The organism is Lactococcus taiwanensis, assembly GCF_014905395.1.
GTDB classification, from domain to species: domain Bacteria; phylum Bacillota; class Bacilli; order Lactobacillales; family Streptococcaceae; genus Lactococcus; species Lactococcus taiwanensis.
This window is the reverse complement of the sequence record NZ_BNDT01000004.1, coordinates 57672-115342: the sequence shown is the minus strand read 5'-3', so window position 1 is coordinate 115342 and position 57671 is coordinate 57672. Positions and strand designations below refer to the sequence as shown.

Here is a 57671-nt window from a genome sequence, read left to right as displayed (position 1 = left end):
AAAATTGATGAACCACAATCCTTTGGATAGTGGTTTTTTCTTGAAAAGAAATATCCTCAAGAAATACACATCTTGTCAAAAATTTGTTAAAATAGACATTATAAATGTCAAAAATAATTGACAATTCAAAGGAGTGAAAAATGGCTACACTTGAAATTAAAAATCTTCACGTAGCAATTGAGGATAAAGAGATTCTTAAAGGCGTGGATATGACTATAAATACGGGAGAAATCCATGCAATTATGGGCCCAAATGGTACAGGAAAATCTACTTTATCTGCGGCTATTATGGGAAATCCAAACTATACAGTGACTGAAGGAGAAGTACTTTTTGATGGGAAAAATGTTCTAGAGTTAGACGTTGATGAACGTGCTCGACTGGGACTTTTCTTAGCTATGCAGTATCCATCAGAAATTCCAGGTATTACTAATGCAGAATTTTTGCGCGCAGCCATCAATGCTAAGCGTGGTGAAGCAGATAAGATTTCTGTCATGGAGTTTATCAAAAAATTAGACCAAAACATGGAACTTTTGAGCATGAAAGAAGAAATGGCAGAACGCTACCTTAATGAAGGTTTTTCAGGTGGTGAAAAGAAACGTAATGAAATTCTTCAGCTTTTGATGCTCGAACCTACTTTTGCTATTTTAGACGAAATTGATTCAGGACTTGATATTGATGCCCTTAAAGTAGTAGCAAAAGGTGTTAATTCAATGCGTGGCGATAAATTTGGTGCACTCATTATCACCCACTATCAACGATTACTTGATTATATTACGCCCGATGTAGTACATATTATGATGGATGGACGCGTTGTTAAAACAGGTGGAGCAGAACTTGCAAAACGTCTTGAAACTGAAGGTTATGTCAATATTGCTGCCGAACTTGGCATTGAATATGTCGAAGAAGTTTAAGGAAAGGAGAAGGTAAGAGGTTTTATCTCCTGACAGCTCTGTCAGTAAAAGTGAGGAAGGAAAAAGCTGTAAGCTACGTTTCACCCTTCTCCTGACAGGCTGGTCAGTGCTTTTGTAAAATACTTACCAAGAATAGAATGAATCAAGAAATCTTAAACTTTTCACAAATGCATGCTGAACCTGAATGGTTATCTGAATTACGTCAGGAAGCTGCTCAACAAGCTGCACAATTGGAATTACCTAATATTGAACGCGTTAAAATTAATCGCTGGGGACTGGATCACCTAAAAATATCTGAAACGGAAGAAGTAGGAAATGTTCCTGACTTTACTGAACTTCCTTCTCATCCGTTTTTGGTTCAGGTAGGCTCTCAAACGGTTGTGGAGCAGATTACACCCACCTTAGCGGATAAAGGAGTGATTTTCACTGATTTTGCGAATGCTTTGGTAGAGCTTCCCGAGGTAGTCAAGAATCAATTAGGACGTGTAGTTCCTTTTACAGAGAGTAGCCTAACGGCAGCTAGTACAGCGACTTTTAATTCTGGTTTAGTGCTCTACGTTCCAGATGGTGTGGAGGTTGATGAACCAGTTGAGAGCCTTTTGATGCAAGAAGGTAGCTCAGAGGTTCCTTTCAATAAGCGTATTTTACTTATCGTTGGTAAAAATGCTAAGGTGGAATACTTAGAGCGCTTAGAGACAACGGGAGCTCAAACGGCAAAAGCGACGGCAAATTTAGTGGTCGAAGTGATTGCTGAAGCAGGAGCTCAAGTTAAATTTTCAGCTATCGATCGACTCGGTGAAAACGTCACAGCATCAGTTATCCGCCGTGGTTTAATTGGTGAAAATGCTACAATAGATTGGTCTGTTGGAGTGATGAATGATGGTAATGTTGTAGCAGATTTTGACAGTGACCTCAAAGGAAATGGTTCACATTCCCAAATTAAAGTCGTAGGAATTTCAACAGGACATCAAACCCAAGGAATTGATACACGTGTCACTAACTTTGGGAAAAGTTCCATGGGTCATATTATGCAAAATGGTGTTATCCTTGATAAGGGGACGCTCACTTTTAATGCTATTGGGCATATTATAAAAGGAGCCAAAAATGCGGATGCTCAACAATCTTCGCATGTCTTGATGCTCTCAGATAAAGGGCGTGGCGATGCCAATCCTATCCTACTCATTGATGAGAACGACGTGACGGCAGGACACGCAGCTTCTGTGGGTCAGGTTGATGAAGAAGATTTGTTCTACATACAATCTCGGGGAATTGATGAGGAAACAGCAAAACGCTTGGTTATTCGTGGCTTTCTGGGATCAGTGGTCAGTGAAATTCCCGTCAAATCAGTGAGAGATGAGTTTATCGCGACTATTGAAAGAAAGCTGGGCATGTGATGCTTGAGATTGAAAAACTGAGAGAAGATTTTCCAATATTAAATCAAAAGGTCAATGATGAGCCTTTAGTCTATCTGGATAATGCTGCTACAACTCAAAAACCTCTGACCGTTCTGTCAGCAATCAATGATTTTTATCAGCAAGATAATGCTAATGTCCATCGGGGGGTACATACCTTAGCTGAACGAGCTACTGCATACTATGAAGCTGCTCGTGAAAAAGTTCGTGCTTTTATCAATGCGCAGTCCACTAAAGAAATCTTATTTACGCGCGGTACCACCACTTCTCTCAATTGGGTCGCTCAGTTTGCTGGACAAATACTTACACCGGCTGACGAAGTCATCATTACAATTATGGAACACCATTCCAACATTGTACCTTGGCAAGAAATTGCACAGCGTACAGGCGCAACGTTAAAGTTCGTCTATCTTAAGGATGGAGCACTTGATTGGACTGACTTGAATGAAAAAATTTCTACAAAAACGAAATTTGTATCTGTTGCTCATGTCTCTAATGTGCTGGGTTGTATTAATCCTATAAAAGAAATTGCGGCCCTTGCACATGCTCATGGTGCTTATGTTGTAGTAGATGGGGCACAATCTGTTCCTCACATGGCAGTAGATGTCCAAGAGTTGGATGTAGACTTTTTTGCCTTTTCTGGTCATAAGATGATGGGACCGACAGGAATTGGCGTTCTCTACGGAAAGGAAGAGTTACTGCAACGCTTTGAACCCGTAGAATTCGGAGGAGAGATGATTGACTTTGTTTATAAAAGCCATTCTACTTGGACTGAATTACCTTGGAAATTCGAAGCCGGCACACCAAATATCGCAGGTGCAATTGGTTTGGGTGCAGCAATTGATTATATCAACAGTATCGGTATAGAAAACATCCAACAGCATGAACGTGAGCTGGTAGAATACCTCTTGCCCAAACTCAAGGAGATTCCAGGATTAACACTTTACGGTCCTGCTGAGCCTCGTCAGAGAGCAGGAGTTATTGCTTTTAATTTGCAAGGCCTTCACCCCCATGATTTAGCAACAGCACTTGATATGGAAGGGATTGCGGTGAGAGCAGGCCACCACTGTGCTCAACCTTTACTTCACGACTTGAAGGTTGCTGCGACAGCACGTGCAAGTTTTTATCTCTATAATACCAAGGCGGATTGCGATAAGTTGATCAAAGCACTTTGGGTAACAAAAGAATTTTTTAATGTCTAAAACAATCAAGGATAGTGGAACGATTGGTCAAATATTTCAAGGACTATTGGATTTTTCTTCTATAGGAGATCTCCAGCTTGAACAAGCATTAAAAGAGCAAGAAAAGAAGAAAAAAGAGAACGAAAAGAGAAAACGTGACAATCTTAACTGATAAATTTTTGGAAACGCTCAAATATGAAGGAGCCGTAAGTTTGATTTCATGGGGAGCTGAAGCAGAACCTCATGCAACGGGGACGTGGATTTCTTACTTAACTTTGTCCGAAGATGAGAAACTTTTGGCACCAGCAGCAGGAATGCATCATTTAGAAGCTGATATCGCAAAAAATGACAAATTGTTCCTAATGCTTGGGGTACGGGAAGTTGAGGGGCGTAATGGTTATCAAGGCATTGGCTTTCGTCTGACTGTTAAAGCAAAACTCATTGGCCAAGGCAGTACGTTTGAAACAGTTCACCAAAAATATCCCTTTGCACGTCAAGCTTTGGAAATGACCCCTCTTAAATTGGAGCAATTGCTCTAGTTTCAATTAAATTGATAAGAAAGTGTAAAAGAATGGCTTTATCTAAATTAGATAATTTATATCGTGCAGTGATCCTTGACCATTCCTCAAACCCGCGACATGCTGGAGAGCTGCAGACTGGTTGCATGGTAGATTTGAATAATCCCACTTGTGGGGATGTCATTCGTCTGACTGTTGAGTTGGATGGAGATAAGATTTCAAATATTGCGTTTAGTGGTCACGGTTGTACCATTTCCACTGCCTCTGCTTCAATGATGACCGTCGCCGTATTAGGAAAGACAAAAGCACAAGCTCTAGAGTTAGCCAAACTCTTTTCAGCGATGGTGACCGGAGAAGAAGACGAACGTCAAGAAGCTTTGGGAGATGCCCAGTTTTTAGCAGGGGTCAGTAAGTTCCCAGCACGGGTAAAATGTTCAACCTTAGCCTGGAATGCGCTGAAAAAAGCATTGGATGAAGGATACGCAGAAAATAACTTAGTGCATGGTCAATAAAATGTACTGACCAACCTGTCAGCTCTCTGATGGGTTTAGGTTGAGATAAAAATAAGAGTTTTAAAGAGGAAAAAATGACAGAAAATAGTACACAAGAAGTCGTCAAAGACCTCGAGGAATATAAATACGGTTTCCACGATGATGCGGAACTCGAGTTCACTACAGGATTGGGCTTGACTGAGGAGGTCATCCGAGAAATCTCAGCAACAAAAAAAGAGCCGGAATGGATGTTAGAATTTCGTCTGAAATCTTTTGAAGCATTTAAAAAATTAGATATGCCAAAGTGGGGACCAGATCTTTCAGAAATAGATTTTAATGATATTGTCTATTACCAAAAACCCTCTGCAAAAGCAGCACGCGATTGGGATGATGTCCCTGATGAGATTAAGAATACCTTTGAAAAAATCGGGATTCCTGAAGCTGAACGCTCCTATTTGGCTGGTGCTTCAGCTCAATATGAATCAGAAGTTGTTTACCACAACATGAAAGAAGAATTTGAAAAGCTGGGTATTGTGTTTACGGATACAGATACGGCTTTACGTGAGTATCCAGAACTTTTTAAAAAATATTTCAGTAAATTAGTACCACCAACAGATAATAAGTTGGCAGCTTTAAATTCTGCGGTTTGGTCAGGTGGCTCATTTGTTTATGTCCCAAAAGGTGTAAAATGTGAAATCCCTATTCAAGCTTACTTCCGGATCAACAATGAAAAATCTGGACAGTTTGAACGGACTTTGATTATTGTTGAAGAAGGAGCATCAATTCAATATGTAGAAGGGTGTACAGCTCCGACTTATAGTGCTTCAAGCTTGCATGCAGCAGTAGTCGAAATCTTTGTTGAAGAAGGAGGCTATATGCGTTATTCTACGATTCAAAATTGGTCGGATAATGTTTATAACCTTGTAACGAAACGTGCCAGTGCAGCAGCAAATGCGACAGTTGAGTGGGTAGATGGTAATTTAGGCTCTAAGGTATCAATGAAATATCCTGCGGTTCACTTAAATGGGCCTGGAGCTCGTGGCACAATGCTCTCGATTGCCTTTGCTGGGGCTAATCAGAATCAAGATACAGGTGCTAAAATGATTCATAACGCACCCAATACCTCGAGTTCTATCATCTCTAAATCCATTGCCAAAAATGGGGGAGCTGTCAACTATCGAGGACAAGTTACTTTTAACAAAAATTCCAAAAAATCAGCATCGCATATTGAATGTGATACCATCTTAATGGATGACTTATCCAAATCAGATACGGTACCTTTTAATGAAATTCATAACTCTCAAGTTGCCTTAGAACATGAAGCAAAAGTTTCAAAAATTTCTGAAGAACAACTTTATTATTTGATGAGTCGTGGTTTAACAGAAAAAGAAGCAACTGATATGATCGTCATGGGCTTTATTGAACCCTTCACAAAAGAACTTCCGATGGAATATGCAGTCGAGCTAAATCGTTTAATTTCTTATTCGATGGAAGGTTCTATAGGATAAGAAAAGCATCACTAAAAAAAGGAGCATATGCTCCTTTTTTTTAATGATGCTTTCGGTATTTGAGATAGAAATAACTGACAATAAGAATTAGAAATCCGATGATTGAAATCTCTGACATCAGATGGAAGATTGTTGAAGCGCTAAGATGCGCTGACTGAGGATTCATGAGTTGTAAAAAGAGGGACTGTGAGGTTGTCTGCTTTTCTGTAATTATAAACATAAGAATAACTAAGAAAAACTGATGGATTAAAGATCCTTTCTTTTGGGTGGTGTTTTTTAAAAGAATGCGCTGATCTTCAGGTATATGATTTTCTAAGAAATATTGATTATTTAGCCAGCGGTTCAGTAAAAAATGTGTGTAGCTAAGAAGGAAAAAACCGACACTAAGTGCTACAGGAAAAAGCATCGCGATAAAACCGATAAAGAGGCCGATAAGAATATAGTGTTCAAAATTCTTCGAGACCATTTTTGATAATTTTCCAAAGGTACCTAAAGCAATCACCATTCCTAGGGCATAGGGAACATATAAAAGTAAGGTTTCTGATCCTTTACCAAAAATATTCACAACATATAATGAGCCAAAGAGAAAGAGGAAATTTCCTATGGCACCATTTAAGAAAGTTAAAATATTAAGAGGAAGCGGTACTTGATAATTTCGGTATTCTTTCCCAGTTTTATAAATTAATAAGAGGAAAAAGATACAAAAACCAATGAGGGCAATATTGATAGAGAGCGCTGAATCTAAAAGACGTCCCGAACGCAATACAATCAATAAGAGACATAAGCCTGTAAAAATCCAAAATTCTCGTTTGGAGAAGAGAACAGAAGACTCTTTAGGCATTGTGCGGTTGATCAAGATTTGCCTCAATGTGGCCTCTCTTGCATATAAGAGCGCAATGATATAAAAAACAGTATAAACCCCAAAACTTAACCAAACGCCCGCATTTCCAGAAAGGGAGAGCCCCCAGAAAAGAGCAAGTAAACCGACTAGAACAACAGGATAGTAAACTTTCTTTTCTTTATTCGGCTGAAAATGATTGAGTGTCACATTGGCAGAGGGGAGCCAAGAAGCACTTAGGCCGATTAAGATCCCGGAAAAGAGGTAGAAAATGGGGAGAAGGGGACCAAATAATGCTAATATTGATCCTAGTAGCCCGACGCTAAGCGCAGCGACTAGAAGTTCTAGGCTGGAAATGGTATTTTTTATTGCTCGGATTAAGAAAACGCCAAGAATTCGACAGGCGTAATAAAGGGCAAATGGGAGGACTGAGGTTTCCGTACGTCCATCACTTAATCCTAAAAACAATAGAAAAGGAACCATAATGACCGTATTTGATAAAACTAACAGCGTGGATTTACCAAATTCGTAGGCAATTTGATGTAATTTAACTTTCATTTCTCCTCCATAATAATTTATTAATTAAGAAAAAGTACGATTATTCTTTCTATTATAACATTTATTTAATACAGGCACTAAAGAATAGGTAGGAAGAAAGAAGAAGCATTTTGGGCGCAAAAAGGAGCCTAACCCCCTCAATAAGCTAACTTATGACAAGAAAAGAATTGAGGTCAGAAAGTGAACTTAAAAAGTGCAAAAATAAGTGAGAAAATAAACAACAAAAAAAGTTTGTTTTATGCAGTTCCCAGTTTAAAAGCTAAAAGAGCCACGATTGAGTGAGTCAAAAAAGAGGGATTGAATAAATTAGGCTGACAGCTCTGTCAGTAACAAATAAATGAAAATGTCAGAATTCGAAGAAAGTAATGAAATGCTGAAAAAAAGCTTGTCAGTCCTATTTTTTGATGTTATAATTTAAAAGGTGCAAAAATTTTATACATGCTAGTTAGGAGAAGTAGTGGAACATTCAGCTACTCATAACGAATCAAAAAAAATCTGGTCAGCCATTATGAATTGGTTTTTGGTAGACAAGGTTTTTCTTGTTTCGTTCATTATTGCAATTATTGCAATCAGTTTTGGTGGGTTTACGACACGATTCTTTAATTATCACGTGATTGTCACAGTAGCTGGATTAATGCTAGTCATTGGTGGTTTTAAAGAAACAGGCTTACTCCAGTTTCTCGGTCAGACCTTAGTCAAGAGAAGTACTACCACGCGTCAATTGGTTCGTGCAACAACTTTACTTACTTTCTTCTTAGCCATTTTCTTTACAAATGATTTAACAATATTAACAATCCTCCCACTTTATCTCGCCATTACAAGAGAGATAAAAAATCGTAAATCAGTCTATATAGGTGCTGCCCTAATCGTTCCAGCTTGTCATATCGGTTCGGGTTTACTTCCGCAGGGCAATCCGCATAATCTGTATTTGTATTCTTTCTATAAAGTTGCGGCAAATCATAATGGTGCTGCACTTACTAATTTGGAATTTTTCAAAGGTACAGGTGCTTTGTGGCTGTTAGGGCTATTGATTCTGATGATTGCTTGTCAGTTTATTGATAATGAACCTTTAGTCATTAAAACTCATGTGACAAAGTTTAATAAACTAGAAACATCTATTTTCGTCGTATTGATGTTACTTATGGCGGCTTCTGTGTTTGGTTATATTAACTTCTACTTAGCGGGAGCTATCGTAGCAGTTATCGTTCTTTTCTACCGTCCTCATCTTTTTAAAGGAGTGGACTATCACCTTTTGTTAACTTTTGTTTTCTTCTTTTTGATTGTAGGAAATATCGCTAATATTCATGCGCTGACAGATTTTATTAGTCAAACGTTAGTAGGACCACAGGCAGCCTTTTTAGGTACAGCTATTTTAAGCCAAGTCATTTCAAATATTGCTTCACCTATTTTGATTTCTCCTTTTACGCCTCATGCCGTCCCTGTTATCTTGGGAGCGGATATTGGTGGGATTGGTACAATTGTTTCCTCAATGGCTACTTTGATTGCATATAAAGTCATACGAATGAATGCACGTGGTGAAACGCGCGGCTTTGTCAAATATTTTTCTATCGTTAATGCTTCGTTTTTCGCAATCCTAATTGTGATTGGACTGATTATTGTAACGATTATTGGTTAGTAGTGAAAGAAGTTGGTCTTGGCCAACTTTTTTGTTATGATGAAATAAAGGAGGGAGAGTTATGCAAAAGAACAAGATTAATATTGATGTCTCCTCAGGACTTTATTTTACTGGCTTTCTTCTAGCTTCAGGGATGAAGTATGCAGAAAGTGGTGGGCAACTTCTCACCGCTGTCCTTCATGGTCTGATGAGTTGGGCCTATGTCGGGTATTGGGTTGTGGATTTCTTGATTCACTAATATAAACTGAGAGTTTAAATAATAAAAAAGCTATGAGGAGCTCATAGCTTTTCTTGTTGCTATTAAGATAAAAGTAAGCGTATTATTTTGTAGAAAAAGGAGAAAGTATTAAAATAGTATTAGAATAAAATAAGTTTGAAAGGAGAAAAAAATGAACAAAATTATCTGGTGCATTTTTATTCCCACACTCATCTTCGCAGGTCTTTTATTGACCGCAGGTTTTCTCGTTGAAACACATGTATTTTTTTGGTTTCAAAATTTTGAGATGCTTTACCTTTACAGCACGTTAATTCTCACTTTTATTGGTTTTAGACTATGGCGAATGGGAGTGCAATTTCGTAGCATTAAGGAATTGAGGGTCCTCTTTGGCCTTCTATTTGTAGTATTTGCTACTGACGTAAGTAATACCACACTCTATTTGTTATCAGGGCAGGGCTTATTATGGGAGAACAGACAAATTAGTCCTGCAGGAGCAGCATTTATGGGGAGTTTGATATTACTGACTTTTGCTTTTATTGGATTACGAACACAGATTCGACTAGCACGCGTAAAATCACAATAAAATGTGATTTTTTTGTTGGAATAGTGCTAAAAAAGTGTTTTTTATTAAAAATAAAATGATATAATTAGAAAAAACAGAAAAAGGGGAATTATGACATTAATAATTGACAAGGTGAGCAAGCATTTTGGTGAAAAAACAGCTGTAGATCATCTTAATATGGTTGTCCAACCCGGTGAAGTAATGGGGCTTATCGGACAAAATGGAGCGGGGAAAACAACAACTTTTCGGATGATTCTTGATTTCATCAAGGCGGATCAAGGGAAAATTACTTGGCAGGGTGGACCGATCACTCAGCAAGTTAAACAAAAAATCGGCTTTCTTCCTGAAGAACGCGGCCTTTATCAAAAAATGACTGTAGAAAATCAAATTCTATTTTTTGCAGAGTTGCATGGGATGAAACGTTCTGATGCGCGTTTAAAGCTTCAAGAGTGGATGAAGCGCCTTGAAGTGGTGGGCAAGGTTACGGATAAGGTCCAGACCTTGTCTAAAGGTAACGCACAAAAAATCCAGTTCATTGCGACTTTACTTCATGAACCCGAATTTTTAATTCTTGATGAGCCTTTTACCGGTCTAGATCCAGTAAATACTGAACTTTTGCGAAATGAAATAAAACGGTGTCGCGACAATGGGGCCGCAGTGATTTTTTCTAACCATAATATGAGTGATGTGGAGCAGTTATCTGATCATTTATTGATGCTCAAAGGAGGAAAAACGATTTTGCAGGGTACAATAGGAGCAATCCGTGAAAGCTATGGGCGAACTCGTGTATATCTAGAGTCCCCTCTTTCTGACGAAGAACTATTAGCTGTACCAGGAGTGCTGAATGTTAGAAAACAGGGATCAGGACGTACAATTAAACTTGCACAAGAAGAAGTTGGACGGGTCCTTTTTAAGCTTGTTACGCAGCAAGGCTATGTCCAAGCCTTTATGCAAGCGCCGCCATCTTTGGATGAAATTTTTCGTATGGAAGTCTCAGAAAATAATGCACTAGAACAGCAAAAAGGAGAGTAGCGATGACACATCAAACATGGCTTGTTGCCAAAAATATATATCGGAATCGCATCAAAGGAGCAGGCTTTTGGGCCTTAGTAATCTCTCCGTTTTTAGTGGCAGCTGTTTATCTAATTATTGGACTCGTCGTTAGCAATGGGATTAACCAGGTTCCAAAGATGGCTGTGGTTAATAATCCAGCTTTAACCGAGGTACTGAGCGTAGATAAGGATTTAGATGCTGAAGTGAGTAACACACCAAGTCTAGCAAGTGCACAGAGCAAACTTGATTCGGGTAAAATTGACGGTTTTTTAATCGAGCAAGCGGGAAAATATACACTAGTGACGGATGCACGATCAGGGATGAAATTTGATCAGACAACTTTTCAGACAGCGCTCAGTCAGGTTAACCTTTCTAAAACAGCCCAGCGCCTAGGCTTGACAGCTGCTGATGTCAAAGCGCTACTAAGCCCTGCTCAGCTGACCATGAAAACACAAACAACCACTGGTGAAACTCAGGGAGGGGATGCACGTGTAGGGGCTAATATTGCTATTGGAACCATTGCCTCCATCTTAATATTCGTTCTTTTAATGATGTATGTCGGCATTATTGGACAAGAGATTGGAAACGAGAAATCAAGTCGGATTATGGAGACGCTCTTAGCGGCAACAAATACCAACGTTCAATACTATGGAAAAATACTCGGTGTAATCATGCTTGCGGCCACACAGATTGGCATTTATATTTTTGGTTTTGGTCTTGCTTATCCTTTTGTGAAGGATTTGGATCAGGTTAAAACGATTAGTGCAATGCTGTCTGGTATTACCTTTGGTTTTGGAGTTTATCTCATTCTAATGGCAATTGTAGGGATTTTAGGTTATTTATTCTTGGCGTCTATCGTTGCTTCCCTTGTTAATGAGCAGGCGCAAGTTCAGCAAGCTACCCAGCCGATTGCATTTTTATCCATGATTGGTTATATTGGGGGGATTGCTGGAGCTGCTGTACCGGGGAATTTCATACTTAAAGTGCTTAGTTTTCTTCCATTCATCAGTCCTACATTGATGACAAGCCGCTTTGCCATTCAATACTCTACCACGACCGAAGCTTGGATAGCTCTCGCCCTCCAAGCGCTCGCCACCATAGCGGTTGCGAAGGTGGGTGAGAAAATTTATGCCCGAAATGTCTTATCTTACAGTGACGAAAAGATTATGATACAACTCTGGATGAATATCACAGGGCGTGAGCGGAGTAAAAAAGTTACTGACAGAGCGGTCAGTAAAAAAAGAGATGTCAAAAAACTTTATTTAAGAATAGCGATTGCAGGAGTTATCATTATTATCGTGCTACTTTACCGATTTTTAGCAAAATAAATAGATTATGGCACTTGGTTAACCAAGTGTTTTTTTGTTACAAAATAACAACATTTGCGTATAGAAGAGTATGGAAAAAATAGTTGAAATAATCAAAGAAAATTGGAAAATGATGGTGTTAATCCTGGTGGGAGTAATAGCAGGTGGGATTGGCTATGTCCTTACTCAGCCTAGAACGTCGGATCAGCCAGTAGCTGTCACTCAGCTTGAAAATCAGCCAGCTTCAAGTGATACTGACCAGTCTGTCAGTAAAAGTGAAAACCTGATAAGCACTAGCCAGATTGTTGTGGATTTAAAAGGTGCGGTCAAATACCCCAAAGTCTATAGGATAGCAGCTGACGAGCGTGTTGATGACTTGATACAGTTGGCAGGTGGATTTACCGCAGATGCAGATCAACGGAGAGTTAATCTTGCAGCTAAACTCAAAGATGAGGAAGTGGTGTACGTCAGTAAAAAAGGTGAGAATAGTCCAGAAGGAGTGACAAATACTTTAGATGCAACGGACCAACCGCTTACCACATCATCAGCAGCAAAAGTCAACATTAATACTGCCGACCTAGCAAGTCTGGAGACCTTAAGCGGGATTGGTGAGAAGAAAGCTCAGGATATTATTGATTACCGTACTAAAAACGGTAATTTTCAGAAATTAGAAGAGCTCGGCAATGTATCAGGATTTGGTGTGAAGACTTTAGAAAAATTGAAAGATAGTATTTGTATTGATTAAAGTGCCCTTAATTTTTTTAGCCTATTTGACTGTCCTTTTATATTTCTGTATTTTTAGTAACAATATTATTATTGGTTGTATTTTTTTACTCAGTTTAGGAATCGCCTTTTGGCGGAAATTTTATGTGCTTTTTCCTCTTCTTTTAATCTTTGGTATCTATTTTTATTTATTCAATACTTACCATAGTCAAAAAATGGCCCTTCCTGAGGTTGCTTTTCATCAAATAACCCCTCGTATAGATACCATTCAAGTCAATGGTGATTTGCTTAGTTTTCGTGGGAGAGTTCACGATCGAAATTACCAAGTCTATGCCACACTTCAATCTAAAAAAGAACAAACTTTCTTTAAAAATTTAGCTCAAAATTGTCGGATCAATTTCACAGGAAACCTTGAAAAACCGGCATCGCAACGCAATTTTGAAGGGTTTGATGAACAAAAATACTATTCCAATCAGAACATCTACAGACAGATTAAAATCAGACAAATTAACGCTGTAAAGTTAACGCATAATTTTAACATTTGGCTCCTAAGACGTAAGGGGATTGTCTGGGCACAATCCCATTTTCCTCGCCCGATGTCCAGCTATATGACTGGTCTTCTTTTTGGTTATTTAGGGAAGGACTTTAGTCAGATGACTACGATTTACAGTGCCCTTGGAATTATTCACCTCTTTGCCCTTTCCGGTATGCAAGTCAATTTTTTTGTAGAAGTATTGCGTAAAATTTTGCTAAAAATTGGAATAAGGCTTGAATTTATTCCCTTCTTTAAATTCTCATTTTCTATCTTTTATGCTATTCTGACAGGTTTTTCACTCTCAGTACTTCGTGCGCTCTTTCAAAAAAATATCCCTGCTAAAGGTTTGGACAATATGGCAATTACCACAATGGGCTTACTTTTAGTTTACCCAGGATTTCTGTTAGATAAAGGCGGGCAACTAACACTTTTGTATGCTTTTGCTATAAGTATGCTCCAGCAATTTTCATTTACAAAAAGTAACATCCGAGAAGCTTTATTTAAAACGTTTGCATTAAATCTAATTGCCTTCCCCCTACTGATCTTTGATTTTTTTAGTTTTCAACCTCTCTCAATTATTTTGACAATTGGTTTTGGCTTAATTTTTGATAAGATCATGCTTCCTCTATTATTGATCACCTTTTTATTATCTCTGACAGGTCTGTCAGTGAATTTGAACGTACTATTTTTACTACTAGAGAAAATGATGCGTCACCTTTACCAGTGGTTCTCCTATACACCAGTTTTTGGCAAACCGAGTCTCATTGGACTTTTAGGTTTATTCTTGACAGCTGGACTTTTAGTCGATGCCCTGCGAAAGAAAAAATTACGATTTTTTTGTGCTTTTTCTCTCTTGTTGATTTTATTTTTTGTCAAACATCCTGTAGCGCCGACTATCACGATGATAGATGTGGGCCAGGGTGATAGTATTTTATTGCAGGATCGGTGGAATCAAGAAACGGTACTTATTGATACAGGTGGACGTCTTACCTTACCTCAGCCAAAATGGAAAAAGGCACACATCTCTACAAATGCAGATAACACACTTATTCCTTATTTAAAAGCTGAGGGAATTTCAACACTTGATCACCTGATTTTAACGCATACTGATGCGGATCATGTTGGCGATTTTTTAACGTTGGCACGAACTATAAAAATAAGGGATGTTTGGGTAAGTCCAGGAGAGTTGACAGTACCCACTTTTGTTCACCAGCTTAAAAGAGCTCAGCTTCCAATTCATATTGTGAAGAGCGGGGATAAGCTTCCTATTTTTAATGGTCAGTTAGAAATTCTTTCCAATGGCTATACGCATAAAGGGGATAACGACGATTCTATTGTTACTTATGGCGATTTTTTTAATAAAAAATTTTTATTTACGGGAGATTTAGAAAAAGAAGGAGAGCTTAAACTTTTAAAAGCATACCCTCGACTAAAAGTAGATGTCTTAAAAGTCGGACATCATGGAAGTAAAACGAGTTCTAATCCCTACTTTATTAGACAAATTGACCCGCAATTGGCTCTTATTTCTGTTGGAAAGAAGAATCGATATGGTCATCCCAATCAAGAGACACTTGCTACGCTGAAAAAAGCTCAGATCAAAATCTTACGTACAGATCAAGTAGGTGCAGTTCAACTCATATATCACCAAAAATGGCAAGTAAAAACTGTAAGATAATACATAAAATTTCAATGAAAAAACATATCTAAGTACCCAATAAAATGGTACAATAAACTAGACGTTGATTGTTTGTAAAACGGCGCCCACCGCAATTTCATTTACATACCAAAAACAGTACGATAAAGATTTTGACTGTAAAGGAAAGCGGTGAAAATTTAATGAAAGGAACATCGGCTTTAACCGATGAGTACTGCTTGAAAAGAGCAGTAGGGAGTAAATATGGCACTCATTAATTTGGAATATTATTCCGAAACGCTTGGGATGAACCGGAATGTTAAAGTAATTTATCCTGAAGCCAGCAAGGTTGATGCGCTTACGGAAACAGATATTCCAGTTCTTTATCTTTTACATGGTATGTCTGGGAATGAGAATTCATGGCTCATACGCTCAGGAATAGAGCGGCTTGTGCGACATACCAATCTTGCAATTGTTATGCCAGCTACGGAGTTAGGCTTCTATGTCAATACCACTTATGGTATGAATTATTTTGAGGCAACGGCTCATGAATTACCTAAAGTCATCCATAATTTCTTTCCCAACTTGTCAAACAAACGAGAGAAAAACTTTATTGCTGGCCTATCAATGGGTGGTTATGGGGCCTATCGCATTGGGTTGGGTACAGAACAGTTTAGTTATGTTGCAAGTTTATCAGGTGTCTTAACCTTTGAGGGCATGCAAGATCGTTTTGATGAAAATGCAGCTTTTTGGGGAGGTTTATTTGGAAGTTGGGAGCAATTTAAAGGCTCTCCAAATGAAATCCTTACTCTTGCTGAAAGCTTCACAGGAAAACGTCCTAAACTTTATGCGTGGTGTGGTGAACAGGATGAACTCTTTCCAGGAAACGAGTTTGTTGCCTCACGTTTAAAAAAATTGGGCTATGATTTGACTTATGAGACTGCTCCCGGAACACATGAATGGTATTATTGGTCTCAAAAAATCGAAAGCATTTTACAGTGGCTTCCTATTGATTATGTGCAAGAGGAACGCCTTAGCTAAAAATAAATTCTGCTCAGTACGAGGAGAACCTTTTCATGCAAACATTATCAAACATCAACCGCTTACAAAGACAAAAATGTAAAATATGATGAAAATCTATGAAAATTACATGCTAGTCTTTGACAAAAACTACTAATAGTAGTAGAATTTCTTAGTAAAATAAATTTGCGAAAATCGCAATATAGAAAGAGGTCTATAATGACAATTACACTTGCCGCTCTTGGAGCAATTGCTATCGGTCTTGCAGCACTCGGAGCCGCTATCGGTGATGGACTTATCGTCTCAAACTTCCTCCAAGCCGTTGCACGCCAACCAGAACTTGAAGGAAAACTTCGTGGTTCAATGTTCATGGGTATCGCCTTCGTCGAAGGTACATTCTTCATCGCCCTTGCTATGGCATTCCTTTTCCGTTAAAATTTTTCTCAAAGAAATTTTAAAAACAGAAAGGAAGAACAGATATGGAATCAACATGGACCTTTAATATTGGGCCAATTCCATTTGATGGAACAATCACTGTGATGACATTTGTGACTGTCCTCATTGTGTTCGGTCTGGTATTTTGGGCGAGCCGTAATATGCAGCTCAAACCCAAAGGTAAACAAAATGTTCTTGAGTGGGTGGTTGATTTTGTCAATGGTGTTTCCAAAGACAATGTCGGGCCCCATGAAGCGCCACGCTTTGCGCTCTTGAACTTTACCCTCTTTTCTTTCCTTCTTATTGCCAACTGCATCGGGCTGGTAACCAAAATTAGCACACCAGGAGATGTTTCACTGTGGAAATCACCAACAGCGAATCCCACAGTCGATTTGACGCTTGCGCTTCTTGTAGTCGTCTTGTCAAACACTTTAGGTGTTCAAAAATTTGGTTTTAAAGGTTATCTGAAAGTCGCTTTTTGGAAAGATCCAAAAGGGCTTCTTCCAATGAATATTTTGGAAGAATTCACAAATGCGCTCTCCTTGGGACTCCGGCTTTACGGGAATATCTTTGCAGGTGAAATCATGCTTGGCCTTATTGCAGGTATGATTCAATCTACGATGTGGATGCTTCCTGTGGCTTGGATCTTGGAAATTGCATGGATCGGCTTCTCATTATTTATTTCAGCCCTCCAAGCTTATGTCTTTGTCCTTTTGACAAACTTGTACATTAGCCATAAAATCATAGCAGAACATTAAGAAAGGAGTAGAAATTGTCAACATTATTATTAGAAGCTGCTCCAAATACCGTTCTCGGTAACATCATCGTTGTTTCAGGTGCCTTTATCATTTTGCTGATATTGTTGCGCCTCTTTGCTTGGAATGCAATCACAAGTGTGTTTGCAAATCGTGCAAAAAAAATATCTGATGATATCGATGCAGCAGAAGCGAATAACAAACAAGCTGCTGACTTGGTAAAACAACGTCAAGCGGAACTTGCTGGTTCGAAAGAAGAAGCTGCTAACATCATTCAAGTTGCGAACGATACTGCTTCACAAAATCGTGCAAAAGTACTTGCGACCGCGAATGAAGAAGCTAGTAGCTTGAAAAAACGCGCTCAAGAAGACATTGAACAAGAACGTAAAGAAGCGCTTAACTCTGTTAAAGGGGAAGTGGCGAACATTTCAGTTCAAATTGCTGAAAAGTTGATTGGGCAATCTCTTGACACGAACGAACAATCAGAACTCATTGATAGCTATTTAGCAAAACTTGGCGAGTAAGGGAGGCGACCGCATGACTAAAGTCAACTCTCAAAAATATAGTAAAGCTTTGCTTGAAGTTGCTCAAGAAAAAGGACAACTTGAAGCGGTTCTCGCTGAAGTGAGTGAAATGATACAGCTCTTTAAAGAAAATCAAATCAATCATTTCTTAAGCAGTGACGTCTATTCATATTCTGTAAAATCTGAATTAATTGATACCCTTATTCAATCTGGTTCAGAACTGATGTCAAATTTTCTTAATACGGTGCGTTCAAACGGGCGTTTGAGTGATTTGGCAGAAATACTTGATGAGATCAAAAATACAGCGGATGATATGTTTAAAATTGCTGATGTTGAGGTCGTATCAAGTATTCCTCTTACAGAGACACAAATCGAAAAATTTATTAGACTCGCAAAATCAAAATTTGATTTGAATGAAGTGAAAGTAATCAATACTGTCAATGAAAAAATACTTGGTGGTTTTATTGTAAACTCACGAGGTAAAATCATTGACGCTTCACTTAAAACACAACTGGCTAAAATCGCCGCTGAAATCTTATAGAAGGGAGCATATTTTTGGCAATTAAAGCTAATGAAATCAGCTCACTGATTAAAAAACAAATTGAAAATTTTACACCAGATTTCGAAGTTGCTGAAACTGGTGTCGTTACCTATGTTGGTGACGGTATCGCGCGTGCCTATGGCCTTGAAAATGCGATGAGCGGTGAGCTTGTTGAATTTTCAAATGGCGTACTTGGTATGGCGCAAAACTTGGATGCTACTGACGTTGGTATTATTGTACTTGGTGATTTCCTCTCGATTCGTGAAGGTGACACTGTAAAACGTACAGGTAAAATCATGGAAATCCAAGTTGGGGAAGAACTTATTGGACGTGTAGTAAATCCTTTGGGACAACCTGTAGATGGACTTGGGGAACTCAATACTGGGAAAACTCGTCCTGTAGAAGCAAAAGCTCCTGGTGTTATGCAACGTAAATCAGTCTCTGAACCTTTACAAACAGGTCTTAAAGCGATTGATGCCCTCGTTCCAATTGGACGTGGACAACGTGAATTAATTATCGGAGACCGTCAAACAGGTAAAACTTCGGTCGCAATTGATGCAATCTTGAACCAAAAAGGGCAAGATATGATTTGTATCTATGTTGCGATTGGTCAAAAAGAGTCAACAGTACGTACACAAGTTGAAACGCTCCGTAAGCTCGGTGCCATGGATTATACAATCGTTGTAACCGCGTCAGCATCTCAACCTTCTCCACTCCTTTACATCGCTCCTTATGCTGGAGCTGCAATGGGTGAAGAATTCATGTACAACGGTAAGCATGTCTTGGTAGTTTACGATGATTTATCAAAACAAGCGGTAGCTTATCGTGAACTTTCACTCTTGCTTCGTCGTCCACCAGGACGTGAAGCTTACCCGGGTGACGTATTCTATTTACACTCACGCCTCTTGGAACGTGCAGCTAAGTTGTCTGATGATCTTGGTGGTGGTTCAATGACTGCATTGCCTTTCATTGAAACACAAGCCGGAGATATCTCAGCTTATATTGCAACCAACGTTATTTCTATTACTGACGGTCAAATTTTCCTCGAAAATGACTTATTCTATTCAGGTGTACGTCCTGCCATCGATGCTGGTTCTTCAGTCTCTCGGGTTGGTGGTGCTGCACAAATCAAAGCCATGAAGAAAGTTGCTGGTACTTTACGTCTTGACCTTGCGTCATTCCGTGAGCTTGAAGCCTTCACGCAATTTGGATCTGACCTTGATGAAGCAACTCAAGCAAAATTGAACCGTGGTCGTCGTACTGTTGAAGTTTTGAAACAACCATTGCACAAACCTTTGGCTGTGGAAAAACAAGTTTTGGTACTTTATGCACTGACTCATGGTCATCTTGATGATGTTCCAGTTGATGATATTCTTGATTTTGAAACTAAAATGTTCGATTTCTTCGATGCAAATTATGCAGAACTCTTGAACGTAATTACTGAAACTAAAGATTTGCCTGAAGAAGCAAAACTCGACGAAGCAATTAAAGCATTCAAAAATACAACGAATTATTGATAAGGAGGCTAACTAATGGGAGCTTCACTTAACGAAATTAAAACAAAGATTGCCTCAACGAAGAAAACAAGTCAAATCACAGGAGCCATGCAAATGGTTTCCGCTGCGAAACTTCAAAAAGCAGAATCTCATGCAAAAGCTTTTCAGACTTATGCTGAAAAAGTTCGCAAGATTACTACTGACTTGGTTTCTTCAGACAAAGAACCTGCCAAAAATCCAATGATGATTAAGCGCGAAGTTAAAAAAACGGGCTATTTAGTGATTACATCGGATAGGGGACTTGTCGGTGGTTATAATTCAAATATTTTAAAATCTGTTATGAATACCATTCGAAGTCGTCATGCAAGTGAAAGTGAATATACGATCCTTGCTCTTGGTGGTACTGGTGCAGACTTCTTTAAAGCACGTAATGTGAAAGTATCCTACGTTTTACGTGGGCTTTCAGATCAACCTACTTTTGAAGAAGTTCGCGCGATTGTAACAGAAGCCGTGACTGAATATCAAGCTGGTGAATTTGATGAACTCTATGTTTGCTATAATCACCATGTGAATTCATTAGTCAGTGATGCACGTATGGAAAAAATGTTACCAATCTCTTTTGAGGCTAAGGGAGACCAAAAACCTTCTCTTGAAACATTTGAATTAGAACCAGATCGTGAAACAATCTTAAACCAATTGTTGCCACAATATGCTGAGAGCATGATTTATGGATCAATTGTTGATGCTAAGACAGCAGAACATGCGGCAGGTATGACAGCTATGCGTACTGCAACAGACAATGCACACTCTGTTATCAATGATTTGACGATTCAATATAACCGTGCCCGCCAAGCTTCGATTACTCAAGAAATTACGGAAATCGTGGCAGGTGCTTCAGCGCTTTAATTACTGACGGCTTTGTCAGTAATGGCTAAGAATCTTAATTGTCTTCGTCAGTAATTTTTTACTGGCAAAAATAAAAGAATAGAAATTCTGTGTTTTTACAGAAAATAAAAACAGGAGGAAAAACATTGAGTTCTGGTAAAATTACTCAGGTTATCGGTCCCGTCGTTGACGTGGAATTTGGCTCTGATGCCAAATTGCCTGAGATTAACAATGCCTTGATTGTCTATAAAGATGTCAATGGTGTAAAAACAAAAATTACGCTTGAAGTCGCTTTGGAACTTGGTGATGGTGCAGTACGTACAATCGCTATGGAATCTACTGATGGTTTGACTCGTGGACTTGAAGTCCTTGATACAGGTAAAGCAGTCAGCGTCCCTGTTGGTGAAGCTACTCTTGGTCGTGTTTTTAACGTCCTTGGTGATGTCATTGACGGTGGGGAAGAGTTTGCTGTTGATGCAGAACGTAATCCTATCCATAAAAAAGCTCCAACATTTGATGAATTGTCAACTGCAAATGAAGTACTTGTAACTGGGATTAAAGTTGTCGATTTGCTTGCACCTTACCTTAAAGGTGGTAAAGTTGGACTTTTCGGTGGTGCCGGAGTTGGTAAAACTGTCCTTATTCAAGAATTGATTCACAACATCGCCCAAGAACACGGAGGTATTTCTGTGTTTACCGGTGTTGGGGAACGTACTCGTGAAGGAAATGACCTTTACTGGGAAATGAAAGAATCAGGCGTTATTGAAAAAACTGCCATGGTCTTTGGTCAAATGAATGAACCACCAGGAGCACGTATGCGTGTTGCCCTTACTGGTTTGACAATTGCGGAATATTTCCGTGATGTCCAAGGTCAAGACGTATTGCTTTTCATTGACAATATCTTCCGTTTCACACAAGCTGGTTCAGAAGTTTCTGCCCTTTTGGGACGTATGCCTTCTGCCGTTGGTTACCAACCAACACTTGCTACTGAAATGGGGCAATTGCAAGAACGTATCACTTCTACTAAGAAGGGTTCTGTTACATCTATCCAAGCGATTTATGTCCCTGCCGATGACTATACTGACCCAGCGCCAGCTACAGCCTTCGCTCACTTGGATGCAACAACTAACTTGGAACGTCGCTTGACACAAATGGGTATTTATCCAGCCGTTGACCCACTTGCTTCATCATCACGTGCGCTTACACCTGAAATTGTTGGTGAAGAGCACTATGAAGTGGCAATGGAAGTTCAACGTGTCCTCCAACGTTATAAAGAATTGCAAGATATCATTGCCATTCTTGGTATGGATGAATTGTCTGACGATGAAAAAGTTCTCGTTGGACGTGCACGTCGTATCCAATTCTTCCTTTCACAAAACTTCCACGTTGCTGAACAATTTACTGGTCAACCTGGTTCATATGTACCAATTGATAAAACTGTTCATGACTTCAAGGAAATCTTGGAAGGTAAATATGACGAAATCCCTGAAGATGCTTTCCGTGGCGTAGGTCCTATTGAAGACGTCCTTGAAAAAGCAAAATCAATGGGTTACTAATTCAATTTTTTATGGATTGAAAAAGAGTGAGACATCTTAAAAAGTACGCTTTATACTGAGTGTCTCTGTTTCTGATATTTTTGTCGGAGAGATGACAACGTGTTAAAAGCGACTTATTAGAGAAAGACCTCTCTTTGTAAGTGAGATTTTCATAGATAAATTGGAGGATTCGAATGTCTGAAAACGTCATGACACTTCAAGTGATTACGCCGGCTGGTATGGTCTATGATCATCACGCCTCTTATATTACTGCTCGTACAACAAACGGTGAGATCGGTATCTTGCCTAACATGATTTCAACGATTGCTGGTCTTGAAATTGATGAGTTAAAAGTGCGTCGTCCAGATGATGAAACACATGTCGATTATATCGCTGTAAATGGAGGTATTATTGAGATTAAGGACAGTTTAGTAACGATAGTTGCTGACTCTGCTGAACGTAATCGAGACATTGATGTTTCTCGTGCTGAACGGGCGAAAATACGTGCTGAAAAAGCACTTGAAGCGGCTAAAGCTGAGAAGAAAACAGATGAGATCAAACGTGCACAAGTAGCGCTTCATCGTGCTCTGAACCGTTTGAATGTTTCATCCCATAAATAATAAAAATAAAAAACACCATCTGGTGTTTTTTATTTTTATTGCCAAAAGGCTGTGAACATGTTAAACTAAGGAAAGTTTTTGGAAGTATAAAAGAAGCATTAAGGGAGAGAACTGCATTGGTACTGGATGATTGTTGGAAAATTTTTAGATTATTGGAGAAACTAGAAGTACTTATACAGCAAGTGGAAGAGTTAAAGAGTGAGTATGAGGAACGAGTAATGAAAAATATTGAGCGACAGTCAGTTATTACGGGTTCTTTGATTGCTCTTGTTCTCATTATTCTAATATTGCCCAGTCGAGAAGAGTTCTTCAGCGATCTCGTTCCTGGTGCAGGTTCCTTTGATATCTTTTTTAAAATGTTTGCTATAACCTTCATTGCTTTGATTATTGGTTATGGCGCACAGCTTATTTCACATTGGTGTTGGAAACATGATTATTTACCCGTTGGACAAAAACATATTGCTCATCTTTTACGAAAGGGATATTTAAGGAAACAGACTGACATTTTTCTTAAGATAAAAGTATATCTTAATGATGAAATCCTTGAAACTACAGAACTTCCCCAAATATATCTGAACACACGAAGCCTGAGTTATATTATCGGTTGCTTGGAGGCGAAAGAAGCAAATACACTCTCTGAAGCCACACACCTGCTAGTTTTAGAATCCAAAGATATACAAGTGCATGATGTAGTGGTGACAGAAGAAGACACTATTACAAAAGCTCAAAGGCTAATTAAAAATCCACTCATTCTCTAGGGTGAATGGACTAAAATTTAACGCATCATAGCATTAAACTTCTGATACTCAGAAAGCAGCTTGAGGGTTAGTAAAAAAGCACCTCTTAGAGGTGCTTTTTTAGGCATTTAGAACTTTAGATAGAAAATCTTGTAAACGGGGATGCTTTGGATGATCAAAAAGTTCCTCTGGAGTACCATCCTCTAGGATTACGCCACCATCAGTAAAGATCACCCGGTTAGCGACCTTACGAGCAAATCCCATTTCATGGGTTACAATCAGCATGGTCATCCCTTCTTCAGCCAATTTTTGCATAACAGCAAGCACATCGCCGACCATTTCCGGATCCAGTGCAGATGTAGGCTCGTCAAAGAGCATGACATCAGGATTCATAGCAAGAGCTCGTGCTATCGCTACGCGTTGTTTTTGACCACCGGAAAGCATTTCTGGCATAGCATCTTTTTTATCCGACAATCCTACAGTTTCGAGTAACTCGAGGGCTTTTTTATTTGCCTCATCTTTCGTCATTTTCTTCAATTCTGTGGGAGCATAAGTAATGTTTTCTAAAACAGTCATGTTTGGGAAAAGATTGAAATGTTGGAAAACCATTCCAACGTTTTGACGAACAAGATTAAGGTTTGTATTTTTGTCAGTAAGGTTAAAGCCATCAATAATAATGTCGCCAGATGTAGCTATTTCAAGGCCGTTTAAAGCTCTAAGAAAAGTTGATTTTCCAGAACCTGAAGGGCCAATGATGCAGACGACATCACCTTTTTCAAATTTTGTTGTAATTCCTTTTAGAACTTCGTTTTTTCCAAAAGATTTGTGAAGATCAGTGACTTCGATTTGAGTATTGATTCCCATATTTAGTATGTTCTCCTTATTTCATTCTTTTTTCTACACGACGACCAACCCACATCAAGAAGAGGAGGACAATCATGTAAACTAAACCAATTAATCCATAAACACGGAAGGCTTGGAAGTTACGTGCGACGATAATTTGCCCTGTTTGGAGCAATTCAACCAGTCCGATAACGGAAACCAGTGTGGTATCTTTTAATGTAATGATGAATTGGTTAATCAAACTAGGGATTGTAATTTTAATGGCTTGAGGTAGGATGACTTTACGCATTGAAGTAGCGTAAGGAAGTCCTAGTGAACGACTGGCTTCCATTTGCCCAGCCGGTACAGCTTGTACACCAGAGCGGACGATTTCAGAGATATAAGCTGAAGAATTAAGAGTCAGTGCGATAACACCAGCAGTGAATTCATTGAGCGGTGATTGGTGTCCGGTAATCATCTGAAGAAGGTTTGGTATGCCATAGAAAATGAAGATTGTCAATACTAGAAGGGGTACTGAACGATTAAGATCGACATAAATCCGTGCGATAGTACGCAAAATCTTGCTTGGTGATACAGAGAATAAACCAAAGATTACACCGACAATCATTGCAAGTATAAAGGAAAGGAGTGCCAACTCAAGAGTAACAAGTAAGCCATGTCCAATTTGGTCCCAGTTATTTTTTAAAATCCCAAGGACTGTATTTTCTTTGGTTCCTGCTTTAACGGTTTTGGCGTCATTGGCGAGATATTTATTGATGATTTTGTCGTACTGTCCATTTGCCCGAAGATTAGCTAAGCCATTGTTAAACATTTCGATAAGTTCAGGATTAGAGCCTTTTTTAACAGCAAAACCATACTGTCCATCAGGAATAGCTTTGAGAGGTGTAGCGAATTTTTGGCCTTGTTTAATGGCATATTGAATGACAGGTTCATCATCCATCAAAGCATTAATGGAACCGTTATTTAATGAGGAGTACATTGTTGTAGCATCAGAGAAAGTTTTGACGGTATAGCCATATTCTTTAGCATGCTTGTTGAGATAATCAAATGAAGCTGTCCCATTTTTGGCCCCTAAGGTCTTACCTTTGAGGTCTTTCCAAGCTTTGATGCTGTCGTCAGTACTTGAAACGGCGAGTGTTAAGTTGGATGAGAAGTAAGGATCACCGAAGTTGAATACTTCTTTACGGGCATCGGTAATGGACATTCCAGACATCATCCCATCAGCGTGTCCTGCCTGAATAGAATCTACAGCGGCTTGGAACCCAACGAAATTCCATTTCAGTTTAAATCCTTGATCTTTAGCGATGGCAGTCAGGAGATCAACGTCAATCCCTGTGAATTTTTTGTCTTCATTTTGAAACTCAAAGGGTGCAAAACTATTATCTGAGGCGATAGTATAGACCGCCTTTTTAGGCGTAGCTTTTTTAGAAGAAGTGACACCATATTTTTCTAAGATTTTATCATACTCGCCATTTGATTTCATTTGAGCGAGTGCTTTATTAAAGCCGTCAATGAGGTTTTTATTTTCACCCTTCATTACAGCAAAACCATAGCCACCAGAAAGAGAGATAGAAGGGAAGTTCATTGCTAAATCTTGCCCTTGTTTGATTGCGTATGAGATGACAGGAACTTCGTCCATCGCTCCTGCGATGTTACCAGAAGTGAGAGCGGCAAACATGTGAACGCCGTCAGCATAGGTTTTGATGGTATAACCATATTTCTTCTGGTTTTCTTGTAGCCATGTTTGAGCTGCAGTGCCGTTTTTCGCACCGACTGCTTTTCCTTTTAACTGGCTATAGTCTTTGATATCTGAGTTTTTTGCTGTGGCGATAGTCAAAGCAGAAGTATAGTAAGGATTTGAAAAATCAAAAGTTTCTTTACGTTCGTCAGTGATTGTCATCCCTGCGATGACTCCATCCACTTTACCCGCTTTAAGGTTTTGAAGCGCGGCATCAAATCCTGGATAGGTCATTTCAACTTTCCAGTCGTTGATTTTAGCGACCTCGTTCATGATGTCGACATCAATCCCTACCCATTTTTTCTGATCATTCTGAAATTCGAAGGGTGCATAAGCACTATCAGATGCAATTTTTACGGTTGTTTCAGCCTGTACCTTTGTAGATAGTGCTGAAAAGCCTGTGACGGTGGCAATGAGAACTGCCAGAGCAAGAAAGAATTTCTTCATTTCGTCCCCCTATTATAAGATTTGAACTCGACTATTAAAAATCAAGGAAATTAGAAAATCGTGCTAGTTAAACCTAAAGAACACACGATTTATTTTCTGGATTTTTAAGAGGCGAGCTCAGTATATTTTATTTCTGGAAAAATTATATCACAAAAATGAAAAGGTTTCAAGCTCATGTAAGGTTTTCTTACATTTTGTGATTTTGTTAGCTTTCTGAGGGTTTGTCACGGAACTGTTGTTGTCAAAAAAGGCTTTTTAGTGTAAAATTGTACGAGTGCTTGTATATGCTTAAAACAAGTAAAAAAGATGCTCAGCCGTTCTTGAATAGGGTCAGCTGAGATTGAAAAGGAACATTATGTTTATACAACTTTCGATTTTTGGATTTTTTAATGAATGGATGGCTAATTTTGCACAGATGCCGAATGGTCATATTTGGATTTATCTGGTTCTTGGCGCCATTATTTTCATAGAAACAGGTCTAGTCATTTTCCCCTTTTTACCTGGTGATTCGATTTTGTTCTTTGTGGGTTCGCTTGCCGCAATGTCCAATGGGAAACTTTCTTTGGGCTTGTTAATTCTTTCAATGGGTCTAACTGCTTTTATTGCTAATTTGCTCAACTATGAGATTGGACGACGGTTTGGAGATGTTATCCCCAAACATAAAACGTTATCGCGGTTTTTGAAGCCAGAATATATGAAAGAGGCACATCATTTCTTTGATAAATGGGGTGCGTGGGCGATATTTTTAGGGAGGTTCATGCCGATCATCCGGACGGTTGTTCCTTTTACTGCTGGAGCAGGAAAAATGTCGCACAAAAAATTTGTATTCTTTAACTTTTTAGGAGGTTTTGCTTGGGTAATTGTCGCTCTAGGGGCAGGCTATCTCTTTGGCGGTATTCCTTTTGTGAAGCAGCATTTTGAAATCATTATGATTGCTATTGTCGTGGTTTCCTTGCTTCCCGCACTCATCGGGGTATTAAAACGCATACTCGCAGGGCGCAAGGCTTCATAATTTTATGATAAAATAGGACTTACGAATCTGTCAGTCCTCTTTTTTTATTCAAAAATTAGCTGACAGCTTGGTCAGTAAATGTTGGGAGCACTTTTAATGAAAATAAATGGACATACACGGATGGCTGCTGTGGTCGCTAATCCCATTAAGCACAGCTTATCTCCTTTTATTCATAACTTTACGTTTGATTGGACAGAAGAAAATGGAGTGTATTTGGCCTGGGAAATTCCGGCGGAGCATCTCGCCGAATGTGTTGCAAATGTGCGTAATTTGGACATGTATGGCATCAACCTCTCAATGCCCTTTAAGAGCGCTGTCCTTGATTTTGTGGATGAGCAGAGCGAGGAAGTGCGCTTGATTGGTGCTGCCAATACAATTGTCAACAGCCAAGGAAAGTTAGTGGCTTATAATACAGATGGCCGTGGTTTTTTTGAGAGCCTCAAGCCCTATGATTTTCAGATGAGGGGGGAAATCTTGACGATTATTGGTGGCGGTGGTGCCGCAATTGCGATTATTGCACAAGCAGCGTTATTGGGAGCTAAAAAAATTAACGTCCTAGCTCGTCCGTCAGCTTCCTTTGAGCCCTTGCAGCACCGACTGACAACACTGTCAGTACATACTGGTATAAGGATTGAGCTGATTAGTCTGTCAGAACGCTTTCGCTTGCAAAGTCTACTGGATGAATCAGCTCTCTTAGTCAATGCGACTTCTGTGGGCATGGATGGAGTTGGAATGCCGCTGGATGAAGAGGTACGAATTCTTTCAAGTACGTTAGTTATTGATATCATCTATAAAGTTAAAGAGACGCCGTTTTTAAAGTGGGCCAAACGGCAAGGGGCGCAGACAGAAAATGGTTTGGGCATGTTAATTGGTCAAGCAGCGGAGAGCTTTCGCTTATGGACTGGAAAAGTGATGCCCACTTCGCAAGTTAAAGAAGCTTTGTTAAGGGAGATTGAAAATGAGAATAAAGGTTAATTTACCTCATCAGCCGTATGAGGTTTGGGTTGAAAAGGGGGCACTTGACCAAGTAGGACAGTGGGTAGCAGCCCAGTGGCAACCACAAAAAATCGTGCTTATTTCGGACGACAAGGTCAGTGCACTCTACAGTCAAAAGGTTCTTAATGCCTTATCAAACGTTGGCTTTGAGGTGGCCCTCTTTGAATTTCCGGCAGGTGAGGCCAGCAAAAATCTCACTACGGCTGAACAAGCTTGGGATTTTTGTGCTCACTTTGGCTTAACAAGGTCAGATGGAATTCTTGCATTGGGTGGGGGTGTGACAGGTGATTTAGCCGCTTTTGTAGCTTCAACTTATATGCGCGGTATTCATTTTCTGCAAATTCCTACGAGTTTAACGGCACAAGTAGATAGCTCGATTGGCGGAAAAACAGGGATTAATTCACGCATGGCTAAAAATATGATTGGTACATTTGCTCAACCTGACGGTGTTTTGATTGATCCTAATGTTTTAAAAACCTTAGGAGATCGGGAATTGCGAGAAGGAATGGGAGAAGTCATAAAATGTGCCCTCATTGCTGACAAGACCCTTTGGGAATTGCTGACAGACCTGTCAGCAGAAGATTTATTGAAAAAGTGGCAGCATATTGATGAAATCATTGCACGCTCTTGCGAAGTTAAACGCAAAGTAGTAGTGGATGATGAATTAGATAATGGCGTGCGTCTTTATCTGAACTTTGGGCATACCATTGGTCACGCGATCGAAGCGACAGCTGGCTATGGAAAGGTCATGCACGGCGAAGCCGTCGCAATCGGCATGGTACAAATCAGTCAAGTCGCAGAAGAAAAAGGGTTGATGCCAGAAGGGATTACTTTACAAATCCAGCAGATGGTTCAAAAATTTGGTCTTCCTACGACTTATGAACCCTGGGACGAGACTGCCTTATATGCAGCGTTAACCCATGATAAAAAGGCAAGAGGAAAACGAATCAAGATGATCATTGTCCCTGAAATTGGTCAAGCAAAAGTTAATGAGATAGCGCTTGAGGAGATGAAAACTTATCTCAAAAAATAAGTGATTGGTAAGCGCCAATCTCGTTTATAAAATGTGGTAGCATTGAAAAACTCCCAACTCATTGGAGTTGCTAAAATAATTCTAAAGGAGAAAAACAATGTATCTTTATCTAGGTTTTGCTTTGCTTGGAGGCTTCTTATTAGCCAATCAAAATCCGATCAATGCTGATTTACGACGTATCGTGGGCTCCCCTTTTTTGGCATCAGGAATTTCAAATTTTGTGGGTTCGGTCTTTTTAGGAGTCATCACGCTTGTGACGACCCAAACCCTTTTTCCTAGTTGGGGATTTGTCAGCTCGCATCCGGCTTGGATTTGGCTCGGGGGGCTGCTTGGTGGGATTTTTCTTACCTCTAATGTTCTCCTCTTTCCACGTTTAGGTGCAGTACAGACTGTTATTTTACCGATTCTTGGACAAATTTTAATGGGAAGTTTAATCGACAATTTCGGCTGGTTCGGAGCCATGCATTTGCCACTTTCGCTCATTAGAGCAGTGGGGATTGTGATTACTTTATTGGGTGTGATAATTGCCGTGGTTTTGCCAAGTTTAAAGGAAAAGGATCAAGCCAAAAAGACAGCAAACTTACTGGGGTGGCGCCTCTGGGCAATCACGGTTGGAGCGATGTCAGCTGCGCAACAGGCTATCAATGGCCGACTGGGTGTTTTATTGCATAATTCAGCACAGGCTGCTTTTGTCTCATTTTTCATTGGTTTTTTAGCTATTTTTATTGTCTCTTTAGTAGTCGATCGTCGTTTGCCTCGTAGGAATGACCTCAAAAATGCTAAAGTTTGGAATGGAATTGGCGGATTTTTGGGCGCGATGTTTGTTTTTGCTACTGTATTAGCCGTTCCCCAAATTGGTGCTGGTTTGACAATCATGATGGGTCTAATCGGACAAATTCTTGGGAGTATGTTGGTCCAACAATTTGGTTGGTGGCGCTCAAGCCGCTATCGGATTCAAATTTGGCAAATTATTGGGGTATTGGTCATGTTAGTAGGGATAGTATTTATCAAATTTTTATAAAAACGAGGAGGAAAAGATGGCAGATTATATCAAATGGTTACGCTCAAAAGTTGGTCACGAAACTGTTTTTTTAAATTTTTCGGTAGGAATCATTCGAAATAAAGAAGGTAAAGTTTTAATGAATCGTCGCGGGGACTCCAATCTTTGGGGATTTATCGGCGGCTGTATGGAGTTGGGTGAGGATTTTGAAGAAACACTTCGCCGTGAAATCTATGAAGAAACAGGTCTAAAACAACTGCTCAATATTGAAAAATTTGGCACCTATACTTGGTCTGACTTTGTCTATCCCAACGGCGATCAAGCACAACCTATCGAACATTGGTTTGTCTGCGATGCTGGAGCGGAAGTAGACTTGACCTACACGGATGAGGAAACACTTGAGTTGCGCTGGATTGATTTAGCGCACTTAGATGTTACACTCTTTAATAAGAACCACTTAAAAGTGATTGAGGATTACAACAATAACTATGTTCACAAAAAAATCATTTGAAGTTTTTGAAATCGCGGGATTGACACCTCGTATGGCAGCTATTCGCTCAATAATCCAACCGGAGTTTGCTCAATTAGGAAATAAGTTACTGACAGAGCTGTCAGTAAACTTTCCATCGGAAAATTTTTACTTGCACATTGCAAAGCACTTGCGTCGTACGACAAATGCACCCGAAAATACCTGGTGTGCTCTTTCAACGAAGCCTCGTGGTTATAAAATGGAAGTTCATTTTCAACTGGGTATCTGGCAAGATTATGTCTTTCTCTATCTGTCTATTATTGATCAGCCTAAAAATCAACAGCGCTATGCTGAGCTTTTGGCGGAGCCTTCCCTTAGAAATATTGTCCCAAAAGACTTTGTGCTCTCTAAAGATCACACGAAAGCTGAATTCTTCCCGCTGACAGACTGGTCAGCAGCAGTAGAACGTCTAGGAAAAGTTAAAAAAGCTGAATTCGAACTTGGAAGGGTATGGCCTGCTGAGCGTTTCGAAAACCAATCTAGTGAGGTCATCTTTTCAGAAATGATGGCCACTCTCAAACAACTTATGCCAATTTATCAACAATTGATGGAGGTCTAAAATGGTGACTTTTATTTGGGATTTAGATGGGACATTGATTGATTCTTATGGCGTTTTTATAAAAGCGCTTGAAACCACCTTTGAAAAACATGATTTGCCTTTTGAGCGTGAAGAAATTTATCGATTTATTAAGGAGCGTTCGGTCAATGAGCTACTGAAAGCTCAACCTGTTGATGAAGGCCTACTCAAGGATGAATTCAATCAGGCTTGTGTGATGCTTAATAAGGAAGTCAACCTAATGCCAGGAGCAAGGGAAGTGCTTGAATGGGCTCAAGGACGCCACATTCGTAATTTTATCTATACCCATAAAGGACAAAATGCTTATGTATTACTAGAAGCACTTGATATCTTAAATTATTTTACAGAAGTCATCACTAGTCAAAATGGATTTGAACGCAAACCTCATCCGGCAGGAATTCATTATTTATTGAATAAATACGCTTTAGATCCTAAAGCAACATATTATATTGGAGATCGCAAGCTAGATGTAGAAGTCGCAATGAACAGCGGAATTCAATCCATCAATTTCTTAGAAGCCAAAACATCGCAAAAAATCGACAAACTTACGGACATCATTTCCCTTTTTGAAGAAAAAAAACTTTAAAATAGGCGAAGACTAAATCAACTATTGGAGGAACAACTATGCGCTATTTTACAGCAGGAGAGTCACACGGACCAAAACTGACAGCCATTATTGAGGGAATCCCTGCAGGCTTACCCCTCACTGCAGCTGATATTAATTACGAACTCAAACGCCGCCAAGGTGGCTACGGGCGTGGTGGAAGAATGAAAATAGAGTCAGACCAAGTCGAAATCACCTCTGGTGTGCGTCATGGTTTAACGATGGGAAGCCCTATCACTTTGAGCGTGGTAAACCGCGATTTCAAAAATTGGGAAAAAATTATGGCAGTAGAAGATGTAGAGGATAAAATCAAATCTCAGCGTCGTCTCACAAAACCACGTCCTGGTCATGCAGATCTTGTAGGGGGGATGAAGTACGATTTTGAAGATTTGCGCAATGTATTAGAGCGCTCTTCCGCTCGGGAAACAACGATGCGTGTAGCGGTTGGGGCTGTAGCCAAAAAACTGTTGCACGAACTTGGTATCGAAGTTGCTAATCATATTGTCAACTTTGGGGGAAAACCAATTGATAGTCCGAGTCAGCTGAGCGTGTCAGAAATCCGAGAAAAGGCTGGTGCCAGCGACTTATCTATCTATGATGAGCGTCAAGCGGAGGAGTTGCGCACTTATATTGATCAGATCAAAAAGGCGGGCGATACCATTGGTGGTATCATTGAGACTCGGGTAGAAGGCGTCCCCGCTGGTCTAGGCTCTTATGTTCAATATGACCGAAAATTAGATGCCAAAATCGCGGGAGCTGTCGTATCGATTAATGCCTTTAAGGGAGTAGAATTTGGTTTAGGGTTTGAAGCTGGAAAACGTCCCGGCAGTCAGGTCATGGATGAAATCGTTTGGTCTAAAGAGCAAGGCTATGCGCGCTCGACTAATCAGTTAGGTGGTTTTGAAGGGGGAATGACGAACGGGGAACAATTGATCATCCGGGGGGTGATGAAACCCATTCCAACCCTTTATAAACCTTTGATGTCTGTTGATAAGGAAACGCATAAACCTTATAAAGCGAGTGTCGAACGCTCTGATCCTACAGCACTTCCTGCTGCGGGTGTGGTGATGGAGAATGTGATCGCCACAGTGCTTGCTCAGGAACTCTGTCAACAGTTCAATGCGGACTCTTTTTCTAAACTAAAAGAAGACTTACAGCGCTATAAAAAACATCTACAAGCTTATTAAACGATAAAATAAAAGTAAAAAAACTTTTCAAAACCTCTTGGACGCAAAGAGGTTTTTTGTTTACTCGTTTTTTAGCGACTCAAATGTTTGGCTTTAAAAAAATAACTTACGAATTTGTAAGTTTTAATTATTGTCTTTCTTGTTAAAATGAATTTATCAACAAAAAGGATAAAGGAAAATAACATGAAGAAAATTTTAATTGGTTTAGTTGCATTATTGCTTGTCGTTGTAGGAGGAGCTTATACTTGGTATCATATAAGCTATGGTGGTGAAAACTACTATATGCAGGTTACTCAAGATGGTGAGAAAGTAAAATCTAAAGATGATAGCGGAAAAAGCTATACTGATTATGAATATAAAACCGTTGCTTATCAAAAAGCAGGTAAAGCAAAGCACTTAGATTTTACTGCCACACATAATTTGCGCCACCAAGCTTATTTAGAAATCACCTACAATAACCGTAAAGGCGTGACAAGCTGGGAAGAAGTAAAAAAAGCTGACGTACCAGAAAAAGCACTCGCCAAGATTACCGCTCAAAATCCCTAAAGTCTTCATCAGTTACTGACCAAGCGGTCAGTAAATCAGAACTTTCCGTAAGACTTAAATCCGAAAATAGGAGGAACCCTCATGACATTTTTGCAAATTAACATCGCTTTGATGACCCTTACCATCATTCTTGCTTCACTAATGGGAGGCTGCTTACTTTATACGATGAGAGCCGTTAAGAAACGCCTAATGAAACTTGAAGATATGAAAGAAACGCACAACTAGAAAAGGAAGATTTATGTTACTCGAAGTTAAACATCTCAAAAAAATTTTTAAAACACGATTTTCAAAAGAAGAAACGACTGCGCTTGTCGATATCGATTTTGGGGTCGAAGAGGGGGAATACATCGCTATTATGGGTGAATCTGGTTCAGGGAAAACCACACTTCTAAATATTCTCTCGACACTTGAGAAACCTACCTCAGGTCAAGTCTTATTGAACCAAGAAGACATAACAGCTATTAAAGATAAAGAAATCTCTGCCTTTCGCAGAGACCACTTGGGCTTTGTCTTTCAAGACTTTAACTTATTAGATACATTGAGCGTTCGGGATAATATCTATCTACCGCTAGTGCTTTCTAAAGCTAATGTCAAGCTTATGAAAGAACGATTGGCCCAACTTGCCCCAAAATTAAATATTGAAAATTTGTTGGACAAACAACCGTTTGAGCTCTCAGGGGGACAAAAGCAACGGGTTGCCGTAGCGCGTGCATTAATTAGCCAACCGGACTTAATTCTTGCAGATGAGCCAACTGCTGCGCTCGACTATAAAAATTCAGAAGACTTACTCAATCTTTTTGAAGAAATCAACGATGCTGGTCAAACCATTATTATGGTAACTCACTCTAGCCTAGCAGCTAGCCATGCCAAACGCGTGTTATTCATCAAAGATGGTGTGCTTTATCATCAGCTTTATCGAGGGGACAAATCTTCTACAGAATTTGCCAAAGAAATTACACTCTCTATGACCGCATTTCTTGGTGCGCAAGATGATGAGGAGGTGACGGCAAATGCTTAGTTTCAAGCTTGCCACAAGAAATCTGAAAAAGGGCTTTAAAAGTTTTGCTCCTTTTTTAATGGCTTGTATCACGATGTTTGTGATGATTTTTGTCACAGCATCTATCGCACTCTCGCCTTCTATCGATAAACTTCGCGGCGGTGCTGCACTCTCTGAAGTGATGAGTTTTGCTTTAGTTGTACTCGCAATCTTTTCAGTCTTGATATTAATTTATAGTTATCGTTTCTTACAACTTCAACGTTCTCGTGAATTTGGGCTTTACGATATACTCGGTTTTGGCAAAACACGGATCGCAGGTGTCGCCTTTCTCGAATTGTTATTGAGTTATTTGATTACAGTCGTTGTGGGATCCATCTGTGGGATTGCCTTTTCTAAATTCCTTTATCTTATTTTTGTTAATATGATTGGGGGAAATTATTTCAATCTCGAAATCAATCCTAGTTCTATTTTATTGGTGGCTGCCCTTTATCTCATCTTTTTCATTATTTTAATGTTTATTGGGATGTGGATCATTTGGCGTTCTTCAAGCCTTGACTTACTCCGTGAAGAGTCCAAAGGTGAAAAGGAACCTAAAGCCAATATCTTTTTAGCAGGGCTTGCTGTGATTCTTCTTGCGATTGGATACTATATCGCCTTGAGTGTGGATAATCCGATTTCTGCTCTGACTAATTTCTTCATTGCTGTCTTGCTGGTTATCTTTGGAACTTATTTCTTCTATGTAAGTTTTACTGTCTGGTATCTCAAACGAAAGAAAAAAAGAGCCAGTTATTACAAACCCCATAATTTTATTACCACAAGCTCAATGCTTTATCGCATGAAAGCCAATGCAGTTGGATTGGGAAATATTACTATTTTACTTTCCATGACGATTGTGACGGTTGTGGTGAGTTTGGGAGTTTTCATTGGTACGGAAAATGTCGTACAGACCCAGTACCCTCGTGAAGCGCAAATTTTCTCAGTTGATACCAAAGAAACGCCAGATCAATTGCGTCAAACGACACAAAAAATGGCTACAGATCATGGGATCAAAATTAGTCACTTATCAAGCATTTATATGGCGTCCAGTTTGTCTGCGCAACGTAAAGCTTCCTCCAACGATCAATTCATCACTTCAAATGAATTGGGAAGTATGATTGATAAAAATAATTATACAGTGACGTTGACCACGCGCGATAGTTTGGATGCAATCGGAAATAAAGACTTACCAGCTTTGGACGATCAAGAAATTTTACTGACAGGCTCGTCAGCCAGTAAAGATGGCTCATTAGCTACTGGGTTAAAGACAGTTCACTGGTATGGCAAAGATTATCAAGTTAAAGATATTCTAAAAGATGTGAAGAACTTTCCAGAAGATGTGAGCTTGACCAACTCAATGATGATTATTTTTGCAAATAACCAAGCCTTAGAAAAGGCTTTGGATAACTATAACAATGTGATTAATAAAGATCAAGGTTATAGCCAATCGCCGATGACTTTAACACTTTTTGATCTCCCTGCTGCGGATAAAAAAGCAATGAATAAGGCTTTCAAACAAACGTTTGGAGCTGATAATAATCTGAGTCTTTCTTACCGGAGTGAAGCTTTACAAGATCAACGCGCACAAATTGGCGGATTTGTCTTTGTTGGTTTCGTTTTGGGAATGAGCTTTATTCTTGGTGCAGCTTTAATTATCTACTATAAGCAGCTCTCTGAAGGAGCACAAGATAAACGCTCGTTCAAGATTTTACAAGAAGTTGGACTATCTAAGGATGAAGTTCAAAAAACAATTAAATCGCAAGTACGTATGATTTTCTTCCTCCCACTTGTAATTACGATTTTGCACTATGCTGGGGCTTATCTGATGATTGAAAAAATAGTCATGCTCTTTGGGATTACTAATCGCAGTTTGATTTTCATGATTGGACTTGCAACGATTGCCTTGTTAGCAGCAATCTACTATCTGATTTACAAAGCAACGAGTCGTGTTTATTATCATATCGTTGAACGCTAAAAATTAACTGACGGACCACTGAACTTATCGAAAAGTTGTTAAAACAATTGACGTAAGCTCTGACAGTTCTGTCAGTTTTTTGTTTGCTTTTATGAAAGTAGAAAAAGGAGGAAGGGACGAGTTTTTGTTATAATGATAGTAACAAAAGACCACCTTTCCAGAAAATTTTTTTATTTGGTTGTGGGTCTTAGATTCTAATTAGCTTACATGAGAGGAACCCATGTCTATCTATCTTCACTCCATCCAAATTGGAGTACTCCTTTTTTTTGTTTTTTTATTACTTGCCCTTATCCCTTATCTGATTATCCAGTATCGACGCTATGGTCACGTCAATTCTTGGCGCTTTTTTGTTAATTTTTCTTTCGTTTTATATCTTATTTGCGCCTATGCCATGACGATTTTTCCGCTTCCGCCCGTAGAAGAAGTAGCGCAGATGACGGGGCCTAAGCAAAATTTAATCCCTTTCGAGTTTGTCAAACAGTTTATGTTATATAGTCCATTTAGATGGGATGATCCTTCAACATGGCTTGCAGGACTTAAAAACTTCACGTTTATTCAGCCCTTTTTTAATTTATTACTGACGCTCCCATTTGGGCTTTATCTTCGCTATTTATTTAAAAGAACATTCAAACAAACCTTGATATTAAGCTTTCTTTTGACATTATCCTTTGAGTTATTGCAACGTTCAGCTTTGCTCGGTCTTTACCCGCGTCCTTATCGCTTATTTGATGTTGACGATTTAATGATTAATACGTTAGGGAGCTTGGTTGGCTTTGGTTTTGCTGTCCTCTTTAGCCGCTTTTTGCCCGATTTAGAAGCAACCTATTTTCCTTCTTCTAGAGTCAGTCTTTTGAGACGCTTTACGGCATTATTGGTGGACGTTTTTCTCATCTCGATTGTTGGAATATTTTTACCTCAACCTTATGTGGCACAAGCAGTCCTTCTCCTTCTCATCCCAATTCTTTTCAAAGCGACCCTAGGACAAATGGTGCTCAAAATTAAGATTGATGGAAAAAATCGTTTTCGAGTTTTGATAAGACAAATTTTGTTTTGTGTTAGTTTTATACCGGTTGGCTTAGAAGGGTATTTTTTGGAACGTTCAGGAACGATTCCGCATGAGCAGTTAGCACAGAATTACCTCCTCATTCTACTTTTTCTTGCGCTGATGATTCTTCCTTTATTTGATTTACTTGTAGCAAGTTTTTCAAAAACAAGAAGACTCTGGTATGAACGTATTAGTGGAACACAGATAATTTCACAAATAAATCTAAGAAAGGAAGACTAGATCATGGCAAAAATATTTATTGTAGAAGATGACCAAATTATCGTCAAAGCCATCACCTCCGCACTAAAAAATGAATTCCAAGTTCGGAGTGTGGCTAATTTTAGAGCGGTAAAGCAGGAAATTTTGGAATTCAATGCTGATCTTGTTTTGATGGATATCGGGCTTCCGTTTTACAGTGGCTTTTATTGGACAAATGAGCTTCGCAAAGTTTCACAAATCCCCATTATTTTTATTTCCTCTTCCTCGGATGACATGAATCAAATTACAGCAATGAATCAAGGGGCTGATGATTTTGTCACTAAACCATTTTCCCTAGAAATTCTCACTGCTAAAATTAAAGCCCTCCTTCGCAGAACTTATGCCTTCGCTGGTGCTGAAAAATTAGAGTTTGCGGATTATTTTCTAACTGAAAATACACTGATTTTAAAAGAGGAGAACGAACAGTTAGAAGTAGAGTTGACCAGTTCTGAAAACAAGATTTTAACCTTACTTTTTCGAGCAAATGGACAAGTCGTTACGAAAGAAAAAATATTGCAAGAGCTTTGGCAAACAGATGAGTTCATTGATACGAACACGCTGAATGTAAAAATGACTCGCCTGCGTAAAAAACTTTCTGAAATTGGCTTTGATCAACACATTATGACAAAACGAGGATGTGGCTATGCTTTGGTTTAAATTTTTAAAAGCAAAAATCCCCCAAATTGGTGTGTTTTTGCTCATGCTGGCAATCTATATCGTCAATTTTTGGCTTTGGCGCTTACCGATGATGGCATTTTTCAACAGTAGTTTATTTGCTCTGATTATCTTTGTTATCTATCTTATTTCTTCTTATTTTCGATGGAAAGGAGTCCAACAAGCCATTTGTTCTGTTGTCCAAGATAATCAAACCTTACAAAAAAAACTCGATCAGCAGAACTTAGCAGAACGAGAGTTAGAAGATATTATCCGTGTTTGGTCCCATCAAATGAAAATTCCACTTTCCGCAATTGATCTGATGACTCAAACAGAAGTGGATCCCAAAGAATTAAAAAATCAGGTTTTTTCGCTTGAAAATTACCTTAAGATGTTGCTTGAATATCAACGTATTAACAATTTAGCTACGGATTTCCGCTTTGATAAGGTAAGTATGGCCGACATTATGCGAGAACTTATAAAAAAGTACAGCACTTTTTTTATCCAAAAGGAGCTTAGCCTAAACATTGAAGGAGAGTGGGTGGTGACCTCTGATCAACGTTGGTTGACATTAGCTATTGAACAACTTTTGAATAATGCGGTCAAGTATACCAACTCTGGTGGGATTTTTATTCAGATAGAGCCAGGAAAACTTGAGATTAGAGATACGGGTATCGGTATTCTCAAAGAAGATATCCCCCGACTTTTTGAACATGGCTTTACAGGTTTTAATGGTCGGATTCAGCAGAAATCAACAGGCTTAGGCCTCTATTTATCAAAATTAATCTTAGATAAGTTAGAATTTCAAATTACTATCCATTCAGACATTGGTCAAGGAACTACTGTTACTATAACGAAAGAATAAAAAGATGAAGAAAATACTGATTATTGGTTTGGGCTTAATTGGAGGCTCCATAGCCCTTGGCATTAAGCGTGCACATCCACACTATGAAATATGGGGCTATGATCGACCAGAAGTTCAAACGATTGCTTTAGAGCAAACGATTATTGATCATGCAGCACCTAACCTTTGTTCAGCTGAACAAGCTGATATCATCCTCATCGCCCTCCCCCTTGAAGCGACCCTAGAGACGCTGCGTGAATTGGCCGAGCTTGAACTAAAAGAGCAAGTTTTAATTACCGATACAGGTTCAACTAAACAGTCGATAATTCAACTCGCACAAGAGTTATTTGAGTCCAAAAAAATAATTTTTGTCGGAGGGCATCCAATGGCTGGTTCACATAAATCAGGTGTAAGAGCAGCGGATGTGCATCTTTTTGAAAATGCCTATTATGTCTTGACGGAAGAAAACGTAGCACTCCGAGATTTATTAAAAGGTTTAGGAGCAAAGTTCATTATCGTTAATCCTAAAGAACACGATCAGGTCACGGGACAGGTTTCTCATTTTCCTCATATCCTCGCTTCGAGTTTAGTACTTCAAGCAGAAGAATATGCCGTAACTCATCCCTTGGTTAGACAATTAGGGGCTGGTGGTTTTCGAGACATGACTCGAATTGCAGAAGCCGATAGCACGATGTGGACAGGAATACTTTTATCAAATCCAGATGTTATTATAGAGCGAATAGAAACCTTCAAAGAACAATTGGACGCTTTAAGTGTCAAAATAAAAGCACAAGATGAAAAAGGGTTGAAGCATTTTTTTGACGAAGGCAAATCCATCCGACAAAACATGGAAATCCATCGTGGAGCGATTCCGAACTTTTATGATTTATTTGTAGCTATCCCCGATGAAAAAGGTGTAGTTCTGCGTATTCTCGCCTTACTCCAAGATTTTTCTATCACAAATATTAAAATAAATGAGGAAAATCGTGAAGATACGCATGGGCAACTTCAAATTAGCTTTAAAACGGAAACAGATTTGGAGCGTGCTTATCAAATCATACAGTTAGCGACAGATTTTGAAGTCAGAGCGTGAGCGCTTCACAAGATGGACCTATTAGCAGTAAGGGTGCTTAGCGCCCTTTTATGTTATAATAAATACTAAAAACGTTTAGGATAGAAAATGAAATTAACAATACATTCAAAAGGATTAAATGGGGTGCTGAGTGTCCCTGGCGATAAATCAATTTCCCATCGGAGTATTATGTTTGGGGCAATTGCTCATGGTGAAACTCTGATTCATGATATTTTGCGTGGTGAAGACGTATATTCTACGATAGAAGCTTTCAGAGCGATGGGTGTGCAAATTGAAGATGACGGACAGGATATACGTGTTTTAGGTCAAGGCTTTAAAGCACTAAAGAAACCCCAAAAAGCATTAGACATGGGCAATTCTGGGACATCAACTCGTCTATTATCAGGTATCCTAGCTGGCTTGCCTTTTGAGACTACCCTACTGGGGGATGATAGCTTATCTAAACGTCCGATGGATCGTGTGGCAATTCCATTGCGATTGATGGGGGCGAGCATTACAGGGGAAACGTCACGGGTTAAACTTCCAATGACGATTCAAGGACGCTCCCCTCTCCAGAAGATAGAGTATACTCTACCAGTAGCCTCTGCTCAAGTAAAATCAGCGCTTATTTTTGCAGCATTACAAGCTGAAGGGGACTCAATAATTGTTGAGAAAGAGCATACCCGATCTCACACAGAAGAAATGTTAGCTCAGTTTGGTGGAGAAATCAAAGTCATAGGAAAAACAATTTATATTCCAGGACAGCAAGAGCTTAAGGGACAGGAAGTGACAGTGCCTGGAGATATCAGCTCGGCCGCTTTTTGGTTGGTTGCCGCTTTAATTGTCGAACATTCTAAGGTAACCTTAAAAAATGTGGGGATTAATGAGACGAGAACAGGAATTTTGGAAGTCATTACAGCTATGCAAGGGCTGCTAGAAATTTCTGAAGTTGATGAGTCAGCAAAATCAGCCACCGTAACTGTGCATACAAGCAGGCTCCAAGGAACGGAGATTTCGGGTGATTTGATTCCTCGCTTAATTGATGAGCTCCCTATCATTGCCTTACTAGCTACCCAAGCGAATGGGCAAACGATTATTCGAGATGCTGCTGAGTTAAAAGTGAAAGAAACGGATCGTATTGCAGTGGTGGCTGATGTATTAAATGCGATGGGTGCAAAGATTACGCCAACTGATGATGGAATGATCATTGAGGGAAAAACAAAGTTACATGCTCCTCAGCGTGCCATCAATACTTTGGGGGACCATCGTATCGGAATGATGGCAGCCATTGCAGCCCTCTTGGTAGAAGAAGGGAAAATGGAATTGGAACGCGCTGAAGCAATCAAAACCAGTTATCCTCAATTCTTTGAAGATCTGAATCACTTGATGAAGAAGTCACAATAAGAAATCTAAAGGAAAAGGCTAAAATGAGTATCATCTTAATAGGTTTTATGGGTGCTGGAAAATCTACCATTGCTAAACGTTTAGGAAAAAAGGTGGTAGATTTAGATCAATTGATTGAATCACGTATTGGAATGCCTATCGCTGATTTTTTTGCAGAATTTAGCGAACTAGAATTCCGTAAAGTGGAAAATGAAATTTTTCAAGAAGTGATCGAAAAAGATTGGATTATCGCCACTGGTGGTGGAATCGTTGAAAATGAAAAAAATAGAACAGCCTTGGCAGCCCACTCACAAGTCGTTTATTTAACCTCAGATTTTGATACACTCTGGCAGAGAATTATCAATGATGACCTGACGAATCGACCTTTAGCTCAAGATAAAACTAAAGCAAAAGATTTGTTTGAACAACGCCAAAAATATTATGAGGCGGTTGCTGATTTAGTGGTTGAAGTTGCCCAAAAGTCCCCAGAAGAAATAGTAGCTGAGATACAAAATAAGTGGAGGAATGAATAAATGAAAGTAGCTTATTTGGGGCCGCGCGGCTCATTTTGTTCAGTTGTTGCAGAATACGCCTTCCCCACGGATAAGCGGTGTGCCTATGATTCGATTATAGAAGTTATTGAAGCATATGAGCAAGCCTGCTGTGATTTTGCATTGATTCCTATTGAAAACTCTACAGAAGGCTCTGTCACTATGAGTATTGATAAGCTTTTTCATGATTCTAAAGCAGATGTAGTGGGAGAGTTTACCCTACCCATTTCTCAAAATTTATTGGGACACGCCTCGAAACAACCTCTTGAGCTGATTTATTCGCATCCGCAGGCCTTAGCTCAAACAAGAAACTATCTTCGCGCACATTACCCCTATGCCCAAGTACAGGTGATGCCGTCGACTTCAGCAGCAGCAGAGTTTGTCCAGCAACATCCAGAGCGACCAATTGCTGCGGTAGCTAATTATCAAGCAGCTGAGATGTTTGACTTAGAAATATTAGCTGAAAATATCCAAGATAGCGCACAAAATACTACGAGATTTTGGTTATTAGGAAAAGATAAGCAGAGATTTGATTTACCTGTGCAAGGCCAAAAAGTCAGTTTAGCTTTGACTTTACCCCATAACTTACCGGGGGCCTTACATAAAGCAATTTCAGTATTTGCCTGGCGTGATATTGATATGACAAAAATTGAATCACGTCCTTTGAAAACACAATTGGGACAATATTTCTTTGTGATTGATGTCGTCAATAATAAAGAAAATCGATCCAAAATCCCCTTTGCTATTGAAGAACTTGTGACCTTAGGGGTACAAGTACGGGTATTAGGGGATTATTTAGTATATGCAGTAGATGAGGTGTAAGAAGTGAAAATTTATTTTGTACGACATGGTAGGACGGAGTGGAACTTGGCACGACGTTTACAGGGACAAAAAGGAGATTCACCATTATTGCCAGAGTCTTATGAAGCGATAGCACGTGTCCGTAAACATCTGTCTGTCATCAAATTTGATCAAGTTTTATCTAGCCCTCAACCTCGCGCATTGACGACGGCTCATTTGTTAACTGATGCTCCTGTCAGCTCTGATCAACGTTTGTCAGAGTGGAATTTTGGCGAGTTGGAAGGCTGGTATATTCAAGATGCTATCGCCAAATATCCTAAAGCAATGCATGATTCACGATTTCAGCTGGACCAGTTTGATGGATCTGCTTTTGGAGCAGAATCTGTTGCGTCGGTTTTGAGACGTTTTGATTCACTCGCTGAGGAGCTTCTCCAATCTGATGCTGAAAATGTTTTACTTGTAGGACACGGGGCATCTGGTACAGCAGGAATGCGCCATTTAGCAGGTTATAGCATTTCCGAACTTCGGGCTGTGGGGGGACTCGCCAATAATACAATAACCATTTTAGAAAATGTGGCGCATGGTTTTGAATTAAAAGTTTGGGATGAAAAGTTATGACCGAAAAAACTTATGTGACGGGGACAATCGAGGCAATCTTTTTTTCTAATCCAAGTAATTTTTACAAAGTCTTACTAGTAGAAATTGAAGAAACAAATGCAAACTACGATGACCTTGAAATTGTGGTAAATGGTACTATCGGTGATGTGGTAGAAGGAGATGCCTACACCTTTTATGGTCAGTTGACTCAACATCCAAAATATGGTGAACAATTACAGGTCAGTCAGTACGAAAAAGCCCTCCCCACTTCTGGAGCTGGCCTTATCAAGTATTTTTCTTCAGATAAATTTCCTGGTATTGGTAGAAAAACAGCTGAGAAAATCGTTGAAACTTTCCCAGAAAATACTGTGGATCAGATTTTAGAAGCGCCTGAGCAATTGGATGGTATCTTGTCTTTAGCACGCAAAAACTCATTTGTGAAACGATTACGAGAAAATCATGGCATGGAAAAAATCTTGGCAAAACTCGCCGAGTATGGTCTGCCTAGTAAAGTAACTTTCCAAATTTACGAGCTTTACAAGGATAAAACACTAGTGACGATTGAAGAAAACCCCTATCAACTGGTAGAAGATGTTAAAGGGGTGGGCTTCAAAACAGCAGATGGCATTGCAAAACGGCTAGGCATTGAAGCAGATAGTGCAAACCGTTTTCGCGCAGCACTTATACACATCGTAAATACTCACTCAGCAACGACTGGTGATACTTATATCGAAGCCAAAAATTTATTGGAACAAACGGTCGAATTGCTTGAAGAATCGAGAAATCGGGAGGTCGATCCGGTAAAGGTTGCTGAGGCGATTAATGAATTAATTATTGATGGGAAGGTACAACAAGAGGGAACCAAAATTTTTGAAAATTCCCTTTACTTTGCCGAAGATGGCATCCGTCAATCTTTGACGGCGCTGACAAGACGGCAAGGGGACCAAGTCTCAGAAGAAAAATTACTGACTGTGGTGTCAGAGGTTGAAAAGGACCTCGGAATAACGTATGATTCCTTGCAGAAGCAAGCTATCCTAGGCGCAATGAATGAGCAATTTTTCATCCTCACAGGAGGCCCCGGTACAGGTAAAACGACAATTATTAATGGGTTCATTGAAACTTACGCCCGTGTTCATCAGCTTGATCTAGATCCGATGCACTACAATGATGATATTTTTCCGATATTGTTAGCAGCACCAACAGGGCGAGCCTCTCGGCGCATGAATGAATTAACAGGCTTACCCGCTGCGACTATTCACCGTCATCTTGGCTTAGGACAGGATGAGTCAGAAGAAGCAATGGGAAATGAATTATCTGGTGCTTTATTGATTGTAGATGAATTTTCAATGGTCGATACGTGGCTTGCTCATAAACTTTTTCAAGCGATACCGGGTTCGATGAAGGTCTTGTTAGTAGGGGATAGTGATCAGCTTCCTTCAGTAGGTCCTGGGCAAGTTTTTGCAGATTTGTTGAAAATCGAAGCTCTCCCCTCAATTAAGTTGGATAAAATTTTTCGACAAGGGGATGATTCGACCATCACCGACTTAGCACATCACATCAAAGATGGTCATTTGCCCACTGACTTTACAATGAAAAAAACAGATCGATCTTACTTTGAAGTTGGAGCCAATCTTGTACCAAAAATGGTCGAGCAAATCGCTTCAGCTTGGCAAAAAAAAGGGAATGATCCTTTTGAGTTACAAGTCTTAGCTCCGATGTATAAAGGGTTGGCGGGAATCAACGCGATGAATGTCCTCTTGCAAAATCTTTTTAATCCTTTAGAAGAACGCTTAGAGTTTAACCTTGGAGAATTGCATTTTCGTGAAGGAGATAAAGTATTACATCTTGTCAACGACGCGCAGGCCAATGTTTTCAATGGAGATTTGGGTAAGATCACTGAGTTGATCCCAGCTAAATACACAGAAAGTAAACAAGATGAGCTTGTCATGGATTTTGACGGGCAAGAATTGTCCTATCCTCGTGCAGAATGGTACAAAATTACTTTGGCTTACGCCATGTCCATTCATAAATCCCAAGGCTCAGAATTTTCTACAGTAATTGTACCGATGGTTCGTTCCTATTCAAGAATGTTGGAACGTAATCTTCTCTATACTGCCGTCACTAGGGCTAAACAGAGTTTAATTTTACTTGGGGAACAACAAGCTTTTGCACAAGCTGTTGCACGTGAAGGTGCTAATCGTCAAACCTATTTGATTGAACGCTTCACTGAAATTTCTGAGAAGTCAAGCCAACCAATCACTACCGAATTAATGGATAAAGAGGCTGATTTGTCTGCTGACCTCCAAAAGGACTCTAGCATAACTGGCGCACAAACTTTTACGCAAAAACGTACTGATGATCCCATCAGTGACACTCAAGAAATTTCGCTCTTCGAAGATGAAAATGAGGTTGCAAATCCTACGGAGGGCTTAAGCGAACGCGCCATTTTAGCCGGTAGTATTGATCCACTTATTGGCTTGACTGCACAAGATGTCGCTATTTTTAAATAAAAAAGCCTTCCAAAGGAAGGTTTTTTTGTAAAAAAAAAATCTGTCAGAGCTGACAGAAATTTTAATTAGCCAAGTTTAGCAGCAAGACGTGATTTATCACGTGCAGCTTTGTTAGCATGAATAAGGCCTTTTGATGCAGCTTTATCGATTGATGAAGATGCAACTTTGAAAAGCTCTTCTGAAGGTGCTACTTCAAATTTTTTGATAGCAGTACGCATTGCAGATTTTTGTTGAGCGTTACGTTCGTTTGCGATTTTATTCAATTCAGCACGTTTGATTGCAGATTTGATGTTAGCCATTTTTTATCTCCTTTATTACTTTTCATAGAAAAGTGGTTGATTTAATGTCCCAGGTGGGCACACTACACCCTCCAAGATTTTTCTAATACCTATCAATTATACAGGAAAAATACTTTTTTGTAAACTATTACTGGTCTATTTTTTTGAAAAAATAGTGGGAAATGACCTTGAAAATAATAAACAAATAAATATGGGAAATCAACTTTTAGGCTAGGGGGGGAGTAATCATAAGAGTTTAATTTAACAAACTAAGGGTTATAAAAGAAAATTTTAATTAAAAAAAAGGGCATATTGTATTGACAATAGGAAATTTAGTGTTATAATCGAATCATGAATTTAGATGAAAAACCGTGGTTCAACGATGCAGAATATATGAGTTATGTAGGTCATCTATTGGAAATGGATGAACTAAAAAAACTTGATGAAATCACACATCACTACACTTCAACCCGCTTGCAACACTGCTTGAGAGTAAGCTATGTGAGCTATGTTATTGCAAAAAAACGAGGCCTTAATGCTAAAGCGACAGCGAGAGCAGGTCTTTTGCACGACCTTTTCTACTATGACTGGCGCGAAACAAAATTTGCTAAAAGTCATGCTTATGTCCACCCGCATATCGCCTACCGTAATGCGCGCAAGCTGACCACTTTGTCAGAGCTTGAAAAAGATATCATTATCAAACATATGTTCGGTGCAACAATCAATCCGCCACGCTATAAAGAAAGTTGGATTGTGACAGCAGTAGATAAATATGTGGCAACCTTAGAAGGGTCAGCCAATCTTAAATACAAATGGAACAAACGTAAACATTTCAAACGTTTACCTTCTTTCAGCTTGGATTAAAATTTTTTAAAAATGTATATTAGAGGAGCTTGTCAGTTATTGATAGGCTCTTTTTATTTTACTGACCCTGCTGTCAGTAACTTATGAAGGATAAAAAAGAAGTCAAAAACAGGCGAAAGTGTATTTTTTAGAGGCTATGTTATAATATAGAAGGAAGAGCTGGCATTATTTTTAGGAAAAAAGGTGTCAAATGTAAGGAGTCTCGTATGAAAAAAGTAAAAGTTTTCTACAATAAAAAGTCAGGAAATAATGATCAAGAAAAAGTATTGCAAACTATTAAAGACTTCTTTGAACGTGATGATAATAAAGAATTTGAACTTGAATTTGTCAATCCAGAGAGTCCTAAAGAGGCAGTGGCACTGGCTAAAAAAGCCAGTGAAGAAGAAACAAATTTGGTTATAGCCTTAGGAGGGGACGGTACCATCAATAAAATTTGCGGTGGTGTTTTCGAAGGAGGAGGCAAGAGTCTGCTTGGAATTGTTCCCAATGGTACAGTAAATAATTTGTCCAAATCTCTTCAGATTCCGCAAAAATTAGAAGAAGCCCTTGAAAATCTAAAAGAGGGGGAAGTTCGGAAGATTGATATTGCAAAAGTGAATGAAGACTATATGATGTCAAGTCTGACTTTAGGAATACTTGCTGATATCGCAGCAAATGTTCGGACGTCTGAAAAGAAAAAATTTGGACCATTAGCTTATCTCAAAGATGCCTATAAAGTTTTGCGTTATAATAAAACGTATCATATTGAGGTCACATATAATGGTAAGACAGAGCATCTTAAGACAAAATTATTACTGATCACCATGACAAACACGATTGGTGGGATGCAAGCCCTCTCGCCTGAAGCTAAAGTTGATGATGGACTCATGCGTGTTTATTCTTTGAAAGAAATTAATCTTTTAAAGATTCTCTTACATCTCCGTAAGTTAAGAAAAGGTCAATTTGAAAATTTCACAGAAATGAATCATTTTGACACCGCACATTTGAAGATGGCGACACGCTCACAGCGTAAGAAAGATATCCCTTATTCACGAATTGATGGAGACAAAAGTGACCCACTTCCACTTGAAATCAAGGTTTATCACAAAACCTTAACGACCATCACCCCAAAAGAAGTATGAGTTGCGTTTTGAGTTGAGGGAAAAATCAGCCTTAAGTCGGATGACAAGGCGACGATTTTTTGATAGAATAAACTTAGAATTAAATTAAAAATAGGAGGCCAAATTTAATGCAAAATATGAATGATAACGATATTATCTTTGACCAACAAAGAGATGGCTTGAACGCCTTTTTCAGCAAGATTTATGCGCTGATGGGAGTAGGAGTGCTCGTTTCTGCGCTGGTTTCTTGGATAATGATAACATTTTTTCTAGATAACATGACTGCAATTCTCCAAAGTGGAAGCTTATTCTTTTTAGTGCTTTGGATTATCCCGCTTGTGATGGTTGTTTCGTTGCAAAGCTTAGCGATGAAGAATTCTAAAATGGCACTACCCATCTTTATCGGTTATGCAGCATTTATGGGATTTTTGATTAGCTTTACTTTGCTTATGTACACAGCAACAAGTATTACTTTAGCTTTTGTTACAGCGGCGGCTATGTTCTTTGGCCTTTCGCTCTATGGACGTCTAACAAAACGTAACCTCTCTGCAATGGGTAAAGCTCTGGGAGTTGCTGTTTGGGGGATTATCGTTGCTATGATACTCAACATTTTTGTTGGTGGGACTGCTTTAATGTTCGTGACGAGCATTGCTGGGGTAGTGATTTTCGCTGGTTTAATTGCTTGGGATAATCAAAAAATTACCCAAGTCTACAATCATAATAATGGACAAGTGAGTGATGGTTGGGCTATCTCTATGGCCTTGGCTCTCTACCTTGACTTCCTCAATATGTTCCTTTTCTTACTTCGCATTTTCGGTATTGCAGGTGGAAACAATCGTGATTAAAAATAAGAAACCTGAGCAAATGCTTAGGTTTTTTTAATGCTATGAAAAGGGGCCTTTTAAGAGAGGGAAGTTACTAGTGAGTCATGTTTCTTGTTTGCTAGTGGGTAGACCCGTTCACATGACTAGAAAAAAGAACTGACAAGAAGGTCAGTTCTTTTGAAGATGAAGCCTGAAGTGATGTTTGAGTCTCATAGAGGAGTGTTTTGTTCTGGCATGAGGAAGAGTTTTTCGAGTTGGCGTGCCACTCCATCCTCATCATTCGTCCATGGTAAAATTTCGGTGGCATATGGTGTTAAGCGAGCTGAAGCATTTTTCATGGCAAAAGCATTGGGGGCGAGTTTGAACATTTCGATATCATTATGTTCATCACCAAAAGCAATCAGGTTTTCCACTGAAATATCTAAAATTTTGAGTAAATATTTCAGGCCAGATGCTTTGCTGATTCCTTTAGGGACAACTTCAAGAATACCGTTCGGGCCACCCCAAACTCCGACATCAATCTTGCCATTATAATGCCGTTTCATTTCAGCAGCAAGCGCCAGTTTATCTTTTTGTCGTGTTGAAAGCAGAACTGCATGTGGGTTATCAGTTACTCGGTCAGCCCTTAGACGGTTATAGGGTTGAAAACGTTCCACACCAAAAAGCTGGGGTTCAACATTTTTGAAGGTGTTTAAGAAAAATTTTCTACGGTATTCAACCGCGAAAAAATTAAGATTGAAATTTTGTTGGTGACGCAAAAGATCAAAGATAAAGGAGCGGTCAATATAATGAGCTTTGGTATAAGGCCAGTTACGATCATTGGGCATGGAAATGAGTGCTCCATTAAAGTTAATGACTGGGCTTTTTAATTCCAGTTCGCGATAAACCTCAAGCGACATCCGAAAAGGTCTACCCGTTGTAATGCAAATAATATGACCTAAAGCTTCTACTCGTTTAAAAACATATTTTGTATACCGACTTATTGTCCGTCCGTCTGATTGTAAAGTTGTCCCATCAAGGTCTATAGCAATAAGTTTTCTTTCCTTAACATTTTTCATCGAAACGCCCTTTCATATCGTATTCTCTCAATTTAACTATTATAACATACTTGGATACCTCAGTCCTTCTTAAAATACAGCGAACAATAACCACTGAATCCTAAAACAAGTTCGATATTTCCGAACGATGAGCACTTTTTTGAGAAAAAGACTGAGTTAAATCTTGTTTCCTTAACTAAAACTGATTAGAATAATAATATAATCTTTTTAAATTTTATGACGGATGTTGTTGAACGATGTCCAACTTTTTATCAAAAGGGGTAAAATCTTACCCCTAAAAAGGAGAAATTATTTGTGAACAAGTTCTTTAAACTTGAAGAAAACGGCACTACAGTTGGCCGTGAGATAATGGCTGGGGTGACAACCTTCTTTGCCATGAGCTACATCCTCTTTGTCAACCCACAAGTGTTAAGTACAACGGGTATGCCTGTCCAAGCAGTATTCTTGGCGACAATTTTAGCTTCAATTGTTGGGACATTGGCCATTGCGCTAATTGCGAACGTCCCTTATGCGCTCGCTCCAGGTATGGGGTTAAATGCCTTCTTTGCCTATACCGTTGTCCTTTCTCTGGGTTATACCTGGCAAGAAGCATTGGCGATGGTCTTCATCTGTGGTGTGATCAATATTATTATCACTTTTACTTCCATTCGGAAGGCCATTATCCTAGGTATTCCAGAAAGTCTCCAGCACGCAATTGGTGGTGGGATTGGGATCTTCATCGCCTATATCGGAATTAAAAATGCTGGTTTGCTCCGTTTTCTTGCAGATCCAGGGACTTACGTGAACAATCATGGAACAATTACTGCTAATTCCTCAATTGTACCAGAGCTTGTGACTTTCAATGATCCGGCTGTTCTTATTGCCTTAGTTGGTATAGTCGTTACCATGTTCTTTGTTATCCGGAAGTGGAAAGCGGGAATTTTACTGTCTATTTTGATTACGACGATATTAGCTCTTCTTACTGGTGTAGTTAAAGTAGATGTTCACACTTTGTTTGCAGAAAACAACTTGGGTACAGCGATAAATCAGATGGGAACAACATTTGGAGCTGCTTTTGGTCCTAAAGGTTTTGGAACACTCTTTTCCGATTCTTCACGTTATATAGAAGTATTGATGACTATCCTTGCCTTTTCATTGACCTCTGTTTTTGATCCAATTGGTACCTTCATTGGAACAGGACGTGCAACAGGAATCTTTACGGATGAAGATCTGAAAGATATGGAAACAAGCCATGGTTTCTCTTCTAAAATGGATAAAGCTTTGTTTGCTGATATGATTGCTACTCCAATCGGAGCCATTTTCGGAACATCAAACACAACCGTTTATGTTGAATCTGCAGCCGGTATCGGAGCAGGAGGACGTACTGGTCTTGCCTCTGTTGTAACAGCGATTATGTTTGCTATCTCAAGTTTATTCTTACCACTACTTGCAATTGTTCCAACACAAGCAACGGCACCAATCTTGATTATTGTTGGGATGATGATGCTTGGATCATTTAAAGAAATTAAATGGGGTGATTTGACTGAAGCGATTCCTGCTTTCTTTGCCTCAGTATTTATGGGACTTGCTTACTCAATTTCCTACGGGATTGCAGCAGGATTCATTACTTACATCTTTGTAAAACTCTTTACGGGTAAAGTAAAAGAAGTCAAACCTGTTATTTGGGTGGTTGCGATATTGTTTATTATTAATTTCGCCGTACTTGCTGTTTTATAACCTCAAAAACTTATCCAAATGGGATAAGTTTTTTTATATCGAGAAAAATATATTTCTATCTGAGTTATTCACAGTTTGAGATTTTTAAAAAGGAAGAGGCTGGCTAGTTTGAAGCAGCTAGAAAATATGATAAAATAAGCTCATGGAAGATTATGGAATATTTATTATTGGGGTAATTTTAACCTTATTTTTTGCCGGGATAACTTTTCTGTTTTGGTGGGAAATGCGCCAATTAAGAGATATTAGAACCCTTCGCTTAGGGCGACTCTCTTTTTTTTATCTAATCAGTTTGTGGATTACGGTTAATGGGATTATTGGGAGTGGTTTGGTCTTAACAGAGCTGCATCAAAGCGTCCTACTTAGCTTACTAGCATTTGAAGTATTTGTTTTGCTTTTTTTACCTTTTGTGATTGGTATTGTGGTTCCGATTAGTATTGTTGTCTTAACAGTAAAAATGTGGCGCCGTGAATCTAAATCCATCAGTAACCTCTTGCTGCCAATTGTCGTGTTTGCCTTTTTAATTATTGACTGGATTTATTTGTCTATGGGAAGATTGCCTGACAGCTGGACTTGGTTGAAAATTTTGAGTATGGTTTATCCTGCACTCTCTGTTTATCTTGCTTGGCAATTTGGTATTTTCTTTTTGTCAAGTTGGGTCTATGGAAGGCGGGTTCGTAAGGAAAAGGCTCCTTATTATGTGGTGCTAGGGGCTGGACTTATTCAAGGTGAAAACGTGGGTAAGCTTTTAGGAAATCGGATAAAGGCTGCAGTAAAAGCTGTGCGTGATGAAGAGACAATACTCGTATTTTCAGGAGGTCAAGGAGAAGATGAAAAAATTCCTGAGGGTTTAGCAATGCAACGCTATGCTGTAGAGGAATTGGGGTTTCCATATGAGCGCACGATGGTTGAGGATCAGTCACGCACAACCTATGAGAATCTTGTATTTTCTTCTCGTTTGATTCAAACAAAATTTATATTTTTCACCTCAGATTATCACGTTTTCCGAGCAGCACTCTTTGCTGCCAAGTTAGGTCTGAATGCTCAAGGGGGACGAGGAGGAAAGACCGCCATGTACTATCGGGTTCCTGCCTTTCTTCGTGAATTTATTGCGGTAATGAATTATGAGAAGAAAAAGCATATCATTTGGGTGAGTCTTATTGTAGCTTTATTTGCCTTTCTTTCTATCTTCACAGCAGTCCTCTACCAAATTAACATCAATTAGTGAAAATAAGTTGCTGACAGAGCTGTCAGTGACTTTTTTTGTGACAAAGTCTCCTTTTTTACGTATACAATAATATGCTGACTGCCGTAGATGAAAAAAATTGCCTGATTAACTTGCTAGAAACCCTTCCCGCCTCACGAAGTAAACAATATTTTTGTCCATTCTGTCATAGTGAGGTGGTTTTTAAAAATGGCCCAATCAAGTTACCTCATTTTGCGCATAAGCAGTTGAAAACATGTACGTTAGGGAACGAAAATGAGTCAGAGCAACATCTGATGCTTAAAAAAGAACTTTATGAATGGTTGAAAGAAACAGAATCAGTGGAAATTGAGCATTACTTACCAGAGCTTAGGCAGACCCCAGATCTATTAATCAATGGGAAAGTTGCCCTAGAAATTCAATGTTCCCCCCTCTCCTTGAAACGGCTGCATGAGCGTACAATGAATTATCGCTTACACGGTTTTAAGGTGGTGTGGTTAATGGGGAGGGATTTATGGTTAGGTAATCGTTTAACGGAATTGAAAAAACAACTGCTTTGTTATTCCGAAAATCACGGTTTTCATTACTGGGAATTGGATCTAACTAAACGTGTATTAAGACTACAGTCCCTGATTCATGAAGACTTAAGGGGACGGTTGTTTTATGTGACACATTCCTTTTCGTTTAAAGAAAAACCACTTTTGGACTGCTTGAGAACTCCATTTGTTCAGCAAGAGCTTTTAAAAATGGCTGTTTACCCGGATAATCAATTGCAACACTTTATCCACAAGCAGCTTTTCCACAAATCCCCGAAATGGTTACATCTCCAATCGTTATACTATCAGAAAGGTAAAAATATCTTAGATCTGGACTTTATGCGCCCTTACATTGCCCCACCTGGATTAAATCTTCTTGTTCCTTTTAAGGATAACCTAACAGGATCCTCATTTGAACAACTCTCTAAAATTCCTGTAAGCTATTATCAAAATTTTCTGGATGTGTTCCAAAAGAAGAAAATTGAGATACTCTATCCACCGCGGTTCTATGCTATAATGAAGAAACAAAAATAAGGAAAACTTGGCAACTAAAAATAGGGGAGAGATTGAGACCTTTCTTATTAATTAACGAGTATCCTATGGCTAAAAGGAGAAGTGACGATGGCTAAAGAAAGAAGTGAAATTCAAGAAGCGCATACATGGGACTTATCCACCATTTTTGCGACTGACGAAGCTTGGGAAAAAGAATTAGAACATGTGAAACAGAGTGTCGAAAATTCTGGGGAACGCTTTTCGGGACATTTGCTTGATTCGGCACAGAGTCTTTTAAAGATAACAGAAGTTATGCTAGAATTGTCTCAAAAGGTTGAGAAACTATATGTTTATGCCTCTATGAAGAATGATCAGGATACACGTGTAGCGAAATATCAAGAATATCAATCCAAGGCATCAAATTTATATGCGAAGTTTGGGGAAGCCTTCGCTTTTTACGAACCTGAATTTTTGACTTTACAACCCAGTCAATTGGATGAAATGATGGGGATAGTACCAGCTTTACAAGCTTATCAACATATGTTTGAACGCCTATTTGCTAAAAAACAACATATTCTTAGCCCTAAGGAAGAAAAATTGTTGGCTTCTGCGAGTGAAATTTTTGGGAGTGCTTCAGAAACTTTCGAAATCTTTGATAATGCTGACATTACCTTTCCTAAGGTGAAAAACGAAGAGGGTGAACAAGTTCAATTAACACATGGCAACTTCATTACTTTAATGGAGAGCAAAGATAGATCAGTTCGTAAAGCCGCTTACCAGGCACTATACAGCCATTATGAACAATTTCAACACACCTATGCAAAAACACTACAAACAAACGTGAAAGTTCATAATTTTAATGCTCAAATTAGAGGTTATCATTCTGCACGTGAAGCTGCTTTAGCGCGTGATTTTATCCCTGAGCGCGTATATGATGTTCTTATTAAAGCGATAAATCAAGCTCTTCCACTACTGCATCGATATATGAAACTCCGCCAAACCGTTCTGCAACTACCAGACCTTAAAATGTATGATGTTTATACACCGCTGTCCAAATTGGACTATAAATTTAATTACAAGGAAGGGGTAGAAAAGGCAAAAGAAGTTCTAGCGATTTTTGGTAACGAATATCGTAGACGTGTAGAAAGTGCCTTCAAAGAACGATGGATTGATGTCGAAGAAAATATCGGCAAGCGTTCAGGTGCTTATTCTGGAGGTTCTTATGATACCAAGGCTTTTATGTTATTGAATTGGCAAGAAACATTAGATGATCTGTTCACCTTAGTTCATGAAATGGGCCATTCAATGCACAGTACTTTTACTCGAGAAAATCAACCTTATGTATATGGAGAATATCCAATCTTTCTTGCGGAGATAGCATCAACTACTAATGAAAATATTTTAACAGAGACTCTACTGAAAGAAAGCAAAGACGATAAAGAACGTTTTGCTTTACTTAACCACTGGCTAGATAGTTTTAAAGGAACAGTATTTCGTCAAAGTCAGTTTGCAGAGTTTGAGCAACTTATTCATGAACAAGATGCAAGTGGAGAAGTGCTTACGAGTGAATATCTTAACCGTTGTTACGCAGAACTTAATGAGAAATATTACGGTCTTTTAGCTGATGAAAATAAAGAAATACAGTATGAGTGGGCTAGAATTCCGCACTTTTACTATGATTTTTACGTTTTTCAATATGCAACGGGATTTGCAGCTGCAAGTTACTTAGCAGAAAAAGTTGTGCACGGTAATGAAGGAGATCGTGAAAAATATATTGATTATTTGAAAGCAGGGTCATCTGCTTATCCCCTTGATGTCATCTCAAAGGCCGGCGTTAATATGGCTTCAGGAGAATATCTAACCGCAGCTTTTGATTTATTCGAACGTCGTTTAACTGAACTAGAAAAATTAGTAGAAAAAGGAGTACATTTATAAGTATGGTTGACACCTATAAACGCACAAGTAATCCTATGATGCATCGTCCTGTTGTAAAACCAGAGCTGGTGAAATGGATGCGTGAAAGTCAAACACAACTTTCAGGAGAGATTACAGAGGTACTCTCATTTGCTAAAAATAATAATATTCCAGTAATTCCTCACGAAACGGTACTGTATTTTCAAATGCTTTTAAGTTTGTTGCGTCCTAAGAGAATTCTTGAAATTGGAACAGCGATAGGTTTTTCGGCTTTAGTGATGGCCCAAGCGTCACCAGAAGCTGAGATTGTTACCATCGATCGAAATCCGGAAATGATTGAACTCGCAAAAGAAAACCTGTCTAAATATGACCATCGTCAACAAATTATTTTAAAAGAGGGTGATGCACAAGAAGTACTGACAGAGCTGTCAGGAGCTTTTGATATTATTTTTATGGACTCTGCCAAATCAAAATACGTAGAGTTTCTTCCTAGAGCAATGGAGCTCCTTGCTCCAAATGGGGTCATTTTGATGGATGACATTTTCCAAGCAGGAGAGATTTTAATTCCAATTATGGAAATAAAAAGGAATCAACGGGCGTTAGAGAGAGGGCTGAGACGGTTATTTGATGAAGTTTTCGATAATCCAAAATACCTGACAAGCGTTTTACCCTTAGGGGATGGGTTGTTAATGATTAAGCGGGCAGAATAAGTTACTGACGATACCGTCAGAGAAATCCAAAAGGATGATGTGGTTGAATTTGCATAATTAAAGTTTTATTTAACTTTTTATGTTATAATTACAACAAGTTAGAAATATACCG

At 39.1% G+C, this 57671-nt stretch carries 58 protein-coding genes; 53 read left to right on the top strand and 5 right to left on the bottom strand.

Annotated features, from left to right (window positions below; translation table 11 throughout):
- The first annotated feature begins 140 nt into the window (after positions 1-140).
- The 7 genes from sufC to sufB all read left to right on the top strand — a co-directional run bounded on the left by sufC (position 141) and on the right by sufB (position 6021).
- Complete coding sequence (sufC, locus tag JKP71_RS06200; protein WP_075525241.1) at positions 141-911, top strand: Fe-S cluster assembly ATPase SufC; 771 nt, start codon at positions 141-143, stop codon at positions 909-911.
- Positions 912-1048: 137 nt separating this feature from the next.
- A complete protein-coding gene (gene sufD, locus JKP71_RS06195; RefSeq protein WP_200407409.1) occupies positions 1049-2305 on the top strand; it encodes a Fe-S cluster assembly protein SufD in 1257 nt (418 codons plus the stop codon).
- On the top strand, positions 2305-3525 hold the full coding sequence (locus JKP71_RS06190) for a cysteine desulfurase (RefSeq protein WP_200407408.1): 1221 nt from the start codon (positions 2305-2307) through the stop codon (positions 3523-3525). Before sufD ends, JKP71_RS06190 begins: the two co-directional genes overlap by 1 nt.
- Positions 3518-3676 carry a hypothetical protein gene (locus JKP71_RS06185; protein ID WP_200407407.1) on the top strand — a complete coding sequence of 53 codons (159 nt, stop codon included), beginning with the start codon at positions 3518-3520 and terminating at the stop codon, positions 3674-3676. Before JKP71_RS06190 ends, JKP71_RS06185 begins: the two co-directional genes overlap by 8 nt.
- Entirely contained in the window at positions 3666-4043 is a 378-nt protein-coding gene (locus JKP71_RS06180; protein ID WP_075525350.1) for a pyridoxamine 5'-phosphate oxidase family protein, read from the top strand. The genes JKP71_RS06185 and JKP71_RS06180 overlap by 11 nt, the downstream gene beginning before the upstream one ends.
- Before the next feature lie 32 nt (positions 4044-4075).
- Entirely contained in the window at positions 4076-4534 is a 459-nt protein-coding gene (gene sufU, locus JKP71_RS06175; RefSeq protein WP_075525238.1) for a Fe-S cluster assembly sulfur transfer protein SufU, read from the top strand.
- Positions 4535-4608: 74 nt separating this feature from the next.
- A complete protein-coding gene (sufB, locus tag JKP71_RS06170) occupies positions 4609-6021 on the top strand; it encodes a Fe-S cluster assembly protein SufB (RefSeq protein ID WP_075525237.1) in 1413 nt (470 codons plus the stop codon).
- 40 nt (positions 6022-6061) lie between these two features.
- Here the strand turns inward: sufB and JKP71_RS06165 are convergent, their stop codons facing one another.
- Positions 6062-7417 (bottom strand): hypothetical protein, encoded by a 1356-nt coding sequence (locus JKP71_RS06165; RefSeq protein ID WP_200407406.1) that lies wholly within the window; start codon positions 7415-7417, stop codon positions 6062-6064.
- A 457-nt stretch (positions 7418-7874) separates the two neighbouring features.
- On the opposite strand from JKP71_RS06165, the gene JKP71_RS06160 reads away from it, so the two are divergent.
- From JKP71_RS06160 to JKP71_RS06080, 17 genes are all read left to right on the top strand, one after another.
- Complete coding sequence (locus tag JKP71_RS06160; protein ID WP_082272355.1) at positions 7875-9053, top strand: SLC13 family permease; 1179 nt, start codon at positions 7875-7877, stop codon at positions 9051-9053.
- A gap of 61 nt (positions 9054-9114) precedes the next feature.
- Positions 9115-9291 (top strand): hypothetical protein, encoded by a 177-nt coding sequence (locus JKP71_RS06155; protein WP_200407405.1) that lies wholly within the window; start codon positions 9115-9117, stop codon positions 9289-9291.
- A gap of 151 nt (positions 9292-9442) precedes the next feature.
- Entirely contained in the window at positions 9443-9853 is a 411-nt protein-coding gene (locus JKP71_RS06150; protein ID WP_075526239.1) for a hypothetical protein, read from the top strand.
- 90 nt (positions 9854-9943) lie between these two features.
- A complete protein-coding gene (locus JKP71_RS06145) occupies positions 9944-10864 on the top strand; it encodes an ABC transporter ATP-binding protein (RefSeq protein ID WP_075526238.1) in 921 nt (306 codons plus the stop codon).
- Positions 10865-10866: 2 nt separating this feature from the next.
- The gene (locus JKP71_RS06140) at positions 10867-12213 is read left to right on the top strand and encodes an ABC transporter permease (protein ID WP_200407404.1); all 1347 of its coding nucleotides are present in this window, start codon (positions 10867-10869) and stop codon (positions 12211-12213) included.
- Between the two features lie 70 nt (positions 12214-12283).
- Positions 12284-12937 (top strand): helix-hairpin-helix domain-containing protein, encoded by a 654-nt coding sequence (locus JKP71_RS06135; protein WP_200407403.1) that lies wholly within the window; start codon positions 12284-12286, stop codon positions 12935-12937.
- Position 12938: 1 nt separating this feature from the next.
- Positions 12939-15125 (top strand): DNA internalization-related competence protein ComEC/Rec2, encoded by a 2187-nt coding sequence (locus JKP71_RS06130; RefSeq protein WP_308430923.1) that lies wholly within the window; start codon positions 12939-12941, stop codon positions 15123-15125.
- A gap of 222 nt (positions 15126-15347) precedes the next feature.
- The gene (locus JKP71_RS06125) at positions 15348-16124 is read left to right on the top strand and encodes an alpha/beta hydrolase (RefSeq protein ID WP_200407402.1); all 777 of its coding nucleotides are present in this window, start codon (positions 15348-15350) and stop codon (positions 16122-16124) included.
- 198 nt (positions 16125-16322) lie between these two features.
- A complete protein-coding gene (locus JKP71_RS06120) occupies positions 16323-16538 on the top strand; it encodes a F0F1 ATP synthase subunit C (protein ID WP_004255250.1) in 216 nt (71 codons plus the stop codon).
- 44 nt (positions 16539-16582) lie between these two features.
- The gene (atpB, locus tag JKP71_RS06115) at positions 16583-17296 is read left to right on the top strand and encodes a F0F1 ATP synthase subunit A (RefSeq protein WP_075526233.1); all 714 of its coding nucleotides are present in this window, start codon (positions 16583-16585) and stop codon (positions 17294-17296) included.
- Between the two features lie 14 nt (positions 17297-17310).
- Complete coding sequence (gene atpF, locus JKP71_RS06110) at positions 17311-17817, top strand: F0F1 ATP synthase subunit B (RefSeq protein ID WP_200407401.1); 507 nt, start codon at positions 17311-17313, stop codon at positions 17815-17817.
- Between the two features lie 13 nt (positions 17818-17830).
- Entirely contained in the window at positions 17831-18358 is a 528-nt protein-coding gene (locus tag JKP71_RS06105; RefSeq protein ID WP_075526231.1) for a F0F1 ATP synthase subunit delta, read from the top strand.
- Positions 18359-18372: 14 nt separating this feature from the next.
- Positions 18373-19875 (top strand): F0F1 ATP synthase subunit alpha, encoded by a 1503-nt coding sequence (atpA, locus tag JKP71_RS06100; RefSeq protein WP_075526230.1) that lies wholly within the window; start codon positions 18373-18375, stop codon positions 19873-19875.
- A 15-nt stretch (positions 19876-19890) separates the two neighbouring features.
- Complete coding sequence (locus tag JKP71_RS06095) at positions 19891-20760, top strand: F0F1 ATP synthase subunit gamma (RefSeq protein ID WP_075526229.1); 870 nt, start codon at positions 19891-19893, stop codon at positions 20758-20760.
- Between the two features lie 125 nt (positions 20761-20885).
- Complete coding sequence (atpD, locus tag JKP71_RS06090) at positions 20886-22295, top strand: F0F1 ATP synthase subunit beta (protein WP_200407400.1); 1410 nt, start codon at positions 20886-20888, stop codon at positions 22293-22295.
- 173 nt (positions 22296-22468) lie between these two features.
- The gene (locus JKP71_RS06085) at positions 22469-22894 is read left to right on the top strand and encodes a F0F1 ATP synthase subunit epsilon (protein WP_075526227.1); all 426 of its coding nucleotides are present in this window, start codon (positions 22469-22471) and stop codon (positions 22892-22894) included.
- A gap of 116 nt (positions 22895-23010) precedes the next feature.
- On the top strand, positions 23011-23652 hold the full coding sequence (locus JKP71_RS06080) for a hypothetical protein (protein WP_200407399.1): 642 nt from the start codon (positions 23011-23013) through the stop codon (positions 23650-23652).
- Positions 23653-23751: 99 nt separating this feature from the next.
- Here the strand turns inward: JKP71_RS06080 and JKP71_RS06075 are convergent, their stop codons facing one another.
- Both JKP71_RS06075 and JKP71_RS06070 read right to left on the bottom strand, forming a co-directional pair.
- Positions 23752-24495 (bottom strand): amino acid ABC transporter ATP-binding protein, encoded by a 744-nt coding sequence (locus tag JKP71_RS06075; protein WP_075526225.1) that lies wholly within the window; start codon positions 24493-24495, stop codon positions 23752-23754.
- A 16-nt stretch (positions 24496-24511) separates the two neighbouring features.
- On the bottom strand, positions 24512-26659 hold the full coding sequence (locus JKP71_RS06070; RefSeq protein ID WP_075526224.1) for an amino acid ABC transporter substrate-binding protein/permease: 2148 nt from the start codon (positions 26657-26659) through the stop codon (positions 24512-24514).
- A 355-nt stretch (positions 26660-27014) separates the two neighbouring features.
- On the opposite strand from JKP71_RS06070, the gene JKP71_RS06065 reads away from it, so the two are divergent.
- The 21 genes from JKP71_RS06065 to recD2 all read left to right on the top strand — a co-directional run bounded on the left by JKP71_RS06065 (position 27015) and on the right by recD2 (position 46866).
- Positions 27015-27671: a VTT domain-containing protein gene (locus JKP71_RS06065; protein WP_200407398.1), complete on the top strand. Its 657-nt coding sequence runs from the start codon at positions 27015-27017 to the stop codon at positions 27669-27671.
- 96 nt (positions 27672-27767) lie between these two features.
- Positions 27768-28646, top strand: coding sequence for a shikimate dehydrogenase (gene aroE, locus JKP71_RS06060; RefSeq protein WP_200407397.1), 879 nt, complete (start codon positions 27768-27770; stop codon positions 28644-28646).
- On the top strand, positions 28630-29700 hold the full coding sequence (aroB, locus tag JKP71_RS06055; protein WP_200407396.1) for a 3-dehydroquinate synthase: 1071 nt from the start codon (positions 28630-28632) through the stop codon (positions 29698-29700). The genes aroE and aroB overlap by 17 nt, the downstream gene beginning before the upstream one ends.
- A 97-nt stretch (positions 29701-29797) precedes the next feature.
- Complete coding sequence (locus JKP71_RS06050; RefSeq protein WP_200407395.1) at positions 29798-30721, top strand: DMT family transporter; 924 nt, start codon at positions 29798-29800, stop codon at positions 30719-30721.
- 16 nt (positions 30722-30737) lie between these two features.
- Positions 30738-31211, top strand: a complete 474-nt coding sequence (locus JKP71_RS06045) for an NUDIX hydrolase (RefSeq protein WP_075526219.1) — start codon at positions 30738-30740, stop codon at positions 31209-31211.
- Positions 31189-31788: a DUF1054 domain-containing protein gene (locus JKP71_RS06040; protein ID WP_200407394.1), complete on the top strand. Its 600-nt coding sequence runs from the start codon at positions 31189-31191 to the stop codon at positions 31786-31788. Before JKP71_RS06045 ends, JKP71_RS06040 begins: the two co-directional genes overlap by 23 nt.
- A gap of 1 nt (position 31789) precedes the next feature.
- On the top strand, positions 31790-32392 hold the full coding sequence (locus tag JKP71_RS06035) for an HAD-IA family hydrolase (RefSeq protein ID WP_200407393.1): 603 nt from the start codon (positions 31790-31792) through the stop codon (positions 32390-32392).
- A 38-nt stretch (positions 32393-32430) separates the two neighbouring features.
- Complete coding sequence (gene aroC / locus JKP71_RS06030; protein ID WP_200407392.1) at positions 32431-33597, top strand: chorismate synthase; 1167 nt, start codon at positions 32431-32433, stop codon at positions 33595-33597.
- Positions 33598-33780: 183 nt separating this feature from the next.
- On the top strand, positions 33781-34143 hold the full coding sequence (locus JKP71_RS06025) for a YxeA family protein (protein ID WP_200407391.1): 363 nt from the start codon (positions 33781-33783) through the stop codon (positions 34141-34143).
- An 81-nt stretch (positions 34144-34224) separates the two neighbouring features.
- A complete protein-coding gene (locus JKP71_RS06020; RefSeq protein WP_196756733.1) occupies positions 34225-34368 on the top strand; it encodes a hypothetical protein in 144 nt (47 codons plus the stop codon).
- A gap of 13 nt (positions 34369-34381) precedes the next feature.
- Positions 34382-35161, top strand: a complete 780-nt coding sequence (locus JKP71_RS06015) for an ABC transporter ATP-binding protein (RefSeq protein WP_200407390.1) — start codon at positions 34382-34384, stop codon at positions 35159-35161.
- A complete protein-coding gene (locus JKP71_RS06010) occupies positions 35154-37151 on the top strand; it encodes an FtsX-like permease family protein (protein WP_200407389.1) in 1998 nt (665 codons plus the stop codon). The genes JKP71_RS06015 and JKP71_RS06010 overlap by 8 nt, the downstream gene beginning before the upstream one ends.
- A gap of 220 nt (positions 37152-37371) precedes the next feature.
- On the top strand, positions 37372-38436 hold the full coding sequence (locus JKP71_RS06005) for a VanZ family protein (protein WP_200407388.1): 1065 nt from the start codon (positions 37372-37374) through the stop codon (positions 38434-38436).
- 3 nt (positions 38437-38439) lie between these two features.
- Entirely contained in the window at positions 38440-39111 is a 672-nt protein-coding gene (locus JKP71_RS06000) for a response regulator transcription factor (RefSeq protein ID WP_200407387.1), read from the top strand.
- Positions 39098-39973: a sensor histidine kinase gene (locus tag JKP71_RS05995; RefSeq protein WP_075526210.1), complete on the top strand. Its 876-nt coding sequence runs from the start codon at positions 39098-39100 to the stop codon at positions 39971-39973. Before JKP71_RS06000 ends, JKP71_RS05995 begins: the two co-directional genes overlap by 14 nt.
- A 4-nt stretch (positions 39974-39977) precedes the next feature.
- Positions 39978-41045 (top strand): prephenate dehydrogenase, encoded by a 1068-nt coding sequence (locus tag JKP71_RS05990; RefSeq protein WP_200407386.1) that lies wholly within the window; start codon positions 39978-39980, stop codon positions 41043-41045.
- Between the two features lie 87 nt (positions 41046-41132).
- Positions 41133-42428 carry a 3-phosphoshikimate 1-carboxyvinyltransferase gene (gene aroA, locus JKP71_RS05985; protein WP_200407385.1) on the top strand — a complete coding sequence of 432 codons (1296 nt, stop codon included), beginning with the start codon at positions 41133-41135 and terminating at the stop codon, positions 42426-42428.
- Positions 42429-42451: 23 nt separating this feature from the next.
- A complete protein-coding gene (locus JKP71_RS05980; protein WP_200407384.1) occupies positions 42452-42940 on the top strand; it encodes a shikimate kinase in 489 nt (162 codons plus the stop codon).
- Positions 42941-43780, top strand: a complete 840-nt coding sequence (gene pheA, locus JKP71_RS05975; protein WP_200407383.1) for a prephenate dehydratase — start codon at positions 42941-42943, stop codon at positions 43778-43780.
- 3 nt (positions 43781-43783) lie between these two features.
- On the top strand, positions 43784-44377 hold the full coding sequence (locus JKP71_RS05970; RefSeq protein ID WP_200407382.1) for a histidine phosphatase family protein: 594 nt from the start codon (positions 43784-43786) through the stop codon (positions 44375-44377).
- A complete protein-coding gene (recD2, locus tag JKP71_RS05965) occupies positions 44374-46866 on the top strand; it encodes an SF1B family DNA helicase RecD2 (RefSeq protein WP_200407381.1) in 2493 nt (830 codons plus the stop codon). The genes JKP71_RS05970 and recD2 overlap by 4 nt, the downstream gene beginning before the upstream one ends.
- A 65-nt stretch (positions 46867-46931) precedes the next feature.
- On the opposite strand, the gene rpsT is transcribed toward recD2, so the two are convergent.
- The gene (gene rpsT / locus JKP71_RS05960; RefSeq protein WP_075526203.1) at positions 46932-47165 is read right to left on the bottom strand and encodes a 30S ribosomal protein S20; all 234 of its coding nucleotides are present in this window, start codon (positions 47163-47165) and stop codon (positions 46932-46934) included.
- A 330-nt stretch (positions 47166-47495) separates the two neighbouring features.
- Between rpsT and JKP71_RS05955 the strand changes: the two genes are divergently transcribed.
- The 3 genes from JKP71_RS05955 to JKP71_RS05945 all read left to right on the top strand — a co-directional run bounded on the left by JKP71_RS05955 (position 47496) and on the right by JKP71_RS05945 (position 49953).
- Positions 47496-48008, top strand: a complete 513-nt coding sequence (locus tag JKP71_RS05955) for an HD domain-containing protein (RefSeq protein WP_075526202.1) — start codon at positions 47496-47498, stop codon at positions 48006-48008.
- A 206-nt stretch (positions 48009-48214) separates the two neighbouring features.
- Positions 48215-49129, top strand: a complete 915-nt coding sequence (locus tag JKP71_RS05950) for a diacylglycerol/lipid kinase family protein (protein ID WP_200407380.1) — start codon at positions 48215-48217, stop codon at positions 49127-49129.
- Positions 49130-49236: 107 nt separating this feature from the next.
- Positions 49237-49953, top strand: a complete 717-nt coding sequence (locus JKP71_RS05945; protein WP_200407379.1) for a Bax inhibitor-1/YccA family protein — start codon at positions 49237-49239, stop codon at positions 49951-49953.
- Between the two features lie 188 nt (positions 49954-50141).
- On the opposite strand, the gene JKP71_RS05940 is transcribed toward JKP71_RS05945, so the two are convergent.
- Complete coding sequence (locus JKP71_RS05940) at positions 50142-50990, bottom strand: Cof-type HAD-IIB family hydrolase (RefSeq protein WP_075526200.1); 849 nt, start codon at positions 50988-50990, stop codon at positions 50142-50144.
- Between the two features lie 294 nt (positions 50991-51284).
- Here JKP71_RS05940 and JKP71_RS05935 point away from each other — a divergent pair, with 294 nt between their 5' ends.
- The 5 genes from JKP71_RS05935 to JKP71_RS05915 all read left to right on the top strand — a co-directional run bounded on the left by JKP71_RS05935 (position 51285) and on the right by JKP71_RS05915 (position 57559).
- The gene (locus tag JKP71_RS05935) at positions 51285-52706 is read left to right on the top strand and encodes an NCS2 family permease (RefSeq protein ID WP_200407378.1); all 1422 of its coding nucleotides are present in this window, start codon (positions 51285-51287) and stop codon (positions 52704-52706) included.
- A gap of 142 nt (positions 52707-52848) precedes the next feature.
- Complete coding sequence (locus tag JKP71_RS05930) at positions 52849-53928, top strand: YdcF family protein (protein ID WP_200407377.1); 1080 nt, start codon at positions 52849-52851, stop codon at positions 53926-53928.
- 74 nt (positions 53929-54002) lie between these two features.
- Positions 54003-54977, top strand: a complete 975-nt coding sequence (locus tag JKP71_RS05925; protein ID WP_200407376.1) for a competence protein CoiA — start codon at positions 54003-54005, stop codon at positions 54975-54977.
- An 87-nt stretch (positions 54978-55064) separates the two neighbouring features.
- Positions 55065-56870, top strand: coding sequence for an oligoendopeptidase F (gene pepF / locus JKP71_RS05920; RefSeq protein WP_200407375.1), 1806 nt, complete (start codon positions 55065-55067; stop codon positions 56868-56870).
- A 2-nt stretch (positions 56871-56872) separates the two neighbouring features.
- On the top strand, positions 56873-57559 hold the full coding sequence (locus tag JKP71_RS05915) for an O-methyltransferase (protein WP_200407374.1): 687 nt from the start codon (positions 56873-56875) through the stop codon (positions 57557-57559).
- Positions 57560-57671 lie beyond the last annotated feature (112 nt).

What these genes read in the sequence shown, in the direction of transcription:
- aroB (WP_200407396.1), top strand. Translation starts at nt 28,630, where the DNA reads ATGAGAATAAAGGTTAATTTACCTCATCAGCCGTATGAGGTTTGGGTT.
- JKP71_RS06155 (WP_200407405.1), top strand. Translation starts at nt 9,115, where the DNA reads ATGCAAAAGAACAAGATTAATATTGATGTCTCCTCAGGACTTTATTTT.
- recD2 (WP_200407381.1), top strand. Translation starts at nt 44,374, where the DNA reads ATGACCGAAAAAACTTATGTGACGGGGACAATCGAGGCAATCTTTTTT.
- JKP71_RS06065 (WP_200407398.1), top strand. Translation starts at nt 27,015, where the DNA reads ATGTTTATACAACTTTCGATTTTTGGATTTTTTAATGAATGGATGGCT.
- JKP71_RS06020 (WP_196756733.1), top strand. Translation starts at nt 34,225, where the DNA reads ATGACATTTTTGCAAATTAACATCGCTTTGATGACCCTTACCATCATT.
- rpsT (WP_075526203.1), bottom strand. Translation starts at nt 47,165, where the DNA reads ATGGCTAACATCAAATCTGCAATCAAACGTGCTGAATTGAATAAAATC.
- JKP71_RS06190 (WP_200407408.1), top strand. Translation starts at nt 2,305, where the DNA reads ATGCTTGAGATTGAAAAACTGAGAGAAGATTTTCCAATATTAAATCAA.
- JKP71_RS06105 (WP_075526231.1), top strand. Translation starts at nt 17,831, where the DNA reads ATGACTAAAGTCAACTCTCAAAAATATAGTAAAGCTTTGCTTGAAGTT.
- JKP71_RS06025 (WP_200407391.1), top strand. Translation starts at nt 33,781, where the DNA reads ATGAAGAAAATTTTAATTGGTTTAGTTGCATTATTGCTTGTCGTTGTA.
- JKP71_RS06150 (WP_075526239.1), top strand. Translation starts at nt 9,443, where the DNA reads ATGAACAAAATTATCTGGTGCATTTTTATTCCCACACTCATCTTCGCA.
- aroA (WP_200407385.1), top strand. Translation starts at nt 41,133, where the DNA reads ATGAAATTAACAATACATTCAAAAGGATTAAATGGGGTGCTGAGTGTC.
- JKP71_RS06035 (WP_200407393.1), top strand. Translation starts at nt 31,790, where the DNA reads ATGGTGACTTTTATTTGGGATTTAGATGGGACATTGATTGATTCTTAT.
- JKP71_RS06040 (WP_200407394.1), top strand. Translation starts at nt 31,189, where the DNA reads ATGTTCACAAAAAAATCATTTGAAGTTTTTGAAATCGCGGGATTGACA.
- JKP71_RS06095 (WP_075526229.1), top strand. Translation starts at nt 19,891, where the DNA reads ATGGGAGCTTCACTTAACGAAATTAAAACAAAGATTGCCTCAACGAAG.
- JKP71_RS06010 (WP_200407389.1), top strand. Translation starts at nt 35,154, where the DNA reads ATGCTTAGTTTCAAGCTTGCCACAAGAAATCTGAAAAAGGGCTTTAAA.
- sufC (WP_075525241.1), top strand. Translation starts at nt 141, where the DNA reads ATGGCTACACTTGAAATTAAAAATCTTCACGTAGCAATTGAGGATAAA.
- aroC (WP_200407392.1), top strand. Translation starts at nt 32,431, where the DNA reads ATGCGCTATTTTACAGCAGGAGAGTCACACGGACCAAAACTGACAGCC.
- JKP71_RS05990 (WP_200407386.1), top strand. Translation starts at nt 39,978, where the DNA reads ATGAAGAAAATACTGATTATTGGTTTGGGCTTAATTGGAGGCTCCATA.
- JKP71_RS05925 (WP_200407376.1), top strand. Translation starts at nt 54,003, where the DNA reads ATGCTGACTGCCGTAGATGAAAAAAATTGCCTGATTAACTTGCTAGAA.
- JKP71_RS05950 (WP_200407380.1), top strand. Translation starts at nt 48,215, where the DNA reads ATGAAAAAAGTAAAAGTTTTCTACAATAAAAAGTCAGGAAATAATGAT.
- JKP71_RS05995 (WP_075526210.1), top strand. Translation starts at nt 39,098, where the DNA reads ATGCTTTGGTTTAAATTTTTAAAAGCAAAAATCCCCCAAATTGGTGTG.
- sufU (WP_075525238.1), top strand. Translation starts at nt 4,076, where the DNA reads ATGGCTTTATCTAAATTAGATAATTTATATCGTGCAGTGATCCTTGAC.
- JKP71_RS06075 (WP_075526225.1), bottom strand. Translation starts at nt 24,495, where the DNA reads ATGGGAATCAATACTCAAATCGAAGTCACTGATCTTCACAAATCTTTT.
- JKP71_RS06045 (WP_075526219.1), top strand. Translation starts at nt 30,738, where the DNA reads ATGGCAGATTATATCAAATGGTTACGCTCAAAAGTTGGTCACGAAACT.
- JKP71_RS06085 (WP_075526227.1), top strand. Translation starts at nt 22,469, where the DNA reads ATGTCTGAAAACGTCATGACACTTCAAGTGATTACGCCGGCTGGTATG.
- JKP71_RS05940 (WP_075526200.1), bottom strand. Translation starts at nt 50,990, where the DNA reads ATGAAAAATGTTAAGGAAAGAAAACTTATTGCTATAGACCTTGATGGG.
- JKP71_RS06135 (WP_200407403.1), top strand. Translation starts at nt 12,284, where the DNA reads ATGGAAAAAATAGTTGAAATAATCAAAGAAAATTGGAAAATGATGGTG.
- JKP71_RS05945 (WP_200407379.1), top strand. Translation starts at nt 49,237, where the DNA reads ATGCAAAATATGAATGATAACGATATTATCTTTGACCAACAAAGAGAT.
- JKP71_RS05955 (WP_075526202.1), top strand. Translation starts at nt 47,496, where the DNA reads ATGAATTTAGATGAAAAACCGTGGTTCAACGATGCAGAATATATGAGT.
- JKP71_RS05915 (WP_200407374.1), top strand. Translation starts at nt 56,873, where the DNA reads ATGGTTGACACCTATAAACGCACAAGTAATCCTATGATGCATCGTCCT.
- JKP71_RS06140 (WP_200407404.1), top strand. Translation starts at nt 10,867, where the DNA reads ATGACACATCAAACATGGCTTGTTGCCAAAAATATATATCGGAATCGC.
- JKP71_RS06145 (WP_075526238.1), top strand. Translation starts at nt 9,944, where the DNA reads ATGACATTAATAATTGACAAGGTGAGCAAGCATTTTGGTGAAAAAACA.
- JKP71_RS06005 (WP_200407388.1), top strand. Translation starts at nt 37,372, where the DNA reads ATGTCTATCTATCTTCACTCCATCCAAATTGGAGTACTCCTTTTTTTT.
- pepF (WP_200407375.1), top strand. Translation starts at nt 55,065, where the DNA reads ATGGCTAAAGAAAGAAGTGAAATTCAAGAAGCGCATACATGGGACTTA.
- sufB (WP_075525237.1), top strand. Translation starts at nt 4,609, where the DNA reads ATGACAGAAAATAGTACACAAGAAGTCGTCAAAGACCTCGAGGAATAT.
- atpB (WP_075526233.1), top strand. Translation starts at nt 16,583, where the DNA reads ATGGAATCAACATGGACCTTTAATATTGGGCCAATTCCATTTGATGGA.
- JKP71_RS06165 (WP_200407406.1), bottom strand. Translation starts at nt 7,417, where the DNA reads ATGAAAGTTAAATTACATCAAATTGCCTACGAATTTGGTAAATCCACG.
- JKP71_RS06120 (WP_004255250.1), top strand. Translation starts at nt 16,323, where the DNA reads ATGACAATTACACTTGCCGCTCTTGGAGCAATTGCTATCGGTCTTGCA.
- JKP71_RS05930 (WP_200407377.1), top strand. Translation starts at nt 52,849, where the DNA reads ATGGAAGATTATGGAATATTTATTATTGGGGTAATTTTAACCTTATTT.
- sufD (WP_200407409.1), top strand. Translation starts at nt 1,049, where the DNA reads ATGAATCAAGAAATCTTAAACTTTTCACAAATGCATGCTGAACCTGAA.
- pheA (WP_200407383.1), top strand. Translation starts at nt 42,941, where the DNA reads ATGAAAGTAGCTTATTTGGGGCCGCGCGGCTCATTTTGTTCAGTTGTT.
- JKP71_RS05980 (WP_200407384.1), top strand. Translation starts at nt 42,452, where the DNA reads ATGAGTATCATCTTAATAGGTTTTATGGGTGCTGGAAAATCTACCATT.
- JKP71_RS06015 (WP_200407390.1), top strand. Translation starts at nt 34,382, where the DNA reads ATGTTACTCGAAGTTAAACATCTCAAAAAAATTTTTAAAACACGATTT.
- JKP71_RS06125 (WP_200407402.1), top strand. Translation starts at nt 15,348, where the DNA reads ATGGCACTCATTAATTTGGAATATTATTCCGAAACGCTTGGGATGAAC.
- JKP71_RS06185 (WP_200407407.1), top strand. Translation starts at nt 3,518, where the DNA reads ATGTCTAAAACAATCAAGGATAGTGGAACGATTGGTCAAATATTTCAA.
- JKP71_RS06050 (WP_200407395.1), top strand. Translation starts at nt 29,798, where the DNA reads ATGTATCTTTATCTAGGTTTTGCTTTGCTTGGAGGCTTCTTATTAGCC.
- aroE (WP_200407397.1), top strand. Translation starts at nt 27,768, where the DNA reads ATGAAAATAAATGGACATACACGGATGGCTGCTGTGGTCGCTAATCCC.
- JKP71_RS06000 (WP_200407387.1), top strand. Translation starts at nt 38,440, where the DNA reads ATGGCAAAAATATTTATTGTAGAAGATGACCAAATTATCGTCAAAGCC.
- JKP71_RS06070 (WP_075526224.1), bottom strand. Translation starts at nt 26,659, where the DNA reads ATGAAGAAATTCTTTCTTGCTCTGGCAGTTCTCATTGCCACCGTCACA.